Source organism: Streptomyces sp. NPDC006743 (assembly GCF_040703815.1).
GTDB lineage: Bacteria > Actinomycetota > Actinomycetes > Streptomycetales > Streptomycetaceae > Streptomyces.
In genome coordinates this window covers 1-57,671 of the sequence record NZ_JBEYJA010000007.1, presented here as the reverse complement: position 1 = coordinate 57,671, position 57,671 = coordinate 1, and the positions used below count along the sequence as shown (strand labels likewise).

Genomic DNA, 57,671 nt, shown 5'->3' with positions numbered 1-57,671 from the left:
TCACCTGTTCGAGGATCGCATCGCGAGCGGCGGTCCATCTCGGCACGTCGGCGGGCCGGCTCTGCTCCCTGGCCAGGCGCAGGCCCCGGTCGAAGGCCGTCCATTCCATCACCCGGCTGAAGGTGAAGTCCTTGCGCCCGCCCCGGGTCTCCCAGATGCCCTCGTCGGGGCGGTCCCAGGAGTCGGCCAGCCGGTCGAGCGTCCGCGCGAGGTTCTTCCAGCCGTGGTAGCTGCCTCCCTGGGAGACGTCGTGTCCCTCCGACAGGGCGTAGAGCGCCTCGCCGTAGATGTCCAGTTGCAGCTGATCGGCCGCCGCGTTGCCCAGCCGCACCGGGTACGAACCCCGGTAGCCCTCCCAGTGCGAGAGGATCTCCTCGGGCACGTCGGGGTCGCCGTCGACGCGGTACATGATCTGCAGCGGCTCGCCGTCCACGCCCTCCCGGGCCTGGAGCCGATCGCCCATCCAGCGCGTGAACCGGGCCGCCTCCTCGGCGAACCCCAGGTCGAGCAGGGCACGCACCGACAGGGAGCCGTCCCGGACCCAGGTGTAGCGGTAGTCCCAGTTGCGTTCGCCCCCGACCTGCTCGGGCAGGCCCATGGTGGCCGCGGCGACCGGAGCCCCCGTGGGGGCGTACGTGAGCAGCTTGAGCGTGATCGCCGAGCGGTGCACCACACCCGGCCACCGGCCGCGGTACCGGGAGCAGCGCACCCAGCGGTGCCAGAAGTCCACGACGTCCCAGAACCGGTCCATCGCCCCGTCCGGGGTGAGCGGCGGCGGGGCGGCGAGCTGGTCCCCGCCGACGGTGAAGACCGCCGCGGCCATCTCGCCGGCTCTCAGCGTCACCGTGCCCCGCACGTCCGTGCCGTCGCGCTCCAGGGGGAAGGTGCCCTGCAGGTGCGCCGTGACACCGGGCGCACGGAAGGTGGCGGTGCCGTCGCGCAGGTCGAGACGGTGGGTGGCCCGGCCGTAGTCGAAGCGCGGACGGCACTCCAGCGTGAAGCGCACCGTGCCGCGCACCGCCCGCACACCGCGTATCAGCGCATGCTCGTCGGTGGGGGTGCCGGTGCGGTCCGGTGGCATGCAGTCGAAGACCTCACCGACACCGTCCGGCGACATGAAACGGGTGACCAGGACGGCGGTGTCGGGGTAGTACAGCTGCTTGCAGGTGGCGTTCTCGCTCTCCGGCGCGAACAGGAAGTGCCCGCCGCGGTCGTGGTCGAGCAGGGCGGCGAAGACACTGGGCGAGTCGAACCGGGGCGCCGCGAACCAGTCGACGACCCCCCGGGACGAGACCAGAGCGGCTGTTTGCAGGTCGCCGACGAGGCCGTGGTCGGCGATGGGCGGGTAACGGTCCATGATCATCTCGCTTCTCCGGGGGCCCCACTTCCACTGTCCGCCCTGCGCGAGATGGCTGCCACGGGATGCGGAACCGTCAGGAGGGGTGCCGCCGCCGTCAGGAGGCGCTGCCGGCGGCGCCGTCGCGCCGGGGCCGGGGGCCGGGGCCCGGCCGGGCGGTGGGCCGGTTCGCGCGGGCCGTCCGCCGTGGCGGACTCCGGACCCGCGCGTCCACCGGGACAGGCGCCGGCCCCATGGCAGGCAGCTCAGTGGAACGGGCGGGGCACCGTGCACCGGACGCTTTGGCCGGCGGCCGGGCCACGGTGCCGGTGCCCCGGACGGCTCCCGTGACGCGGGCCTCGCGGCGAGGCCACCCCGGGCTGACCGGATCAGGCCCTGCCGGGGCCGGTCGGCCCCCGCCAGGGCCTGTCGTCCCGCTTGCGGTGGAGGTGGCCGCCGACCAGACTTGCGTATGCGGCAGTGTCGTGATGTGGAACACGCCCCGTCCGGCCGGCCCCCTCGTCGGGGCCATGGTCACCGCGCCGCCCGCGTCCTGCGGGAAAGGGCTCCGGAGACCCGGCCGTAAGACGCGCTTCGCACCGTATGCGGCACGGCTGGGGGCCGCGCAGCCATCTACTGTGCCTCACCGCGCGGCCTTCTCACTCAGTCTGTTGAGCGAGGCATCGGAAGGCAGGCATTTCCCATGAACGTGCAGCGCACCAAGCGGCTGCTCGCCGTCTCCGCGGCCGGCGTCCTGCTGGCAGGCGGCGGCGCGATCGGCGCGGCCGGGACCGCTGCGGCGGCCCCCACGGCCCACGTGTCCTCGTATTCCCACCACTCCGACGACGACTGCGGCTGGTGGGGCGACGACTGCGGCTACGGCGGCTACGGCGGCGACCACGGCGGTTACGGCGGCGACCACGGCGGTTACGGCGGCGACCACGGCGGCTTCGGCGGCGACCACGGCGGCTTCGGCGGCGACCACGGCGGCTTCGGAGGTGACCACGGCGGTGGCGGTGGCCACGGCGGCGGTGGTGACCACGGCGGCGGCGGTGGCGGCCACGGCGGCGGCGGTGGCGGCCACGGCGGCGGTGGCGGCGGTGGCCGCTGACCCCAACCGGTGAACGCGTGGTGTGCGCCCTCCTCCGTGAGGACGCACACCTGCGCCCCTGACAGGCTTTCGGAACGAATCCGACCCAGGCACGCCCCGCTCCCCGCGCCGACGCGCGGAGCGGGGCGTCACGTTCGTCAGGGGGATCCAGGGACGGCGAGGAAGCAGAGAACCCGGCGTGTTCAGGAAGGCAAGGACCGGGTGGCCACGGTGAGTTCGGCCCGGGCCGACGACGTCCGCTCCTGCGGGCGGCGACGCCTGGACCTACGACGGCCGCGGCGTGAACTCGGTCCGCCGGCACCGGTCCCGGCGCACGCGCCCGGACAGCGCCGTGAGGAACAGGAGGCGCAGTGCGGGACGCCACGGCGCCTGCATGGCGGTCCACGCTCCTGACCACCTGCGCAGTCCCCGAGGGTCGTCCAACGGTCCCGGACCCACGGCTCCCGTGGATTCGGGACCGCGACCCATGCGAGGTAGTTCCAAACTACTCCGATTCCGGCTGAGGAACGACATGCGCCGGCCTGGCCTGCCCAAGAGCCGTGCGGGCCAGGCGGATCGGGCGTGCGGGGAGGCGCCGACCGCAGTGACGGCGCGTGAACTCGGCTTCTGCCGGGCTCATTTCGTGCGATCCGCCGTCGTCCCACCCGCGTCACCCGGGCCGCGGTGCGGACCCGAGCGCCTGCCCACCGGGCTCCGCCACCGGCTCGGTACCGCCGCCACCCGGCGGCGATCCCAGCGCGTCCCTCAGTACGTCACCGCCGTCCGTCCCGACCAGTCCGGCAACGGCCGGCGGGCACCTGGTCAGCCCGTACCACCCGCCGGGCGGGACCGGCTCGGTGGGACTCCGGGGCCGCCGCACCTGTCCGTACGCCACCGCAGCCGCTGCCCGCCCGGCCGGCCACCGCCGGCTCCGGTCCCTGCCCGGCACGGACCAGCGCGCTCAGGGGAGGACCGCCCGCGCCGGGTGTGCGGGCACGGCACGGGGCCGTACAGGGCCGGGGCCGACACCCTCCCAGGGGGCCCAGTTCATCCGCCGGGGGACGGGCGGCACGAAGGCGCGGGTCAACTGGCGCTGTCCGTAGACGGTCCAGGCGTGTGCGTTGAGGTCCTCGGCGGACACGGGAACTCCTGGTGAGGGAGGGGGCGTGGTCGGGCGAGCGGCGGTGGACGTGCGCGTCCGGTTCGGCGGCGGGCCGGTCAGGGGCGTCCAGGAGGGCCGCCCGCGGTCGTTCAGGGCCTGGAGCGCCTCCGGCCGGACCACGGGGCACGGCGGGGGAGGGCCGCGGCGGGCGGCGGGGCCTGTGCGAGGTGTGCGGGAGCGGGGCGGAGGCAGGGGGCACCGAGGCCGGGGCGTCAGGCCCCGCTCGAGGCGCCGGCCACTGCGTGGCCGGTGGTCTCCCAGGCCGCCTCGATCATCCGGAAGACCTCGTCCACCGCGGCCTGCGGATCCTCCGCGTCACGGGCCAGCGAGAAGGCGTCGATCACGAACCTCGCGATCGACCGGCACGCCGTGGTGGTCCCCGGCAGAGAGAGGTCCGCGGCGACGGCCGCCGCCAGCGACTCCGCGTGGCGCAGCCGCATCGACTGCTCGTACTGCCGCAGGGCGGGCGACGCGTCGATCATGCGCCAGATCGGGGCGGCGCCGTCCGCCGTGCAATGGCGCACCAGGGCGTGCATCTCGCGGCGGAGCGAGGGCATGAGCGGCTCCCCGGGCGCCCGGTCGGTGACCGCCCGGGTGAGGCGGCGCTCGAAGTCCTGGTCCTGCTCGAACACCAGGGCCTCTTTCGAGGGGAAGTGCGAGAAGAGCGTGGTCACGGCGACGTCGGCCTCGGCGGCCACGTCCCGGATGCCTACCGCGTCGTACCCGCGTTCCAGGAAGAGCCGCAGGGCCGTGTCGGCGATCTTCTGGCGGGTGGCGGCCTTCTTGCGCTCTCGGCGTCCGAGCGGCTCGGTCATGGACTGATACTAGCAGATACGTAACAATAACTGCTACAAAGTAAGAGCTGTTCCGGAAACCTAACCGTTAGTGTTATGTTCGGTCGCATGAAGAGAGTGAGCTTCGCCGAGTTCGGCGGTCCGGAAGTCCTGCGCCTGGAAGATGCCGAGGAGCCCCACGCGGGCCCCGGCCAGGTGCGCATCGCTGTGCGGGCGGCGGGTGTGAACCCCGTCGACTGGAGGATCCGTGAAGGGCAGGTCCTCAAGGCCCATCCGATCGAGTTGCCCTCCGGAGTCGGGCTGGACGCCTCCGGTGTGGTGGACGAGGTCGGCGAGGGGGTCGACGGTGTCGAGGTGGGGGACCACGTGTTCGGTGAAGGTGTCTCCACCTACGCCGAGTTCGCGGTGCTGTCGGCCTGGGCCCGGATGCCCGACGGCCTGACGTTCGAGGAGGCGGCCGGGTACCCCTCCGTGGTGGAGACCGCGCTGCGTGTCCTGCGTGAGGTCGGTGTGCGGTCCGGACAGACGCTGCTGGTCAGCGGCGCGGCCGGGGGGGTGGGGTCGGCGGTCCTGCAGATCGCCCGCGACCGCGGCATCACGGTGATCGGCACGGCCGGGGCCGCCAACCAGGACTACCTGCGCGGCCTGGGCGCCCTCCCCACGACGTACGGCGAGGGGTGGGTCGAGCGGGTGCGGCGGCTCGGCCGGACCGACGCGGCCCTCGACCTGGCCGGCTCGGGCGTGATCCGCGAACTCGTCGAGCTGACCGGGGACCCGAACAAGGTGATCTCCATCGCGGACCTCGACGCGCCGCGGTACGGCGTCCGCTTCTCCGGCGTGGCCGGGAGTGTGCCGGACGCGCTCGCCGAGGCCGTCGCACTGATCGAGCGGGGCGGGCTCCACATCCCCGTCGAGAAGACGTACGCGCTCGCCGACGCCGCGGCGGCGCACGTCGACAGCCAGGCCGGCCACGCGCGCGGGCGCCGGGTCCTGATCGTCTGAGCCGGACCCGCGCACGGCCACCGCCGGCGAGCCGGGAACTCGCCGGCGGTGGCCGTGCGCGGCCCCCCGCGGGCACCCGGTCCACGGGAGGCCGCCCCCTGGGCGAGGGCCCGGCAGGGCCGCACCGCGGGCGAGGGCCGGCGGAACGCCTGGTTCCTTCGCCCGTCCCCGGTGAGTTGGGACAGACGGCCCACCGACTTCCCGCAATGCCCCGCCCCCACCGCCCGCCGGTCCGCCGCGCACCCGGCCGCTGTACACAGTCAGTGCTGCAATCCGTGATTCCTGTCGCAGGTCCGTACGCCGAGAGGAAGCTGGTGCAGCGGTGGCCGAAGTCATTGCCCGGACGCGCGTCGACGTGCGTGAGCGGGCCACATGGACGGAACTCTTCTACGACCTGGTGCTCGCCTTCGGGGTCAGCCAGGTCGCCCACGTGCTCGCCCTGCACCCCGGCTGGTCCCGGCTGGGCGGCTGCCTGCTCGTCCTGGTGCCGCTGTGGTGGGCGTGGGTCGACGTCGTGATGGCGATGAACGCCGTGCACGAGACCACCCTGCAGCGGGTGTTCCTGCTCCTGGCCGGCCTCGCCACCTACGGGATGGGCATGTCCGCCCAGCACGCACTGGAGAGCAGGCCGGAGGCGCTGCTGTACGCGGGGAGCTACCTCGCCCTGCGGCTGCTGATAGGCGAGGCGATACGGCGTGAGTGCGCCGTCTACACCATCCACCCCTACCGGGCGGGGCTCGCCTTCGCGCTGGCCCTGTTCGGGGTGACCGCGCTGCCGGACCAGATGCGCACCGCCGGGTGGACCGTCGCCGTCGTCGCCGAGATCCTCGCTCCGCTCGTCCTGAGCGGCCATCTGCGGCAGCTCGCCTTCGGCGTCAACCATCTGCCGGAACGTTTCGGCCTGTTCATCATCATCGCCCTGGGAGAGAATGTCGTCTCCGTCGGGGCCTGGGTGGGCGGCCGCCACCTCGGATCCACCGAACTGGCGGCCGTGGCCCTCGCGTTCCTCACCGGCTGCGGACTGTGGTGGCTCTACTTCCACCTCGCCGCGTCCGCCGTCGCCTACGCCCTGCGCTCCCATCCGACCCCCGCCGTCGTCGTGCGCGATGTCCTGAGTTACGGCCATCTCGTCCTGGTCTGCGGGCTGTTGCTGGTGGCCGTCGGCGCCGAGCGGATCGTCGCGGAGCCGACCGTGACGCCGTACCGGCTGGCCGCGGGGCTGCTGCCCGCCGGCGCCGCCCTGTTCACGCTCACCTTCTGCTACACACGCCGCCGGATGTTCGGCGCCGCCTCCGTGACCCGCTTCGCGGGCGGGCTCGTGCTGCTCGGCGTGGCGGTCGCCGCACCCCTGGTACCGGGCCTGGCCACGCTGGCCGCCGTGGCGTTCGTGCTCGTCGCCGTCAACGGCCTCGAACACTGGCTGCTGACCGGCGGCCGGCACGTCCCGCTGATCTTCGTCAAGCACTGAGACGGGTGGGGGCGGCCCGGCACACGCCACCGCCAAGTGGCCAGGTCCGCACGGCGACTTGACGCAGTGTGCCGACCCCGTCCCGCCGTCCGGCGGCCGCCTCGCGGCCGCCCCTAGCTTTCTTGCGTACAAGGCCGCGGCGCGCGGTGCGCGGCAGTCCTGCATCCGTTCGCGAAGGAGTGGTCCGATGACGATCCCAACGACCCAGGCCGTCGGCGACGGCTCCCTGTTCATCGACGGCAAGTTCCAGCCCGCGGACTCCGGGGAGACCGTCCAGGACATCAACCCGGCGACGGAGCAGCCGATATGCGAGGTGGCCTGGGCCGGGACGAGTGACCTCGACCGGGCCGTACAGGCGGCGCGGCGCGCCTTCGACGTGGGGCCCTGGCCCGCGATGCCCGCCAAGGAGCGCGCCCGCCTGATGCTGCGCGTGGCCGACGGCATCGAGGCCGCCGGAGAGGAACTGGCCCGGCTGGAGACGCTCGACGTCGGCAAGCCGATCACGTTCACCCGCGGCTTCGACGTCCGGGCCGCCGCCGAGATCTTCCGCTACTACGCCGGGATGGTCGAGCAGCTGGAGGGCGCGGCCCGCCCGGCGGGCGCCCGCTCCCTGCAGTACACGCGGCGCGAGCCCCTCGGCGTGGTCGGCGCGATCACCCCGTTCAACTTCCCGCTGAACCTCGCGGTCAACAAGATCGCCCCCGCGCTCGCCGCGGGCAACACGATCGTCCACAAGCCCGCCGAGCAGACCCCGCTGACGGCCCTCGCGCTCGCCCGCATCCTGGCCGAGGCCGGGCTGCCCGAAGGCGTCCACAACGTCGTCACCGGCGGCGGCGCCGAGGTCGGGGGCGCGCTCGTCGAACACCCCGGCGTCGACAAGATCTCCTTCACCGGCTCCACGGCCACCGGCAAGCGCCTGATCGCCGCCGCTGCCGCGACCCTGAAGAAGGTCACCGTGGAACTCGGCGGCAAGGGCGCCAACATCGTCTTCGGCGACGCCGACATCGAACCGGCCGTGCAGGCCGCCTTCCAGGCCGGGTTCTTCAACACCGGCCAGTTCTGCATGAGCGGCTCCCGGCTGCTGGTGCACCGCTCCGTGCACGACCAGGTGGTGGAGGCGCTGACCGGCGTCCTGGGCGCGATACCGGTCGGTGACCCGCTGGACGAGACCACCGTGCTCGGCCCGCTGGCGCACCGGCAGCAACTGGACAAGGTCGTCGAGTACGTCGGCATCGGCCGCGAGGAGGGCGCCACCGTCGCCTACGGCGGTGAGCGCGGCCACGACGGGCCGGGCTACTTCCACCAGCCCACGCTCTTCACCGGCGCTCACCCGCAGATGCGCATCGCCCAGGAGGAGATCTTCGGCCCGGTCGTGACGGTTCTGCCGTTCGACACCGACGAGGAGGCCGTCGAGATCGCCAACGGCACGCCCTACGGGCTCGCCGCGGGCCTGCACACCCGCGACGTGCGCCGCGCCCACACCGTGGCCGCCCGGCTGCAGGCGGGGATCGTCTGGGTCAACACCTGGGCGGCGTTCGAGAACTCCACGTCCTTCGGCGGCTACAAGTCCTCCGGCTACGGCCGCGAGCTGGGCCCCGAGGGGATCGAGGAGTACCTGCAGTACAAGACCGTGTACGTCAATGTCGATTGAGGTAGAGATGTCCGACCAAACCCGCCCCGGCGCCCTCTCCGCCGGGCTCGTGCTGGGCGCGTTCCTGGCGCCCAGCGCGCTCGGAATGTCCGCCACGCCCATCGCGCTGCCCGCGCTCGGCGACAGCCTCTCGGTGGCCTCCGGGGCGACGGCCTGGGTGCTGGCGGGCTACACGCTGACCCTCTCCGTCGCCTCCGCCCTCGCCGGCCGCCTCGCCGACATCCGCGGTCTGCGCATGCCCATCGTCACCGGCATGGTGCTGCTGCTGGCCGGCACCGTCCTCGTCGTCGCCGTCCCCTGGTTCCCGGCCGTCATCGCGGGCCGCATGCTCCAGGGCATCGGCGGAGGCGTCGCCGCCGTGCTCTCCTTCGGCGTCGCCAACCGGCTCTTCACCGAACCGGGCGAACGCGGACGCACCATCGGCACGATGGGTGCCGTCGTCGGCATCGTCTCCGGCGGCGGCGCGCTGCTCGGGGGCGCCCTCACCGACCTGATCGGCTGGCAGGCGGCGCTCGCGCTGCCCGGTCTCTCGGCGCTCGCCGCGGTCTGGGTGCTGCGCATCGCCCCCGCCACCCAGCCGCGCCCCGAACGCCTTGACGCACGCGGCGCGGTGCTCTGCCTCGCCCTCGCCGCGGCCCTGGCGGTCCTCCTCCAGGCCCGCACCACCCACCTGAAGGAGACCCTGGTCCTGGTGCTCGCGGTGCTCGCCGTCGCGCTGGCCGCGGCCACCGTGTGGCACGTGCGCCGGGTGCCCGACGGGTTCCTGCCGCGCCTCGTGGTGAGCAACGCCCGCTTCGTGCTGGCCGCCGCGGCCGGGTTCACCCTCTTCGCCGGTTACCTCATCATCCAGTTCGCGGCGCCCCGGCTGATCCTCATGGACCACGACCTGAGCGTCACCCAGATCGGCCTGATCCTGCTGCCCACCGGTGTGGTCAGCGCGGTCCTCTCGCGGACGGCCGGCGGTCTCGCCCACAAGGTGGGCCCGCTGCGCCTGGTCACCGCGCTCACCGTGCTCAGCGCCGCCGGCCTGCTGCTCGCCGCGTTCGCCGGGCGCCAGCCCGTCGCCCTGGTCGTCGCGGTCGCCGCCTGCGTGTCCGGGTTCAGCGCCGGCCAGGTCGCGCTGATGGCCGCGGTGCCGCACCTGGTCGACAGCTCCGTGCACGGCGTGGCCGCCGGTGTCTTCCAGCTCGTGTTCATCACGGGCGGCTCGCTCGGCTCCGCCGCCGTCGGCGGCATGGTCGGCGCGATGAGCCTGTCCACCGCGATCGGCGTGCTCGCCGTGGTGCCGCTGATCGGGCTGGCGGCCGCCGTGGCCGCGGGGCTGCTCGTGGCGCGGCAGACGCCGGGGCAGGCATCCGTGGCGGGCGGCGCCCGCGCGGCCGTCGCGGCCGAGAACCCGGCCCGGGCCACCGGCTGACGCCCACCTCCCGCCCCCGCTGCCGTTCTTGGAGTCCGCTCCAGGGGCGGCAGCCCTTTTTGGCCCGGCCGCCGGCCGGGCGGCGCCGCTCGCAGCGCACCCGACGCGGTCCACCCCAAGCAGTCACCCACCCAGCTCACCGAAGAGCTTCCCCGAAGGAGCGGACATGGCTCGACTGACCCGCCGAGGTTTCCTCGGCACCGCCACCGGCGTCGGCGGCGCCGCCGTCCTCGGCACCCCGGCCGCACAGGCGGCCCAGCCCGCGGCGGCCGGGCAGGCCGCCACCGGCCCGGCCGTCCCGGCCGTCGTCGACACCGTCACCGTGACCGCCTCGGACCCGCGCTACCTGGACCTCACCCAGCGCGGGTACAACGCCCGGTTCGCCGCCAGACCCGACGCGATCCGCCTCGTGCACTCCACCGAGCAGGTCGTCGCCGCCGTCCAGGAGGCGGTCACGACCGGCGCCCGCATCACGGTGCGCAGCGGCGGACACTGCCTCGACGGCCTCGTCGACGACCCGGAGGTACGGATCCTCGTCGACCTGTCGGAGATGAACGCCGTCGGCTACGACGCGTCCCGGCGGGCCTTCAGCGTCCAGGGCGGCGCCACCCTCGGCCAGGTCTACCGCACCCTCTACCTGGAGTGGGGCGTGACCATACCGGCAGGCGACTGCCCCACCGTCGGCGTGGGCGGCCATGTCACCGGCGGCGGCTACGGTCCCCTCAACCGCAAGTACGGCGCGGTCGTGGACCATCTGTACGCCGTGGAGGTGGTGTACGTCGACTCCGCGGGCACCGCCCGTTCCGTGATCGCCACCCGCGAGGCCGACGACCCCAACCGGGAGCTGTGGTGGGCCCACACCGGCGGTGGCGGCGGCCAGTTCGGGATCGTCACCCGGTTCTGGTTCCGCTCCCCGGGCGCCACCGGCACCGACCCGGCGGGCCTGCTGCCCAAGCCGCCGCACAGCCTGCTCAAGACCTCCACCAGCTGGAAGTGGACGGACCTGACCGAGGCGGACTTCACCCGCATCGTCCGCAACCACAACGCCTGGCACGCCGCCCACAACGAACCGGGCACCGACTACGACACCCTCAACAGCGCCCTGCTGCTCTACAACTACGTCCAGGGCGCCGTCTCCCTCACCGCCCAGCTCGACGGGTCCCTGCCCGACTCCCGTCAGCTGCTGGACAGTTACATCGCCGCGGTCGCCGACGGCGTGAGCGCCCCGCACACCACCACCGCGCACAGCACCCCCTGGCTGAAGGAGTCCCTCAAGGACCACTACGACACCGGGCTGTACAACCGCGGCAAGTTCAAGGGCGCCTACCTGCGCAAGGGCTGGTCCGCGGCACAGCTCGCGGTCCTGTACCGCAACCTCAGCGACCCGGCGTACACGGGGCACGGCGGCGCGATCCTCTTCTCCTACGGGGCCCAGGTGACCAAGGTCGCCCCCGACGCCACCGCCCTCGCCCAGCGCGACTCGATGCTGAAGGCCAACTTCCTGACCTACTGGACCGACCCGGCCGAGGACGACCGGCACGTCGCCTGGCTGCGCGCCCTGTACCGGGACTTCTACGCCGCCACCGGGGGCGTGCCGCTGCCCGACGGCGACGCCGACGGGTCGTACATCAACTATCCCGACCCGGACCTGACCGACCCGCGCTGGAACACCTCCGGGGTGCCCTGGCAGACCCTGTACTGGAAGGGCAACCACCCGCGCCTGCAAGCGGTGAAGAAGAAGTGGGACCCGCGCGACGTCTTCCACCACGCGCTGTCCGTCACGGCCTGCCGGTGAGACACCGCGGCCCCGCCTCCCCGGACTGCGGGGGAGGCGGGGCCGCGCGCCGCCGGGTGCGTCAGCCGAGCGACGGGAAGACGACGCCCGTCAGCGACTCGCTCAGCTCCCGCAGCCGCGCCCGCGCCGCCGGGTCGTACGCCTGGGCACCGGCCCGCGAGGGGGTGGTCCGGTTGAAGTACTCGCCGCTGACCTCGGCGAGCGCCGGGTCGGTGACGAGGCGGGCGGTGTTGCGCGTGCCCTCCTCCAGGGTGCTCTGCGGGGTGAAGAGGTTCACCACGATCTTCGTCGGCATGTACGAGGCCGGGTGCAGGGCGTTGACCGTGACCCCGGTGCCGGCGAGCTGCTCGGCCAGGTCCTTGGTGAGGCTGATCTGGGCCAGCTTGGCCTGGCAGTACGCCTGCCCGCCGTCCCAGCCGCGTTCCAGCATCACGTCGTCGAAGTCGATCGGGGCCTGCCCGGCCGAGGTGACGTTGACGATGCGGGCGGGCGCGGAGCGCACCAGGAGCGGCGCCAGCCGGCAGCTGAGGACGTACCCCGCCAGGTAGTCCACCTGGAAGGTGAGTTCGTGGCCGTCCTGGCTCTCCTGGCGCGCCGGCTCCACGCCGATCCCGGCGTTGTTGACGAGGACGTCGAGCCGTTCGTACCCGGCCACGATCCGGTCGGCCAGGGCGCGGATCTCCTCCAGGGAGGAGAAGTCGGCCAGCTCGTAGCGGAACCGGTCCGCGCCGGTCTTCGCCCGCAGCTCCTCCAGCAGCTCCTGCCCCTTGCGGGCGCTGCGGCCGTGCAGGATCAGTGTGGCGCCCTGGTCGGCGAGTTCGTGGGCGAGGGCGCGGCCGAGTCCGTCGGTCGCGCCGGTGATGAGGATGGTCTGTTCGCTGACAGGGCTCATGGTGTCCATCTTCCTGGTCGTTCCCTCGTGTGCGTCGGAACATGGTGGAAGGCACGGCCGGTCGAGGTCGACCGGCCGTGCCCGGTGCGGGCGTACGCGGATCACGCGCTCACGCGTAGGACCGCAGTTCTTCGGGGCTCTGGTCCGTGTAGCCCTGGCTCACCTCGACGACGACGCCGTCGGGGTCGGCCACCCAGACCGTCTTCCAGCCGGGGATGAACGCGTCGAAGGCCAGCGGCCCGAGCAGCACCTCCAGCTCCCCGTCGGCCGCCGCCATGAACGCGTCCACGTCGTCGACCTGGAAGGCCAGGTGACGGACGGCGCCGGGGTTGTCCGGGCCGTCCTTGGCGGTGGCGAAGGCGGGCGCGGAGCCGGTGGGGAAGAGTTCGAGGTAGACGGGGCCGGCCTTGAGGAAGACGACCCGGCTGCCGTCGGCCTCCACGACGCGGGCCCGCTCGAAGCCGAACCAGCGCCGGTAGAACTCCTCCGTGGCCCGCTGGTCACGGCAGTTGAGACCGACGTGCGCCCAGCGGACGCCTGCGGGTGCGGACACCGGCCTCACGCCCCACCGGTGACGGCGGCGAAGGGGACCGTGTCGTGCACGTTCGTCATGTAGACGATCTCGCCGCCGGCGATCCGGAAGTAGTTGCACACGTCCGCCTCGACGGACTCGCCGCCCGGGGTGCGGGCGGAGATGTGCGAGACGACGGCGGCCTGGTCGCCGTCGACGACGATGTGCACGGGGACGTTCGAGAAGGACGCGTACATCTGCGGGAACCCCTTCATCATGTCCCGCAGCGTCTCGCGGCCCTCCACGTGCCCGGCGAGCTGCTCGTCCATCGTCTGGTCGACGGCGAACAGGTCGCACCAGGGGTCCCAGTCACCGGCGTTGGCGAGCCGGTAGTAGGTGTCGACGATCTCTCGGGTGTTCATCGCGGCCTCCTCGGCGCAGGGGTTCGGCGGGTTGCGCGGGTCACGGAAGCTCCACGCCGAGCTGGCGCATCAGGCCGGCGGTGTCGGCCTGCACCCAGCGCTCGACGACCTTGGCGTCCTCCAGGCGGTAGACCTCCAGGCTGGTCCAGGAGACCTCGCGGCCGTCGGGTTCCTGGCCGAAGAAGGGCGCGACGTGCTTGCCGTGGAAGGTGATGTGCATGATCACCTTGTCCGGCGCCGCCGGGTACAGGGCGTCCAGGTGCACGGTGAAGTCCAGGGCGTCGTGCGCGGCCTTGATGATGACCTTCAGCTCGTCCAGGCTCGCCACGTCCCAGGCCGGGTTGTTGTCCCGGAACGTGGGGCCGAACAGCTCGTCCAGGTCGTCGTAGCGGCGCTCGTTCACGGCGTCGCTGACCGCCTGCACGGTCGCCAGGTTCGCCGCGTCGGTGGAGACCTGCTCGCGCAGGCCGAGCAGGTCGTCCTGGGCCCAGCGCTCCACGAACCGGCCGTCCTCGACGCGCCAGATCTCGGTGGTGGTCCACTCCACCGGGCGTCCGGTCGCCGGGAAGCCGAAGACCGTGTCGCCGTGCGTCCCGGTCAGCCGGACCCGGGTGACGACCTTGTCGCCGCCCCCGGCGCCGACGGGCAGCGCCTCCTGCAGCTCGCCCTTGAGGCCGTAGGTGGCGTGGGCGGCGCGCAGCGCGGTCAGGTAGTCGTCCAGGCCCTTGATCTCGAAGCCGGGGTGGTGGTCGGTGAAGTCCTCGCCGATGACCTGGGCCACGGCGTCGTAGTCGGCGGCGTTGAACGCGTCGAGGAAGCGCCGGTACAGCGCGACGCTCGGGGAGTTCTCGGCGGTGCTCTCAGAGGTGGGCATGGTGGGTCTCCTCGGTCCGTCGGTGGTGGGAGTCCTTGATCAGCTCGGCCGCGCGTTCGCCGATCATCACGCTGGGCGCGTTGGTGTTGCCCGCGACGATCCGCGGCATCACGGAGGCGTCGGCGATCCGCAGCCCGGTGATGCCGTGCACGCGCAGTTCGTGGTCGGTGACCGCGTCCGGCCCGGTGCCCATGCGGCAGGTGCCGGCCGGATGCCACAGGGTCGTCGCCCGTTCGGCGACGTAGGCGCGCAGCTCACCGGGGTCGCGCACGCCCGCGCCGGGCCCCAGTTCCTCGCCGCGCAGCCGGTCGAAGTCCGCGGTGTGCGCCAGCTCGCGGGCCAGCAGCACCCCGTGCACCAGGACGTCCACGTCGGCCGCCGCCGTCAGGTAGCCCGCCTGCACGACGGCGGGGGCCGCCGGGTCGGTGGAGCGCAGCCGCAGGCGGCCGCGGCTCTCGGGCAGCAGCGCGATCGGCGCGAACGTGAAGCCGGGCCCGGCGTGCTGGTCGGCGGGCGCGTCGGGGGCGAGGAACTTGACCGGCCCGAACGTGAACTGGAGATCGGGCGCCCGGCCCTCCGCGTCCCCCTGGGTGTGCGTGAACAGGCCCGCCTCGGCCAGCAGCGCCCCTTCGGGGTGCTCCTCGCGGGAGCGGTAGCACACCGGCACGAACAGGTGGTCCTGCAGATTGCCGCCGACACCCGGCAGGTGCTGGACGACACCGATGCCGTGCGCACGCAGGTGCGCGGCCGGCCCGATGCCGGAGAGCATCAGCAGCTTCGGCGTCTCGAAGGCGCCCGCGCAGACCACGACCTCCTCGTCCGCCCACGCCTGCTGCCGCTGCCCGTCCCGCACGTAGGCGACACCGGTGGCGCGGGTGCCGTCCAGCAGCAGCCGGGTGGCGTGCGCGCCGGTGGCCACGGTCAGGTTGGGGCGGTCGAGCGCGGGACGCAGGTAGGCCGTCGCGGTCGAGGCGCGGGTGCCGTCGTCGGTGCGGGTCGTCTGGTACAGGAAGCCGTAGCCGTCCTGCCGCTCGCCGTTGTAGTCGTCGCCCGGCGCGTCGAAGCCGAGCCGGCGGGTGGCCGCGACGAACGCATCGGCGACCGGCGTGGGAGCGGTGTGGTCGCGCACCCGCACCGGGCCGCCCTTGCCGCGCAGCGCGTCGCCGCCGCGGTCGTAGTCCTCGGCACGGCGGAAAGCGGGCAGGACGTCCGCGTACGACCAGCCGGGGTTGCCCAGCGCCGCCCAGCCGTCGTAGTCGTGGCGGCTGCCGCGCACCCACATCAGGGCGTTCACGGAGCTGCAGCCGCCCGCCACCTTGCCGCGGGCCACCGGGACGCGGCGGCCGCCGAGAGCGGACTCCGGCTCGGTCGCGTAGCCCCAGTCGATCGTGGGGCTCCACTCGCTGCTCAGCAGGGCGAGCAGGGAAGCCGCGTCGGTGCGGTGGATCTCCGGCCGCTCGTCCCAGCCGCCCGCCTCCAGGAGCAGCACGGTCACGTCCGGGTCCTCGCTGAGCCGGCTCGCCACGGCGCAGCCCGCGCTGCCGGCGCCGACGACGACGTAGTCGTACGACATGGGAACCTCCCGCATCGCCGGCTCAGGCCGGGTTCAGGGCGCCGACGTGGTAGGTGCGGATGCGCAAGGCACCGTCCGCACCCTCGCGCACCAGCTGCCAGGTCTGGTCGATGCGCAGGGCCGACACACTGCCGTCGGAGAGGTTCTTGGCGGTCCACACGACGGTCACCTCGACGTCGACGAGACCGTCGTGCTCGTGGGTGCGCAGCTTCTCCACGATGTGGCTCTGCGGGCCGAAGCTCTCGCCCACCGCCGCGTACCAGTCGCGGAAGTCGGCGTGGGAGCGCAGGGTGCGCTCGGGGAAGGCCATCTCCAGGCCGTCGTCGATCACGTGCGGCAGCAGGTCCTCGACCGGCTCGTGGCTGCTCAGGATGTCGTACCAGTGCTGGACGAACGCGGCGACGTCCTGGCCGGGCTCCGTCCGCGGGCTCTGTGCGGTCGTCATGCCAAGTCCCTCTCGCTGAAGGAGTGTCCGGTGTCATCCGGAGGTGTCCCGGTCGATTGGGCCACGGCGGCCGGGCCCGCCGCCCGGCCCGGACGCCCGGCGCGCGCATTGCGTGAGGTCGGCCGGCGGGCTTGCCGACGTCGGCGGGCGAAATGGCGTAGTGCGCGCACCCACTTGGGGATGTGGGGCGACCGGGACGGCCGCCCGTGCCGGGCCCGGCCCGCGGAACGTAGACATGAGTTCGACCGGTCCCATCCGACCCGCGTCGCACGAGAGGACACCCCATGAGCAAGCGCATCCTCGTCGTCCTGTCCGAATACGGCTACTGGGGCGAGGAGCTGATCGGCCCGCTGGAGACCTTCGACAAGGCCGGCTACCAGGTCACCTTCGCCACGCCCACCGGCAAGCGTCCGGTCGCCCTGCCGCCGAGCATGGACCCCGACTACGTGGACCCGCCGCTCGGCCGCTCCGTCACCACGCCCGAGATGGCCGCCAAGGTCCGGGCGATCGACAGCTCCCCGCGCCTGGACGGCCCCCTCGACCTGTCGTCCTGGCTGCCCGACCGGCCCTACCGCTCCAAGCCGTACTTCCTGCGGGACTGGGAGGCGTACAACACGCGCCTGGAGCAGATCCGCGACCAGATCGCCGACCGCTACGACGCCCTGCTCATCGTCGGCGGCTCCGGACCCATCGTCGACCTCGCCAACAACTGGCGGGTGCACGACCTGATCCTCGCCTTCCACGCCCTGGACATGCCGATCGCCGCCGAATGCTACGGCGTCGCGCCGCTCGCCTTCGCCCGCGACCAGGAGGACCGCGTCTCCATCATCCGGGGCAAGCACGTCACCGGGCACTGCATCGAGTACGACTACAAGGACGGCACCGGCTTCATGGGCACCGACTTCGTCATCGGCCCGCCGCCCTACCCGCTGGAGTACATCCTGCGCGACGCGACCGCGCCCGGCGGCGCCTTCCACGGCAACTTCGGCAAGGAGACGTCCGTCATCGTCGACTACCCGTTCATCACGGGCCGTTCGACGCCGGACTCCTACCTGACGGGCCAGAAGCTCGTCGAGGTCCTGGAGGACGGCCTGCGTCAGTGGGGCTTCCGCGCCGACGACTGACCCCGACCGCACGGCAGCCACGCAAGAGCCGCGAACAGAAGCGGGCCTTGGCGGCCGGCGCCCGGCACGCGCCCTCACCGCGTCGCCGGAAGGTCCTGACAGCTCCAGGAACCTTGCGGCGCCTTGCGATCGCACGCACCGGGCACCGCCCGCCGATCGGGCCCCGCTTCTGTCCGCAGCTCGAAGCCTTCGCAGAAAGGTGCACGTCATGGTCAGCAGGCCCGCGCGGGTCGCGATCCTCGAACAACTGCGCGCCGACGGGGTGCGGTACATGTTCGGCAACCCCGGCACGGTCGAGCAGGGTTTCCTCGACGAATTGCGCAACTTCCCGGACATCGAGTACATCCTCGCGCTCCAGGAATCCAGCGTCGTCGGCCTCGCCGACGGCTACGCGCGGGCGACGCGCACCCCGGCCGTGATGCAGCTGCACACCGGCGTCGGCGTCGGCAACGCGGTCGGCATGCTCTACCAGGCACGGCGCGGGCACGCCCCGCTGGTGGCCGTCGCCGGCGAGGCGGGCCTGCGCTACGACGCCATGGACGCCCAGATGGCCGTCGACCTGGTCGCCATGGCCGAGCCCGTCACCAAGTGGGCGACGCGGGTGGTCGACCCCGAGTCGGCGCTGCGGGTGCTGCGCCGCGCCTTCAAGGTGGCGGCGACCCCGCCGTACGGCCCGGTCCTCGTCGTCCTGCCCGCCGACGTCATGGACCGCCACACCGGTGAACCCGCCGTGCCCACCTCCTACGTCGACGTCTCGGCCCCGGCCGCCCCCGAGGTGCTGGAGCGGGCGGCGGGGCTCCTGGCGGCGGCCGAGCGGCCGATCGTCATCGCCGGCGACGGCGTCCACTTCGCGGGCGCCCAGGAGGAACTGGGCCGGCTCGCCAGGACCTGGGGCGCCGAGGTGTGGGGAGCGGACTGGGCGGAGGTCAACCTGTCGGCCGCCCACCCCGCCTACGCCGGACAGCTCGGCCACATGTTCGGCGACAGCAGCCGCAAGGTCACCGCCGCCGCGGACGCCGTCCTGATCGTCGGAACCTACGCGCTGCCCGAGGTCTACCCGGCCCTCGACGGCGTCTTCGCCGACGGCGCCCCGGTCGTCCACATCGACCTGGACACCGACGCCATCGCCAAGAACTTCCCCGTCGACCTGGGCATCGCCGCCGACCCCAGGCGCACGCTCGACGGCCTCGCCCACGCGCTGGAACGGCGGATGGACCCGCGGGCCCGGGCGCGCGCCGAGGAGTGGTTCGCCCTGCGGTCGGCGCGGCGCTCGCGCGAACTGGCCGAGGCACGGCGCGGCGATCCGGCCGCGTTCGCCCCGGACGCCCTGCCGACGGCGGCCTTCCTCCAGGAGCTGGCCCGCCGGCTCCCCGAGGACGCCGTTGTCTTCGACGAGGCCCTCACCGCATCCCCCGACCTCAGCCGCCACCTGCCGCCGGCACGGCCCGGCCACTGGCACCAGACCAGGGGCGGCTCCCTCGGCGTCGGCATCCCCGGCGCCATCGCCGCCCGGCTCGCCCACCCCGAGCGCACGGTGGTCGGCTTCACCGGTGACGGCGGCTCCCTGTACACGATCCAGGCGCTGTGGACCGCGGCCCGCCACGGCATCGGCGCCAAGTTCGTCATCTGCAACAACAGCAGCTACAAACTCCTCGAACTCAACATCGAGGAGTACTGGAAGAGCGTCGGCGTCACCGCGCACGAACAGCCGGAGATGTTCGACCTGTCCACGCCGGCCATCGACTTCGTCGCGCTGGCACGATCCCTGGGCGTCCCCGGCGTCCGGGTCGAGAAACCCGGCCAGGCCGCCGCGGCCGTCGAGCAGGCGCTCGGCACCCCCGGCCCCTTCCTGGTCGACCTGGTCACCGGACGCGGAAGGCAGGAGTGAGCCGTGCGACTGAGAGGGCACAAGATCGCGATCCTGCTGGAGAGCGACTTCTACGAACCCGAGATCCTCTACTACCAGCACCGCTTCCCCGAGGAAGGCGCCGAGGTGCACTTCCTGTCCCGGATGTGGGGCCAGGACGAGATCACCTTCCAGGGGCACGAGCACCGGATGCCGTTCGTCGTGCGCGAGTCCTTCGAGGACATCGACGAGTTCGCGCTCAAGGAGTTCTCGGCGCTGATCGTCCCCTCCGGAATGGTCTCCGACCGCCTGCGCTACACCGAGGACCCCGACGAACTGCCGCCCGCCGTACGGTTCCTGCGCCGCGCCTTCCAGGACCCGGCCATCGTCAAGGGCATCATCTGCCACGGCATGTGGCTGACCGCGCCGGTGCCGCACCTGATGCGCGGCCGCCGCGCCGTCGTCCACAACAACCTGCTCGGCGACCTGCGGAACATGGGCGGCCGGTACGTCGACCAGGACGTCGTCGTCGACGACGACCTGGTCACCGGGCGCACCGGGGCGCACTGCCACCTGTTCGCCCGGACCATCATCGACCTGATCGCCGCCCGTGACCGGGAACGGGCGGCGCGGGCGCGCAGCACGACCCGGACCGCGGCCCTGGGAGGCGCGCGATGACCGCCGTCATGGACCCCGGCGCCCGCGTCCCCGTCGGCGACCGCATCCCCATCCGCGACGTCCGCCCCCAGGTGCGCGGCGGTGCCGTGCCCGTGAAGGCCGTCACGGGGGAGACGCTCACCGTCAGCGCCACGGTGTTCCGCGAGGGCTCGGGCGAGATCGGGGCCAACGTCGTGCTGCGGGACGCGCGGGGGCTGCCCGCGGCCTGGACCCCGATGCGGCTGGTCGACCCGGACGCCGACCGGTGGGAGGCCACCGTCGTCGCCGGCCCGCCGGGCAGGTGGACGTACAGCGTGGAGGCGTGGGCCGACCCCGTCGCCACCTGGCGACGCGACGCCGAGGTGAAGATCCCCGCCGGCGTCGACGTCGACCTGCTGCTCGCCGAGGGCGCGCTGCTGTACGAGCGGGCCGCCTTCGGGATCCCGGACGCCCGGCACCGGGACGCGGTGAGCGCGGTGGCGCGAGCCCTGCGCGACGGGGCGAGCCCGGCCGGCCGCCGGCTCGCCGCGAGCGCCGCCCCCGAGGCGGTCGCGGCGCTGCGCCGCCACCCGCTGCGCGAACTGGTCACCTCCTCCTGGCCGTTGCCCCTGCTCGTCGAGCGGCGCAGGGCCCTGGTCGGCGCCTGGTACGAGATGTTCCCGCGCTCGGAGGGCGCCCGGCTGACCGACGGCGCCCCACCGGTCAGCGGCACGTTCGCCACGGCGGCACTGCGGCTGCCCGCGATCGCCGCCATGGGCTTCGACGTCGTGTACCTCCCGCCGATCCACCCCATCGGACGCTCCCACCGCAAGGGCCCCGACAACGCCCTCGTCGCCGGCGAGCACGACGTCGGCTCGCCGTGGGCGATCGGTTCGGCCGAGGGCGGCCACGACGCCGTCCACCCGGACCTCGGCACCCTCGACGACTTCCGCCGTTTCGTCGCCGACGCGCAGGAGCTGGGCCTGGAGGTGGCGCTCGACTTCGCCCTGCAGTGCTCACCCGACCACCCGTGGCTCACCGAGCACCCCGAGTGGTTCACCCAGCGCATCGACGGCTCCGTCGCCCCCGCCGAGAACCCGCCCAAGAAGTACGAGGACATCCACCCCCTCGCCTTCGACCGGGACTTCGAGGGACTGGTCGCCGAGAGCGTGCGGCTGCTGCGGTTCTGGACGGACCAGGGCGTCAGGATCTTCCGCGTCGACAACCCGCACACCAAGCCCGTCGGCTTCTGGAAGCGGGTGATCGCGGAGGTCAACGACCGTGACCCCGACGTGGTGTTCCTCGCCGAGGCCTTCACCCGGCGCGCCATGGTGCACGCCCTGGCGCAGGCCGGCTTCCAGCAGTCGTACACCTACTTCACCTGGAAGAACGAGAAGGAGGAGCTGACCGAGTACGCGCACGAACTCGCCCACGACAGCGCCGACTTCCTGCGCCCCAACCTCTTCGTGAACACCCCGGACATCCTGCACGCCTACCTCCAGGAAGGCGACCGCCCCGCCTTCGAGACGCGGGCCGTGCTCGCCGCCACCCTCGCCCCGGCCTGGGGGATGTACGCGGGCTACGAACTGTGCGAGAACGAGGCCCTCGAACCGGGCACCGAGGACTACAAGAACTCCGAGAAGTACGAGCTGCGCCCGCGCGACTGGGCCGCGGCCGAGGCCCAGGGCCGCTCCATCGCCCCGCTGATCACCCGGCTCAACGCACTGCGCCGCGCCCACCCCGCGCTCCAGGAGCTGCGCAACCTCCGCTTCCACCCGGTGCCGCACCCGCAGGTCGTCGCCTACTCCAAGCAGGTCAGGCTGCCCGACGGCTCGCTGGACACCGTCCTCGCCGTCGTCAACCTCGACCCGCACCACCCGGCCGAGGGCACCGTCGCCTTCGACCTGGCCGCGCTCGGCCTGCCCGACGACGGCTCGCTGAAGATGCGCGACGAACTCACCGGCGAGATCCACGCCTGGCGCCGCGAGACGTACTTCCGCCTGGAACCCGGCCGCACCCCGGCCCACCTGCTGGTTCCCGTGGGGGAGACGCCATGACCCTCGCCCCGGCGGAGGCCGCGCCGCGGCAGGACCTCGCGCCGCTGCTGCCGCTGCTCGGCCCCTGGCTGCGCACACGCCGCTGGTACGCGGCCGGCCCGTCCCCCGCCGGCGCCCTCACCCCGGTCCTGGTCAACGTCGTACGGGAGCAGGCACCCGCGCTGCTGCACACCGTGCTGCGCACCCAGGACGGACAGCTGTACCAGCTCCTGCTCGGGCTGCGCCCCGACCTGCCCCGGCGGCTCGCGGGCGCGGCCATCGGACAGGTGCCGGACGGCGACCGGCGCGGCTGGACCCTGTACGAGGCCACGGAGGACGCCGCGCTCATGGGGGTGCTCCTGCGCCACCTCGCGCAGGGCACCGACGGCGGCCTGCGCCTGCACCGCGCCACCCGGATGCCGCTGCCCGTGGGCCTGGTGCCCCGGCCGCTGACCGCCGACCAGAGCAACAGCGCCGTCGTCTACGGCGACCGGCTGCTGCTCAAGATCTACCGGCGCCCCGAACCCGGCACCCACCTGGAGGTCGAGACGCTGCGCGCGCTCACCGAGGCGAACTGCGTCCGCACCCCGCGGCTGCACGGCACCCTGCTCGGCGGACCCACCGGCCTGGTCCTCGGGCTCATGGAGGACCTCCTGCCCGCCGAGGGCGACGGCTGGCAGGCCGCGGTGCGCCAGGTCACCGACTGCGTGGACGGCACCTGCCCCACCGTCCCGGCGACCGGCGGCTTCACCGCGCACGCCCGGGCCCTGGGCGCGGCCGTCGCCGAGGTGCACACGGCGCTGGCCGACGTCTTCCCGCGGGTGCTGCTCACCCCGCACGACATCGCACGCCAGGCGGCCGAGATGACCGAGCGTCTGGACCGGGCGATGCGGGAGGTACCGGCGCTGGCCCGCCACCGGGCCCCGATCACCCGGCTCTACGACGACTACGCGCGGGCCGGCGCGCGCGGCTGCCCCGTCCTCGCCCAGCGGGTCCACGGCGACCTGCACCTGGGCCAGGCGCTGCCCACGCCGTCCGGCTGGCGGCTGATCGACTTCGAGGGCGAACCGGCGCGTCCCGCCGCCGAACGCGCCGCCCCGCAGCCGGTGCTGAGGGACCTGGCGGGCATGCTCCGCTCCTTCGACTACGCCGCCCAGGCGGGCCTGCGGGCCCTGCGCGCACGCGATCCGGACGACGCCCCGGGACCCCGTCTGCGCCGTGCCCGCCGCGCACGGGCCTGGGCGCTGCGCAACCGCCGCGCGTTCCTGGCCGGTTACGCGGACGCCGGCGGCACGGATCCGCACTGCCACCCCCTGTGGCTCCGGGCGTTCGAAGCGGACAAGGCTGTCTACGAGGCCGTCTACGAGCACCGGCACCGCCCGGACTGGCTGCCGATCCCGCTGGAGGCGGTGCACCGGCTGGCCCGTACGTGACGGGACGCCGCACCCGGCCCCGCCCGCCCGGAACCCGCGCGACGACGGCGTCGGGCCGCCGGCCGGAGCCGGCCGGCGGCCCCGTCCCCGACCTTGAGGAGAACTGCCTCGATGACCACTGAACCCGAGGACGACCTGTACGACCGGATCGTGACCCCGTACGACATCCGGGGCCTGTTCCGCGCCGAGGTCGACCCCGGCCTCGCCTACCGCGCCGGAGCCGCCTTCACCGAGCTGACCGGCGCGGGCACGGTCGCCGTGGCCCACGACGCGCGGGCGTCCTCGCCCTGCCTCGCCGACGCGTTCGGCCAGGGCGTCCTCGACCAGGGCGCCGACGTCGTCGACGCGGGCCTGGGCTCCACCGACTACCTGTCCTACGTCTCGGGCCGCCTGGACGTCCCCGGCGCCATGATCACCGCCGACCGGGCACCGGCCGCGTACAACGGGATCCGGCTGTGCCACGCGGGCGCCGTCGACGTCGACGAGGGCAGCGGCATGGAACTGCTCCGCCGCCGCCTGCGCGGACCGCGCCCGCCACTGGCCGACCGCCCCGGCTCGGTGCTGCCCGCCCGCCTCCTGCCCGACTACGCCGGGCACCTGCGCACGCTCGTCGACCTCTCGGACATCCGCCCGCTGAAGGTCGTCGTCGACGCCGGCAACGGGGCGGCGGCCCGCACCGCGCCGCTCGTCCTCGGCCACCCGTCGATCGAACTGGTCCCGCTGCACTTCGAGTTGGCGGGCCCGGTCCCGCACTGGGCGCCGTACCTGGCCGACGTGGGCGCGCTGGGCGAGAAGGTGCGCGAGTCGGGGGCCGACGCCGGGCTGGCCTTCGACGGGGACGGGAACCGGATGGCCGCCGTCGACGAGCGCGGCGCGCCGGTGCCGCCCGCCACGGTGATCGCGCTGGTGGCCGGGCGGGAACTGGCCCGCCGGCCGGGCGCCGCGGTGGTCCACGACCTGCTGACCGCCACCTCCGCCATCGACGCCATCAAGGAGGCGGGCGGCATCCCGGTGCGCTCGCGCACCGGTCCGGCCGCCGTCAAGGCGCTGATGGCCGAACAGGACGCGGCGTTCGGCGGCGCGCACAGCGGCCACTACTACTTCCGTGACTTCTGGTACGCCGACACCGGCATGCTGGCCGCGCTGCACCTGCTGGCGGAACTCGGCGAGTCGGGCCGGGAGCTGTCGGAACTGGCCGCCCGGCACGACCGGTACGCCTGCTCCGGCACGCTCGAGGTGCGGGTGCCCGACCCGCTGGCCGCCCTGCAGCGCGTGGTGCGGCACTTCGCCGCCGAGGGCACGGCGCTCGACCACCTCGACGGTGTGACCGGCGAGCTGGCCGACGGCGCCTGGTTCAACGTGCGCGTACCGGGGACCGGCCCCGTCGTCCGGGTGAACGTGGAGGCGGGGACGGTCGCGGCGATGGAACGGCTGCGGGACCGGGTGGTGGAGGTGGTGGTCAGCGCCGGTCGGTGAGGGCGGCCTCCGGGGCACGGGTGCGAGCCAGGCCGGCGGTGGTGAGCGCCATGTCGTAGGCCTTGAGCGCCTCGTCGGTGTTGCCGTGGTGGCGCCACAGGTCGCCGATGTGGCGCCAGGTCTGCGCGGAGTCCTGGGAGGCCGGCAGCTGCCGCAACTGGCGTGCGGCCGACTGGAGGTGCTGGACGGCCTCTTCCGGGGCGCTGCGCAGCAGGCAGATCTCGGCGAGGTAGGTCCGGGCCAGCGCGGACAGCACCCGGGAGTCGGAGCCGAGCAGCCCGAGCGCCCGCTCCGCGTGGGCGGCGGCCGTGTCCCAGTGGCCGAGCTGCTTCTCCGCCTTGGCCAGGTTCAGCTCGCAGCGGGACAGCTCGCTGGCGCTGCCGACCTCGGCCAGCGTCTCCTGCGCGGACTCCAGCAGTTCCACGGCCTGTTCGGGGCGGGGCGGGTCCAGCTGGAGGAGCATCGAGCCGTAGTTCATCCTGAGCATGGCCGCATGGCGCGCGTTGTCGCCCTCGGCCATCATCGCCAGGGCCCGCTCGGTCAGGGCGATCGCCTCGCTCAGCCGCCCCTGGGAGCCCGCGACGAGTCCCGCGTTCCAGTAGACGGCGCCGCGCGCCCCGTGGGAGCCCTGGGTCTCGGCGGCGGGCAGCAGGCGCTCCCCGAGGAGCTGGGCGCGGGTGAGGTCGCCGCGCATGTGGTAGGAGCCCATGAGGGTGACGCCGAGCTGGATGTGGTCCATCGTCGTCTCGAGGCCGAGTCCGTCGAGCTGGGCCACCGCCCGTTCACCGATGTCGATGCTGAGCGCGACGTCCCCGGCGTCGCGGTAGCAGCGGCACAGGGCGACGGCGATGCGGCACCATTCGTCGGAGCCGACGGCGATCGAGGGGTCGCGGTGCAGGCCGTCGAGGACGGAGAGCGCGGCTTCGAGGCGGCCGGTCTTCTCGAGCGCGGCGGCCTGGCCGATGAGAGCGCGCCGGATCATGGCACCGTCCAGGGTCGAGCGCTGGGAGAGGAGTTCACCGAAGGACTGCAGGGCCTCGCCGTTGTCCCCGTTGCGCAGCGCCATCTCGGCGAAGGCCAGCTTCAGCCGGTTCTCCTCGGCGCGGCGGTCGTCGACCCCGGTCAGCAGGTAGTCGGTGGAGGTGCCGAGCTTCTCCGCGATGGCGGCCAGCACCGCGGGTGACGGCACTCGCTTGCCGGACTCGATCAGGGAGATGTAGCTCGTCGAGGCGTCGGCCGAGGCCAGGTCCTGCTGCTTCAGTCCGCGCCGTGTCCGAAGGGTCCTTATGCGGCCCCCAAGGCCCTCTGCCTGTTCCACCTTGGCGTGATCCATGGGGACTCCTTCCGGAGTTCATGACTAGTTGTGTGACAACTCAAAGTTACCAGCGTGACTCTGCGAAGCCTAGGGGTGTGGGTCAAGTCTCCTCTCCCCAAGGGGAGTAGGGAGATCGACTGGATCGGCCAGCGGGCTTTGCCGTGCTATTACTTGACTAAAGAAGTGACTGATACTTGACTCAGCTTGTCAACTCACAGAAGAGCGTGACGATTGGGGGGCTCGACGATGAGGAACAGTCTGCTGGTACTCCTCCTGGTTCTGTGCGTGGGGGGAGGCGCGGTCCTCGGCTGGCGCATCGATTCCGCCGGAGCCGGCCGGCCGGTCCCGGTCAGCAAGGAGGCGTCGATCGGCGGGGCCTGCTGCTGACCGGCGTCCCCGGGCGGCTCACCGGCGTCCCGGTGAGCCGCCCGGGGGGAACCCGGGTCCGGCCCCGGCGCACCGGACGCCCTGCCGGATCACTGGGCGGCAGGGGGGTGTTCCTCCGGGGCCGGCCGGCCGTGGAGGGGCGCCCCCTCGTCCGTCCGGGGGAAATGGCAGGCAGCGCCGTCCGCCGCCGGGGGCGCGGGCAGGTCGCGCTCGCACAGCAGACGGTGCTCCGCCGGGAGCCGGCGGTAGACGGCGCAGCTCCCCCGGTAGGCGCAGCCGGTGGACGTGTCGACGTCCTCCCAGGGGGTGAGCGGCCGGACCGGGCGCGGCCGCCGCGCGCGCGGCCCGAGGACGGGCACGGCGGACAGCAGGGCGCGTGTGTAAGGGTGCCGGGGACGGTCGAACACCGCGTCGACGGTGCCCGACTCCACGGTCCGGCCGCCGTGCATGACCACGACCCGGTCCGCGAGCTGCCGCACCACCGCGAGGTCGTGCGAGACGAGCAGACAGGCCGGACTGCCGGGCGCGGAGGTCAGGCGGCGCAGCAGGGCGATGACGCCCGCCTGCACACAGACGTCGAGCGCCGAGACGGGCTCGTCCAGCAGGAGCAGTTCGGGACGGACGGCGAGGGCGCGGGCCAGGGCCACGCGCTGCACCTGGCCGCCGGAGAGCTGGTGCGGGAGCCGTCCGGCGGTCCGCGGGTCCAGCTCCACCTGGGCGAGCAACTCGGCCGTCCGGGAGGCCACGCGGGCGGCGGACGCGCCCTGGGCCTCCAGCGGCTCGGCGATGATCCGGGCGATCGTCATCCGGGGGTCCAGGCTCGCCGCGGGGTCCTGGAGCACCATCTGCACCCGGCCGCGCAGGCGCCGCGCCCCGGACCGGGTGAGCCGGGCCGTGTCCTGTCCCAGGACCTCGATGCGCCCGGACTCCGGTGCGGTGAGGGCGATGATCCGGGCCAGCGTCGTCGACTTCCCCGCGCCGGACTCGCCGACCAGCGCGACGGTCTCGCCGCCGCTCACCTGGAGGTCGGCGTGGTGCACGGCACGGTGGGTGCCGTAGGTGGCCCGCAGGGCCGTGACCCGCAGGGCCGGCGCGTCCAGGGACGCGTTGCCGGTCGCGGCCGGCACCGGAGTGCGGGGCCTGGGCGGGGGAGAGGTGGGGTAGAGGTCCGCCGCCGTGCGGGTGGCCGTGGCCCCGGGGTCCAGGCAGGCCACCAGGTGGCCGCCCGCCGAGGGCGGCCGGGTGCGCGCCGAGGCAGGGGGCACCGGGGCCTTCGCTCCCGCGTCCGGCGGCACACCGGCGGACACGAGTTCCAGCTCGGGCACGGTGGTCGCGCACCCCGGACCCGCCACCGGGCAGCGCGGGGCGAACCCGCAGCCCTCGTTCCCTTCGTCCGGCGCCGGCGGCCTGCCCGGTATCTGGGTCAGGGGGTGGGCCGCGTCCAGCCGGGGGGCCGCGGCGAGCAGCCCCACCGTGTACGGCATCCGGGGCCCGGCGAACAGGGTGTCCGCCGGGGCGGTCTCCACCACCCGGCCCGCGTACATCACCGCCACCCGGTCGGCCGTGCCCGCGACCGCGCCGAGGTCGTGGCTGACGAGCAGCAGTGCCGCCCCGGTGGCCGCCCGCGCCTGCCGCAGGGCCGCGAGGATCTCGGCCTGCACGCTGACGTCGAGGGAACTGGTGGGTTCGTCGGCGACGATGACATCGGGGCGGCCCGCGACCGCCATCGCGATCATGGCGCGCTGGCGCAGACCGCCGGAGAGTTCGTGCGGGTAGGCGCGGCAGACCCGCTCCGGGTCGGGGACGCCCAGCTCGGTCAGCAGTTCGACCGCACGGCGCCGCGCGGAACGGCGGCCGGGGCGCGGCCGTTCGTGGATGCGCAGCACCTCGCCGATCTGGTCCCCGATGCGGTGCACCGGCGTGAACGCGGCCAGCGGGTCCTGGAACACCAGGGAGATCCGGCTGCCGCGCAGCCGCGCCAGCTCGCGTACGGGAAGGCCGACCAGCTCGGTGCCGAGCAGCCGCACCGAGCCGCGCACCCGCGCCCCGCGCGGCAGCAGTCCGAGCGCCGCGAGCGCCGTGAGGGACTTGCCCGCGCCCGACTCGCCGACCAGACCGAGCACCTCGCCGCGGCGCAGCGTGAGGTCGACACCCCGCACGGCGACACGTCCGGAGCCGAAATCGACGTACAGGTCCCGGAGTTCGAGGACCGTGCTCATGCCGGGACCTCGGCCCGGGCACCCGACGGGTCGAGCGCCCGGCGCAGCGCGTCACCGACCAGGTTCACCGCGAGCACGAAGCAGAGCAGCATGCCGGTGGGGAAGAAGAACATCCACGGATAGGTCAGCGCGGCCTCCGTGCTGTCCGCGATCAGCGTGCCCAGGGACACGTCGGGCGGCTGCACACCGAAACCGGCGTAGGACAGGCCCGCCTCGCTGACCACCGCACCGGCCGTCGAGACCGTCGCGTGGGCGATCAGGAACGACGTCATGTGCGGCAGGATGTGCCGGCGGACGATGACCGGCGGACGTACGCCCATGTGCCGGGCCGCCGTCACGTACGGGCGCTCACGCAGGGAGAGTGCCATCGCGCGGACCGCCCGCGCCGTGAGCATCCAGCCGAGCGCGGCCAGCGCCCCCGCGTAGGCCACCCAGCCCGCCGGGCGCAGCGCGGGCGCCGCCACGACGAGCACCAGGAAGCCGGGCACCACGAGGAACACGTCCACCACGAACGTGAGGGCCCGGTCGCTCCAGCCGCCGAAGTACCCGGCGCAGGTACCGACCAGGGCGGCGAACGCCGTACCCGCCAGCGCCACGAACAGGCCGATCAGGAGGGACTTCTGCAGGCCCCGCGCGGTCTGCGCGAACACGTCCTGCCCGATCCGGTTGGTGCCGAACCAGTGGCTCGGATCCGGCGGCGCACTGAGCGCCGCGTAGTCGACGTCGGTGGGGGACCACGCGGACACGTACGGTCCGACGGCCGCGTACAGGCACAGCGACGCGATCAGGAAGAGGCCCACGAGAGCGGCCGGGGACCGCGTCAGGGCGCGGGTCACCGGCGTACCCGCGGGTCGAGCACCAGCAGCAGCGCGTCGGCGAGCAGCCCCGCCAGGAGCACCGCCACGGCCGCGAACAGACAGACCGCGACGACCGAGTTGACGTCGCCCTCCTGCGCCGCGTCCAGGAACCAGCACCCCATGCCGGGCCAGCCGAAGATCTGCTCGGCGAAGACCGAACCGGTGAACAGGGCGAGGAAGCCGAAGGAGAAGAACGTCGTCATCGGCACGAGCGAGACCCGCAGACCGTGGCGGAGCAGCGCCCGGCCGGGCGTGAGCCCCTTGGCCTGCGCGGCGCGCAGGTGGTCGGCGGCGAGCACGTCCAGGGTCGCGGCGCGCTGGTAGCGGCTGTAGGACGCGATCGTGCCGAGCGCCACCGTCGCGGTCGGCAGCACCAAGTGGGAGGCGCGGTCCGCGAGTTGCGACAGCAAGCCGCCCCTGCGGCCCGGGGTCGACTCGCCCGTGTAACGGATCACCGTGTGGCCGACGCCGTGGTTGAAGGAGAGCGCGCCGTCCTTGAGCAGCAGGGCGAGCACGAACGTGGGGACGGACAGGACCAGGAAGGAGAGGACCGTCAGCGCGTGGTCCGGCAGGCGGCCCCGGCGCACGGCCGCCCACAGGCCCGCGAGCACCCCGAGGCCCGTCCCCGCCACCGTGCCCGCCAGCAGCAGCCGCACCGAGACACCGACCCGCCGCCCGAACTCGGCGTTCACCGAGCCGCCGTCGAGCGTGCGCCCGAGGTCCCCGTGGAGCGCCCGCCACGACCAGTGCCCGAACCGGACGAGGACCGGAGTGCGGTCGTCCAGGCCGAGCGAGGCCAGCTCGTGGTCGACCGCCCAGGCGGGCGGCCGGGGGGTGCGGTTCTCGAAGTGGGCGCGCGGGCTGAGCGCCACCGAGGCGATCACGTACGACACGAGGACCGAGACGAGGAGGAGGGCGCCGCTGCGCGCGATGCGCGCGAGCGCACGGCCGGCCATGAGCCTCCTCGGTGGACGGGCGGCGGGCTGAGTTGGTGAGCGCGTTACCCGTCGATGATAAATTCAACTGACCGAAATCGTAGGTCAGTTCGCATCCTTTGGTGATCTTTTGCATTGACCAGGAGGGCCCTGTGAGCCGATTACGTCGCGTCGGAGCCGTCATCGTCGGACTGCTGGTGGCGGCGGTGCTCGCGGGGTGCAGCGGTCCGGGCGGCCCACCGGACACGGGGCGGCCCGTCGCGGCGGCGACGTACGGCTCCCAGAGCATCGGCGCCGCGCCGGCCACCCGGCTCCGCGACGGCGGGACGCTCACCCTCGCCATCTCCGCCTGGCCCACCCAGCTCAACTTCCACCAGGTCGACGGGGCCACCGACGGGGTGTGCCAGCTCGCGCAACTGGTGGAGCCCAGCCTCTTCCGGCGTGACGCCACCGGGGTCCCCCGCCCCGACACCGACTACCTCCTGTCGGCGAAGGTCACCGACACGGCACCGCAGACCGTCCTCTACCGGCTCAATCCCAAGGCCCGCTGGTCCGACGGGCGGCCCGTCACGGCGGCGGACTTCGCCGCCCAGTGGCGGGCCCTCGGCCGCGGTGACGACCGCTACCACGTCGCCGACCCCACGGGCTACGACCAGATCGCGTCGGTGGGCGAAGGACCGGACGGACCCGGCGCCCATGAGGTGAAGATCGTCTTCCGCACCCCCTACACCGACTGGCAGCGGCTGTTCACGCCGCTGTACCCGGCCTCCGCGATCACCACTCCCGCGCAGTTCAACCAGGGCTGGATCGGCCGGGTCCCGGTCACCGCCGGGCCGTTCACGATCGGCTCGCTCGATGGGACCACCGAGACCGTGACCGTCGTCCGCGACCCCCACTGGTGGGGCGCCCGGCCCCGGCTCGACAAGATCGTGCTGCGCACCCTGCTGCCCGCCGCCGCCCTGCAGGCCTACCGCAACGGGGAGATCGACGCCGTCAACGCCGGCAGCACCGAGGACTACGCCCAGCTGAAGGACGCCGAGGACAGCGTGATACGGACCGGCTCCGCCTGGGACGAGGTGCACGTCGCCCTCAACGGCGCCGCCGGGCCGCTCGCCGACGTCGAGGTCAGGCATGCCGTGCAGCGGGCCGTCGACCGGGAGGCACTGGCCGGCGTCGCCGCCCGGGGACTGCCCGTCGGCGTGCCCCTGCTCGGCAACCACATCTTCATGACCAACCAGCCCGGGTACGCCGACCACTCCGCCCCCTGGGGCACCTACGACCTCGCCGAGGCGTGCCGCATCCTCGACCGGGCGGGCTGGAAACGGCACGGGGACGGCGGACCGCGCACCAAGGACGGCAAGAAGCTGCGGCTCCGGTTCGTCATCAGCACCGCCACCAACCGCCTGGGCCTCGACCTCTCCCAGCTCGTCCAGTCGATGCTGGCCCGGGCGGGCATCGAGGTCGACATCGTGAAGGTCCCCACCAACGACTACACCGCGAAGTACCTGAACCAGGGCGACTTCGACCTGGCCATCTTCCGCTTCGTCGGTCTCACCTACCCCAGCGGCGTCCTGTCGATCTACCAACGGCCGCACGGAGCCCAGTCGTTCCTGAACTACGGCAGGGTCGGTGACGCCACCGTCGACAAGCTGCTGCGCCAGGCCGCGGGCACCCTGGACCACAAGCGCGCCACCGCGCTGTACAACCAGGCGGACGCCGAGATCTGGCGCCTCGGGCACGACATCGAGCTGTACCAGCGCCCGCAGGTGATGGCGGTCCGGACCGGGCTCGCGAACTACGGGGTCCCCGGACTCGGCGACATCGACTGGACGAAGGTCGGCTGGACGAAGGCGGAGACGAAGGCGAGGACCAGGAGGAGGCAGAAGACGGAGGAGGCGGAGCGGACACGGTAGCGCCGGGAGCGGGTGGTGCCGAAGACCGCGGAGCCGGAGGCGAGGGCGCCGGACGCGGGGCTGCTGGGCGCGGGGGCGCCGGGCGTAGTGGTGCCGGCGGGGGTGCCGGACGTGAGGGCGCCGGGCGCATTGGTGCCGGGCGCGGTGGTGCCGGGTGTGGCGCGGCCGGAAGTGGAGGGGCCGGACGTGGAGGGCCGGACACACCTGTCCGGTGGCGGGCGGACCGCCACCGGACAGGTGTCGCGAACGAATCGGGCCGGACCCGCTCGGACCGCGGATCCGTTCAGACCGCGGACCCGCTCAGCACCCGTTCGGGCCGGGGCGCGGCAGCCCCCCGCAGCGCGGCGAAGCCGAGCGCGGCCGAGGCGAGCGTGACGTGGTGGTGCCAGCCGCGGAAGGAGCGGCCCTCGAAGTCACCGAGTCCGAAGTCCTCGTGCAGCCGCTGCAGACCCGCACCGGCCAGGGACCGCAGCTGGGCCAGCGGCAGCGCCTCGGCCAGCCGCCGGGCCGGCAGGTTCGTCAGCCAGTAGGCGCGCGGCTCGGGCCGCCCGAACGGCCAGTCCGCGACCAGGTGGCGCGGGGTCGGCCGGTGCGCGGTCGCGGCCCGGCCGGCCGCCGGCCGCGCGCACAGCAGCGCGGGCGTGGCCAGGTACTGCGAGCGGTGCCTGCGCCCGGTCACCGGGTCCTGCCAGCTGACCGGCGTGCGCTCGGTGCGCCGGGCCACGTGCGCGGCGAGGTCGGCGACCGTACCGCGCACCGCGGGCAGCGCCGAGTGCGGACGCGGCATGGTGACGGCGGTGCGCGGCGACACCTGCACGAGGTAACCGAGGCCTCGCGCCTCCAGACCGCACAGCAGCGGATCGGTCTCGGACTCGTGGCGCCAGTCGGCGAGCACCGGACGCGGATCGAGCAGCCACTCCTCCGTCATCTCGTCGACCGCCTCCAGGACGTAGTGCCAGCGGGGCCGCGACTGCTCGTGGGCGGGCAGGTGCGCGGCTCGCCGTAACTCCTCGTCACGGTCCCAGTGAGGCGGGAGCAGCAGCCGCCAGTTCACCGGCAGGCCCCCGCCGGCGCCCACCAGGGAGACTGCGCAGGCGAGCTGGCAGTTGACGGTGCGCTCCTGGGACGGCACGTACTGGCGGGCCACCCCCACCGAACGGTCGCCGTTCTTCACGAAGACGACCTCGTCGACCGACCAGGCCTCGACCGGGAAGGTCTGGGCGAGGCGCAGCGCCGTCTGCCGCCGCACCGGCGCGCACTCCCACGGGCTCTGGTGCACGAACTGCTGGAGCTGCTGCACGGCGGGCCGCCCGAGCACGTGCTCGGAGATCCGGGTGGGCGTCTTGCGGCCCGGCACCGACAGCAGGCCCCGCAGATAGACCTCTCCCCAGCGCCGCTGGTCGGAGCGGGCCAGTTCACGGAACAGGTCGCCGCAGTAGGCCTGGAAGGACAGGGGCAGGGACGCGGAGAGGGGAGTCGGAGAGGACACAGTGCTCCCAAGGCGGTGCGGAACATTCGGCTGGAACAGGGATTCAGTCATGGGCGCACGCGTCCCCGCCCTCGAGGAGGAAGGCATCGGTGGCGAGCAGCGCGTCGGCGACGTCGGGCAGGGCGCAGCCGACGATGACGAAGTCGACGTCGAGCCCGGCCTTGGTGCGCTGGAAGAGGAGTTCGTTGATGGCGGGCCGGCTCATCGCGGTGACCTCGCACAGGTGGAACTCCACGCGCTCCGGCTCGGCCGCCATCACCTCGGCCAGGATCCGCCGGAACTTCTCCAGCTCCGCGGTGTCGATGACGCCGGCGCAGCGCACGTGCGCGGTGTCGCCGTCGAACTCGGTGCGCATCCGCAGCCGCATCTGCGCGGCCTCCAGCTCGACACGCACCCGCACCGGGGTGTCCCCGTGGGGCAGCCGGACGGTCAGCTCCTTGGCGTCGAAGTTGTGGTACGGGGCGCCGTCCACCCACACCCCGGTCAGCTCCACCGAACCGGCGGGCAGCAGGTCGGGCGCGACGCGCAGCACGCGGTCGGGCAGGTCGTCCGGACGCGGACGGAAGTGCAGGGTGAGGGTGTCGTTGCTGATGAGCAGGCCGGTGTAGGCGGCGGCCAGGTAGCACAGCTCCAGGGAGTGGTAGCCGGCCATGGAGTGGCTGCCCTTGAGCCGTTCGGTGCCGAGCAGGTACGGGATGCCGTTGGCCTGCACGTTGAAGTACACGCCGCCGTCGTCGTAGTCGAGGAAGAACGCGTTGTGGAACGAGGCCGCCTCGCGGGCCAGGCGCAGGTGCTCGGGGTCGTTGGTGGTGCCGGCGAGGATCAGGTAGGCGAGGATCGCCTGTTCCTGCTGCCACCAGGCCTTGCGGTCGTGCCACACCATGCGGTGCATGCCGCTGTCCGGGTCGGCCTTGCGCTCCACCACGTCGTACCAGCCGCCGCGCAACTGGTCGCTGCCCACGGCCGGCATGATCTCGCCGATGCGTTCGGCGAGCGCCCCGTAGCCGTCCTTGTCGATGAGGGACTTGATGCGGGTCAGGTTCCAGGCGATCTTCAGGTTGTGACCGACGACGGCCCGGTCCTGCTGCCAGCCCCAGGTGCGGTCGGGCGACCAGTCGGCGTGGAACCGCTCCTGCACGAACGGGCTGTCCGGTTCGTCGGGGAAGCGCTCGACGATGGTGTCCGCGGTCTCCTCCAGGAGCGCCGCGAAGTCCTGGCGTCCGGTGGCCAGGTAGGCGTTGATCAGGTACGCGGGGGCGTGGTCGCCGACCGAGTTCCAGTTCTTGCGCGACCGGTTGGGGCCGAGCGAGTCGGCGTGCGGGTCGAGCGTGATCGGGTCGATGTGCGAGAAGAACCCGCCGTGCTCCGGGTCCCTGAAGAACCGCTCGAACAGGGTCACCGTGCGGTCGATGTCCGCCAGGATCCGCGGGTCACCGGTGATCCGGTACGTCTGGGTGGGGCCGGCGAGCGCGTAGATCTGCTCGTACATCGGGATGGCGTCGACGTCGTCGCCGAACTCCGAGGCGTACACCTTGCGCTGGCCGGTCGGGGTGACGTCGATGCCGTGGTACCAGTAGACGAACCCGTCCTGCTCGTCGGTGACCCGCATGTGCTCGCGCAGGTACTCCGTGCCCGACTCGGCCGCGTCCAGGAAGCGGTCCTCGCCGGTCAGCAGGTAGGCGGTGGCCAGACCGTACACGAGTCGCGAGATGGTGTCGGTCTCCTGGCGCACGTCCGTGCCGTCGAAGTCCGGCAGGTGCGTGCCGTGCAGGGTCAGGTGCGTGCGGAAGTTGCGCCAGTCGTACTTGCCGTCGGGGAAGTGACCGCGCAGGTAGAAGTCGGCGACCGCGGTGGCCTGCTGGACCCACCAGGAGGGGTGCTCGAAGACGTAGGCCCCGCGGTGCTCCTCGGGGAAGGTGATCTCCTTCGCCTCGAACCGCTCGCCGCCCTCCCACTCGTAGCAGATGCCGTACGCGAACAGGTAACGGCCCTCGGCGAGCATGTCCACGGTGGCGTCGGTGGTGTCGCGGTAGTCGTCGCCGAGGTTGCGCACGATGCGCGAGGCGACGTTGCGGGGCAGGTGCACGGTGAACTCACGGTCGTCCGAGGTGCGCAGACCGAAGCGGCGACCGGTGGGGCTGAAGTAGGTGACGTAACCGGCGAGCGTGTCGGAGAACGTGCGGCGACGTGCTGCGGATCCACTCATCGGGGATTGTCCTTCGCGTCAGACAGGGCCGCCAGCAGCACGACGCTGCGGCCGTGGGCGTGGAAGGTGTGGTCGTCGTGCGGCTCCTCTTGGCCGGCCGGAAGGAGATCGCGCGGGCCCGCCTGGGCGGTGTCCAGGATGCGGTGCCAGCGGTGGCCGCGGATGTGCGGCAGCTCGAAGTCGAGGCCCAGGTGGTACATGTTGAGGATCAGGTGGAGGTCGGGATCGCCGTCGAACCCGCCGAGCGTGCAGGCCAGGACGCGGGCGTTGGTGTCCTCCCAGCCGGGCTGCTCCAGGCGCGTGCCGTGCCAGGTGACGTCCGGCAGCTGCCGTGAGTTGAGGTGCCCGGTGTAGAAGTGGGGTGCGCGGAAGGTGCGGAAGCGGCGCCGCAGCCCGATCAGGCGCCGGACGAACTCGAAGGTCTCCTCCTCCTTGTCGGCCTGGTCCCAGTCCAGCCAGGACGTCGGGTTGTCCTGGCAGTACGCGTTGTTGTTGCCGTTCTGGCTGTTGCGGAACTCGTCACCCGCCAGCAGCATCGGCACGCCCCTGCTGAGCATCAGCACCGACAGCAGGTTCTTGATCTGCCGAACGCGCAGGCGCTCCACCTCCGGGTCGTCGCTGGGGCCCTCGGCCCCGCAGTTCCAGCTGAAGTTCTCGGCCGCCCCGTCGGTGTCGGCCTCGCCGTTGGCGTAGTTGTGCTTGTGGTCGTAGCTCACCAGGTCGTTGAGGGTGAAGCCGTCGTGACAGGTGACGAAGTTGATGCTGTTGGTCGGCAGTTCCTTCTGCGGACCGAAAAGGTCCTCGGAGCCGCCGAGCCGCTTGGCGAGGTCACCGACCACCCCGGCGTCCCCGCGCACGAAGCGCCGCACGTCGTCACGGAACGGCCCGTTCCACTGGGCCCAGCGCTTGCCGGGGAAGCGGCCCACCTGGTAGAGGCCGCCGCCGTCCCACGGCTCGGCGATGATCTTCGTCTCGGCGAGCACCTTGGACAGTTCGATCGCCCACAGGACCGGCGGCACCGCCATCTCGTAGCCCTGGTCGCCGCGCGACAGCTCGGAGGCCAGGTCGAAGCGGAAGCCGTCGACGTGGTGCTCGGTGACCCAGTACTCCAGGGACTCGACGATGAACTTGGCGACGAAGGGGTGGTTGGCGTTGACCGCGTTGCCGCAGCCGGTGAAGTCCATGTAGTGGCTGCGGTCCTGCGGCCACAGGTGGTAGTACGCCTCGTTGGCCTGGCCGCGGAAGCTGATGGTCGGACCGAACTCGTTGCCCTCGCTGGTGTGGTTGAAGACGACGTCGAGGATCACCTCGATGCCGGCCCGGTGCAGCTCCTTGACCATGTTCCTGAACTCCGCGATGTGCGTGTTCAGATGAGGCGAGGTGCAGTAGCCGGTGTGCGGTGCGAAGAACCCGTACGGGTCGTAGCCCCAGTAGTTGTGCAGCGGGGTTCCGTCGGGGCCGTTGCGCAGGACGTGCGTCTCGTCGAAGTCGAAGACGGGCAGCAGTTCGACGGCAGTGATGCCGAGCCGCTTGAGGTGCGGGATCTTCTCGATCACCGCGGAGAACGTCCCCGGGCTCGCCGCCCGCGACGTGGGCGACGCCGTCAGACCGCGCACGTGCATCTCGTAGACGACCGTGTCCTCCATCGGCGTGCGCAGCGGCTGGTCGCCCTCCCAGTCGTAGTCGTCGAGGTCGACGACGAGGCTGCGCATGCACGTCTCGACGTTGTCCTGCAGTCCGATCGCCAGCGTGCGGTTCCAGCGGGAGTTGATGTTGGCGCGGGCGTACGGGTCGAGCAGCACCTTGCGGTGGTCGAAGCGGGTGCCCGACCGCTTGGGGTCGCGCGGTCCGTCCATCCGGTACGCGTAGACCTGTCCGGCACCGATGCCGGCGACGTGGCAGTGCCAGAAGTGGAAGCTGCGGTGCTTGTCGGGGTGGAGGTGGATGGTCCGCGAGGGCCGCGGGTCGTCGCACTTGTCGAAGAGCAGCAGGTCGACACGGGTGGCGTGCTCCGAGAAGACGGAGAAGTTGACTCCGCCGTCGACGACGGTGGAACCCAGAGGCTGGGGGCGTCCCGCCGAGATCTGCGGCGTCTCGGTCATGGTGGTCTCCGGTTTCGCGTCAAAGGGGGCGTGCACGTGCCGTGGTGACGAGGGCCCGGGGTGTCCGGGCCGGGGTGTTCAGGCCGGGGCGTGCAGCGGGACGGCCTCGTCCGCGCTGAGCCCGGCGAACAGGTCCTCCCAGTCGCCGGGAGGGCTGCCCGCGCCGTTGCGCATCTCGAAGGTCAGCCCCTTGGCGGACGGGCAGTACAGGGCCTGTACGCAGGCCTCGGCCACGTCCTGGAGGGCGACGTAACCGTCCCTGCGGTCGCCCTGCTCCAGGTGGACGCGGCCGTCGTCGGCCAGTTCGGTGCGGTCGGTCAGCCAGCCCGGGCGGATGATCGTGTAGTCGAGGCCGGAGGCGCGGACGGCGTTCTCACCGGCCAGCCGCCAGTCGAGCATGCGCCCGTAGGCGTTCATCGGATGCTCGGGACGGGTCACGTGCCGCTGGCTGACGAGGACGAACTGCGCGCGTCCGAGGGCGCTGTGGCGCTGGAGCGCGTCCAGGGTGTTGAGCACCCCCGCGTGCAGGGTGCTTCGCGGACTGTCGGGGCCCGCGGGGTCGGTGCCGGGTTCCACGGTGTAGACGACTGCGGAGCAGCCGTCCAGCGGGGCGGACAGGGACTCGGGGTCGCGGACGTCACCGAGGAAGAACTGCGCGCGGGGCGGCAGATGGCGCCGGGCGCGCTGGGTGCTGCGGCCGATGACGCGGACGGACTCACCACGGTCGAGGAGCTTGCGGGTGACGATCCGTCCGACCCGGCCGGTGCCGCCGATCACGGCGATGGCAGTGTTCACTGGAACCTCTCCTCAAGAGGTGCAGGGGGCGGGTCACACCCACTGCAGGATGTCGTCCGAGCTGGTGAGCTGGGTGCCGCTGGGCACTCCGGAGACGGCCGGCACGCGCAGCCGCGGATAGACGCTGACGCCCGAGAGCCGCGTCCCCGACCACAGCTGGGCGCCGTCGCCGACGGCCGACAGGGCTTCGAGCCGTACCGGGGCGCGGGCGTCGGAGCGCACCTGCACCATCGGGCCCACGTAGGAGTCGCTGATGTGCGCGTACGCTCCGATCACGGCGGAGTCGCCGAGCACACTGCCCTCCACCTGGGCGCCCTCGTGCAGGTCGACGCCGTCCCCGACGTCCGTGGCGCGCAGCCGCACGCCCGCGCCGATCTCGACGTGCCGGCCGATGCGGACGCCCGGACCGATGACGACGCTGCCCTCGGCGATCTTCTGCGCGAGGGTGGTCCCGGTGATGTGGTCCTTGGCGCGCAGGCTGCTCTCGTGGATCCAGTACCGCGGGTCCGCGCTGAGCGGGGTGCCGAGGGCCCGGTCCATCTGCGGGTACAGGCCGCTGAGCGCGTCGCCGAGCGTGCCCAGGTAGTCGTGGATGTTGCCGAGGTCGCCCAGGCGTGCGATGGGTTCGACGGCCACCGGGTGACCGAGGCCGACGAGGCGGGGGAGCAGGTCGTTGCCCCAGTCGAGGCGCTGCTGGGCGAGGCGGATGAGTTCGGGGGTGCGGGCGGCGAGCCGGAGCCGGGCGCAGTCGATCAGGTACATCCCGGCGTTGGTGGCCAGGGTGCGCGGCCCCTGCGGCTGGGTGATCTCGGGGAACTCCCGCTCGATGACGGGCAGTCGGGGCTTCTCCAGGAAGCCGCACACCAGGCCCGCCGCGGTGGTGCGCATGACGCCGTACTTCCCGGCGATCTCCTCGGGGGTGCGGGAGACGGCGGCCACGGTGACCACCGCGCCGGTGTCCCGCTGGGCGGCGAGCAGCCTGTCCAGCGAGAACTCGAACAGCGAGTCGACGGGCAGGACCAGTGCGGTGCCCGTCAGGTTCCACTGCTCCAGGTTGTGCAGGGTGGCCGCGCCCGATCCCACGTTGTACGGGTCGAAGCGGGCCCGTGAGTAGTCGATCTCCACTCCGTAGCGCTCGCCGTGGCCGAGCACGAGTTTGATCTGGCTGCGGTTCTCCACCCCCTGCGCCACTACGTGGAAACGGCGTATGCCCTGGTCACGGCAGGCCTCGACGATCCATTCGATGAGCGGCCTGCCGGCGAACGGAATGAGCGCCTTGCTGCGGATGTAGTCGGCGGACTGCAGGGTGATGGGCTTCGCCCGCTCGCCCCGCCCGCCGGCCAGGATGATGCCGACTGTGCTGTCGTCCCCCATCGCCTGTCCCGCCCTCCGAGCCGACTTGTCGATGTGAGAGATTCAACAGCGTGTGTCATATCAAGTCAAGTGAGTTGTCAATTACGCAGGTTGGGGTGGGTGAGGGCCGGGTGAGGGCCCGTCAGGAGAGAAGGCTGAGAGGGGTGGGCTGGTGGGCGGAGCCGGCGGCCGCCGTCCGCACCGGGAGGGTGGTGCGACGGGCTGTGGGCGGGTGGGGGAGGGTGACCGGCGCGGGCGTAGGGAGGGTGGTGCCACCGGCTGGGGCGCGGGCGTAGGGACGGTGGTGCCGCCGGCTGGGGAGGCGTGGGCGTCGGGAGGGTGGGTGGTGCGACCGGCTGGGGCGCGGGCGTTGGGACGGTGGTGCCGCCGGCCGTGCGCCCGCGCGTCAGCGGGCCGGACGGACCTCCGGCAGCTTCAGGGTCTCGGCCTTGGCCCGCATGTCCGCGGCGCGGCGCACCCGCAGGGCGCTCAACAGCTCCGCCGCGCGCAGCCAGTTGGCCCGCGCCCGCTCATGCTGCCCGCGCTCCAGCTGGGCCGAGGCGAGGTGGTCCAGGACGTCGGCCCGGTTGTAGTCGTCGTGGAGGTCCGCGAAGAGCCCGAGCGCCCTCTCGTACCCCTCGATCGCGGCGTCGAGACGGCCCAGCCCCTGCTGGGCGAATCCGATCGCGTCCCATGCCCCGGCCTCGAACAGGAGGTTCCCGGTCTCCCGCAGCAGCGGCAGCGCCTGCTCGCAGGTGGCGATGGCCTCCTCGTAGGCACCGGTGTGGGCCAGCACCCAGCCGACGTTGCTGAGCGTGCTCGCGACCCCGTCCCTGTGCCCGGCCGCGCGGTACAGCTCCAGCGCCCTGCGCGGATGCTCCAGGGCCTCGGCGAACCGCCCCTGCCGGATGCGGAAGAACCCGATCTCGCACTCGATGCGGGCCCGGAACTCGGCGGGCACCGCCTCCAGTTCGCCGAGGATCACGTCGATCGACTCGTCGACCTCCGCGGTGTGCCCGGTCTCCAGCAGCGCCCGCGTCAGGTTCGAGCGGCTGCGCACGGTGGCGACCGGGTCGCCGAGCGCCAGAGCGGCCTGAAGCCCCACCCGCGCGGCGGGGATCTCCTCGGCCCAGCGCCCCGCGATCACGTTGTAGCCGATCCACTCGCGAGCGCAGTCGCCGCGCAGCCGCAGCAGCCGCGGGTCCTCCAGGAACTGCACGGCGGGTCCCGCGGCCGGTTCCTCCTGCTGGTACCAGTCCAGCGCGTCCTCACGGCTGTCGATCGCGACGTGCGCGACGCCCTCCGCCGGCGGGTACGCCGGCTCGGGCTCCAGTTGCGACACGTGGCGGTTGGCGGTGTGGGCGTGGTGGCGGAGGTAGTCGAGCAGGCGCGCCCGGGCGCCGAGGCGGTCGTCCTGCCGCTCCTCGGCCAGTTCGCCGCCGTAGGCCCGTACCAGGTCGTGCAGGACGTAACGCCCCTCGGCGTCGCGGGAGAGCAGGCCGGCCGCGGTCAGCTCCCGCAGGTGCCGCCGGGCCGCCGGCATCTCCACGGCCGCGAGCGAGGCAGCGGCGGCGGCGGTCACCGACGGCCCGGGGTGCAGGGACAGGTGACGGAAGAACCGGGCCGCCCCGGGCGTGAGCGCCTGGTAGGACCAGGAGAAGACGGCGCGGACGTCGGCCCGCCGGTCGTCGGCGGTGAAGGCGTCCAGGCGCGGCCTGGCCTCCCGCAGCTCGCGCGCCGCCCGCCGCAGTCCCATCCGGGGCACCGCGCTGAGCTGGGCGCCGACCACGGCGACCGCGAGCGGCAGGAACCCGCACAGCCCGACCAGCTCGGCCGCGGCCTCCGGCTCCGCCCGGCACCGTTCGGGTCCGATCCTGGCCGCGAGCGCCGCGAGTGCCTCCTGCGGCGTCCACACGTCCAGGGTGATCACGCCGGCCCCCTCGGCGGCGACCAGCCCGGACAGCTGATTGCGGGAGGTGACGATGGTCAGGCAGCCCGCGGACGCGGGCAGCAGCGGCCTGACCTGCTCGGCGTCCCGGGCGTTGTCCAGGACGGCGATCAGCCTCCGCGACGCGGTCTTCTCCCGGAACAGAGCACTGCGCTGCCCGGTGCCGGAGGGGATGTCACCGCTGGGGACCCCGAGCGCGCGCAGGAACCCGCCCAACGCCTCGCCGGGGTCCACGGGCCGCTGGGCCGCCTCGAAGCCGCGCAGGTCCACATAGAGCTGACCGTCCGGGAAGCGGTCGGCGACCTGATGCGCCCAGTGCACCGCGAGCGCCGTCTTGCCCACACCGGCCATGCCGCCCACCGCGCAGACGAGGACGCGGCCGCCCTGCGCCGTGACGCGCTCGGTGATGCCGTGGGCCGCCGTCAGTGCCGCCTCACGGCTGCGGAACACCCCGAGGTCGGGAGGGAGTTGCCTCGGGACCGCGACGGGATCCGTGCGGCGGGTGACCGCCTGGCGCAGCCGACGCCGCCCCTCCTCGTCCAGTTCGAGCGCGTCCATCAGCTCGTTCAGCGTCGACTGCCGGGGCAGGCTGTGGCCGCGTTCGATGTCGCTGATGGCCCGGACGCTCACCCCGGAGGCCTCGGCGAGCCCTTCCAGCGTCAGCAGGGACCGCTGCCGCGCCTCGCGCAGCAGTCGGCCGAACGTCCTCTTGTCCATCTCCACCCCGCTGTGCCCCGGCCGGCGTCCAGCGCGCGAGCTGTGCCGGTGTCCCGGAAAGCCCCGAACGTAACAGTTCTGGATTGAACACTCAAACGCCTGATGGGAGGATGACCGGCGACATCGGGCGACGGCGGTGCGGGGAAGCCGGTGTGCATCCGGCGAGGTTCCGTCGCTGCGACCGGTGGGCGAGTTCCGGCCATCGCCGCGGCGGGCGGGAGGACGTGGCGAGGGTGCCACGGCACTCACGCGGTCGCCCCTCGGCGAACACCGGGGCGGATCTCCCCGGGAGGGGAGTGGTGCGACGTGCCCGAGCCGTCGACGCGGGAGACATCGGCCGGTGCCGGTGCGCGGGACGGTGCGGCGGGGTGCCGCGTCGTCGTGTGCCGGGACTGCTGCTGCGGCAGTCCGAAGGTGACCGGCGTCGATCACGCCGCGCAGACCGCCCGGCTGCGGGAGACGGTGCCGGTGCGGATCTCCGACTGCCTCGACGTCTGCGACCAGGCCAACGTGGTCGTCGTCCAGCCCTCGGCCGCGGGCCGGGCCGCCGGAGGACGACCGGTCTGGCTCGGCCTCGTCAACGACCCGGACGCCACGGAGGACATCGTCGCCTGGGTGCGTGCCGGAGGCCCCGGAGTGGCTCCCCGGCCCGGCATCCTCGACCTGTACGCCTTCACCCCGTCCCGGCGCCGCGCGCCGTGAGACCGGCGGAACGCCGGATGCCGGGCGGGTGGCCGTGCGGCCGGCGCCGGGCGCCCGGCGCGGCGGAGGGCCGGCCGACGGCGGAAAAAGCGAAGGCAAGGAGGAAACCACTCCTTGCCACTCTCAACGTATAGCGCACCGGGGGGCTTGCGGCAAGGCCCCGTCCGTCCCGCACAATCGGCGGCCGGAAGCCGGAACCTGCGGAAACGGGAGTCGCCGAGTGCGCGTGTTGCTGACGTCATGGGGGTCACGCGGAGATGTCGAACCACTGGCGGGACTGGCGAAGGAACTGAACGGACTCGGCGCGGGTGTGACGGTGTGCGCGCCGCCCGACGAGGAGTTCGCGGCGCTGCTGGCACGTACGGGCGTGCCGCTGGTGCCGCTCGGACCGGCGGTGCGCTCGGTGGTCTCGGGACCCAGGCCGCCGACGGCGCAGGACGCCTTCCGGCTCGCCCCCGAGCTGGTCGCCGCGCGGTTCCGCACGCTCGCCGCGGCGGCGCGGGAGTGCGACGTGCTGCTGGCGGCCGGGCTGATGCCGGCCGGCGCGCGGGACGTGGCCGAGAAGCGCGGCATCCCCTACGTGTACGCGTGCTTCCACGTCTTCGGACTGCCCTCGCGGCACTTCCGTCCCGGTGCGCGGCCGGGCACGCCGTCCTCGCCGGAGGAGACCGACCACCGGAAACTGTGGGAGCAGGACGCCCAGCGGGTGGACGCGCTGTACGGCCGGGCGCTTCGCGAGGGCCGGGCCGCGATCGGCCTGCCGCCGGTGGACAACGTCCGCGACCACGTCTTCGGCGACCGGCCCTGGCTGGCGGCGGACCCGTTGCTGTGCCCCTCGCAGGGCATGACGGACCTCGCCCTGGAGCAGACCGGCGCCTGGTTCCTGCCCGACGAACGCCCGCTGCCACCGGGCCTGGAGAGGTTCCTGGACGCCGGGGAACCGCCGGTGTACGTGGGCTTCGGCAGCATGGCCGCGCACGCCCCCGAGGACATCGCCCGCGTCGCCGTCGAGGCGAGCCGCGCGCACGGCCGCCGCCTGGTCCTCGCCCGGGGGTGGGCCGGCCTCGCCCCGGTGGACGACGGCGGCGACTGCTTCGTCGTCGGCGAGGTCAACCAGCAGGCGCTGTTCCGCCGGGTGGCCGCCGTCGTGCACCACGGAGGCGCTGGCACCACGACGGCCGCGGCCCGCGCCGGGGCGCCGCAGGTGGTGGTCCCGCGGATCGCGGACCAGCCGTACTGGGCGGAGCGGGTGGCCGAACTGGGCATCGGCGCGGCCCACTACGGCCGGACGCCCACCGCCGCCTCCTTGGCCGCCGCGCTCGGCACGGCCCTGACGTCCGCCACCCGGACACGGGCCGGCGCCGTGGCCGGCACCATCCGCACCGACGGGGCGGCGGTGGCGGCGCGCCTGCTGCTCGACGCGGCCGCCGGTGCGGGTCCGCGCTGAGCGGTGACTGCCGGCGGCGCGGTCCTGGTGACCGGCGCCGGCCGCCGGCCGCTGACCGCGCGGTGACCCGGTGCCGGCCGCCGCGCCGCTGACCGTGCGGGGTGACCGGTGCCCCACTGACCGCGGGGGCCGGGTGACCGGTGCCGACCGCGCGGCCCCGGGGACCCGCGCCTCCCGCCGGCCTCCCGCAGTCGGCCGCCCCGCCGCCCACCGGGCGCGGCACCGCCGCCCGCTGCCCCGCCACGCGTCGTCGCTGCCGCACCCCGCGCCCTGACCACCCGCCGCCGGCGACAGGCTGCCCGCCGCCGGTCCTCCCCGCCGTCAGTCCTCCTCCCGCCGGTGCCGTTCCCACGCCTCCTCGCGCAGGTCCGTGCTCAGCAGCACGTCCGCAGCGGTGCAGGCCAGTGCGCCGGTCACGGCGACGAGCACGTCACGGGCGCGCGGGGAGGCGGCGGCCGCGGCGAACTCGGGGGTGTGGTCGGACCCGTCGTCCATGATGGCGACGAACGGGTGGATGGCGGGCACCCGTGTGCTGACGTTGCCGATGTCCGACGAGCCCAGTTGGACACCCGGCACGGGAGGCGTGAGCGTGATGCCGGCCCGGGCCAGGTGCCCGGTGAACCGGTCGGACAGGACGGCGCTGTCCCGGAAGTGCTCGTAGCGCGGCGTGGCACGCACCATCTCGGCCCGGGTCCCCGTGGCCAGGGCGACCCCCTCGGCGCAGTCGCGCAGCCGGCCCGTCAGGTCCTCCAGCTCGCCGGTCGTGGCCGCGCGCAGACCGAACCGGCCCTCCGCGTACTCCGGCACGATGTTGGTGGCGGTGCCCCCGTGCGTGATGATGCCCTGGACGTGGGAGGCCGGCGGCAGGCGCCGGCCCAGCCCGGCCAGGACGTTGAACAGCTCGATCAGCGCCGCGAGCGCGTCGACGCCCTCGGTCGGGTTGCCGGTGGGGTGCGCGGCGCGGCCGTGGAAGGCCACCCGGTACTGCACCTGCGCCGTCAGCGGCGCCCGCGACCAGCTGTACACGCCGGGGTGGAACATCAGCGCGGCGTCGACCCCGTCGAACACCCCGGCCTCGGTCTCCGTCGCCTTGCCGCCGCCGCCCTCCTCGGCCGGGGTGCCCACCGCCATCACGCACCCCGCCGAACCGCCGAGCACCGCGTCGACCGCGAGCGCCGCTCCCAGTCCGGCGGCGGCGATGAGGTTGTGCCCGCAGGCGTGACCGAGGCCGGGCAGGGCGTCGTACTCCAGCAGCAGGGCCACGGCCGGACGCCCCTGACCGGAACGGGCCGTGAACGCGGTGGGCAGGCCCGCCGTGCCGCGCTCCACCGCGAAACCGGCCTCCTCCAGCCGGGCCGTGAGCAGGGCCGCGGCCCGGTGCTCGGCGAAGGCGTTCTCCGGGTCGGCGTGCAGTGCGCGGGCGGTCTCCCACAAAAGCTCCGCCCGCTCGGCGACCGCCGCGCGCAGCCGGTCGTGGACGGCGTGGGACCCGTCGTGGACGGCGCCGAGCCCGTCGCGGGTGTCGGCGCCGGCATGGTCGGACGTACGCGCCACCTGGCCTCCTCGTGCGGGGACGGCGGACGTCACCGCAGGCGTGGCCCCGCCGTCCGCGCCCGCGCGTGCCACCGGCCGGCCTGCACGCCCGTACCGTGTGGCGGAGACCGGGTGCCACCTTCCGGCGCGGCGACACCCGCGGTTTGCCCCTGCAGGGGGCCGCGCGCCACCGCCGGTCCACCCGTGGGTTTCGATCGCGGCAGCGGTGCAACACGATCGGGTGTTCCCGCACGGCGGCGGACTCGGTGTTTCTCCGTACGTCGGACTCGGTGTCTCCCGTACGTCGGTGGACGCGGAGGCGACCGCACGGCGACGCGGGAGCGCGAACCGCAACCGGCTGGGAGGAACGATGGATCACTCACGGGTGCCCGTGCTGGAGGCGCTGGAGGAGTTCCGGCGCCGTGGAGACGTGGTCTTCGGCCCACCGGGGCACAAGCAGGGCCGAGGAGTGGACCCGCGGGTGGCCGAGATCGTCGGGCTCGACGTGTTCCGCTCCGACGTCCTGTCGCTCAACGGTCTCGACGACCGCCGTCAGTCCCAGGGCGTGCTCAGCCAGGCGCAGGACCTGATGGCCGACGCGGTCGGCGCCGAGCAGGCGTTCTTCTCCACGTGCGGCAGCTCCCTGTCGGTGAAGACCGCCATGCTGGCGGTGGCCGGGCCGGGGGAGAAGCTGCTGCTGTCCCGCAACGCGCACAAGTCCGTGATCGCGGCCGTCGTCGTCAACGGGGTCGAACCGATCTGGGTGCACCCGAAGTTCGACGCGGAACGGCACCTCGCGCACCCGCCGGAGCCCGACGACGTGCGCCGCCGCCTCGAGGAACACCCGGACGCCAAGGGCATGTTGCTGATCACGCCCACCGAGTGGGGGACCTGCGCGGACATCGCGGGCGTGGCCCGGGTGTGCCACGAGTTCGGCGTTCCGCTGATCGTGGACGAGGCGTGGGGCGCCCATCTGCCGTTCCACCCGGAACTGCCGGCCTGGGGCATGGACGCCGACGCCGACCTGGTGGTCACCAGCGTCCACAAGATGGGCGGTGCGATCGAGCAGAGTTCCGTCTTCCATCTCCAGGGCGACCGGGTGTCGCCGGAGGTGCTCAAGCAGCGCGAGGACCTGCTGGGCACCACCAGCGCCTCGTCCCTGGTCTATGCCACCCTGGACGGCTGGCGCCGCCAGATGGTCGAACAGGGACATGCTCTCCTGGAGGCGGCGCAGCAGCGGGCGGAACGCGTCCGGACGGCGGTCGGTGACCTGCCCGGCCTGCGGCCGATGGGCCGGGAGGTCGTCAAGGAGGGCTGCGCGGCCGACCTGGACCCGCTCAAGCTCGTCATCGACGTACGGGAACTCGGCATCACCGGCATGCAGGCCGCCGAGTGGCTGCGCGTCCACTGCCACGTGGACGTCGGCGGGTCCGACAGCTGCCGGATCAGCGCCTCGATCACGCACGCCGACGACGACGAGACCGAGAAGGTGCTGCTGGACGCCCTGAGCGCGCTCACCCGGGGTGCCGAGTCCATCGAGAAGCAGCCCCCGGTCCGCCTGCCCCGCCCCTCGGCCCTCGAACTGGAGCAGGCGCTGCTGCCGCGTGAGGCGTTCTTCGCCCCGGTGGAGCACGTCCCCGCCGAGCGTGCCGCGGGACGCATCTCGGCGGAGCTGATCAGCCCGTACCCGCCGGGGGTGCCGGCCGTGGCCCCGGGCGAGGTCATCACCGAGGAGGTGGTGGACTACCTGCGCAGCGGGGCCGAACACGGCGTCCTGATCCCGGACGCGGCCGACCCCTCGGTCCGCACGCTGCGCGTGGTGGCGCGGGACTGAGGCCGAGGAAGCGGCGGGTCCCGGCGGTGCCCGCCGAGGCGACCCGGCGGATCACAGGGGGCGGGCGGCGCGGGAGCGGGCCGGGGGCACGGGGTGCAGGGCCGCGTGTGCCAGCGGCGCCGACGGATCGGTCGACACGTCCAGCGGCGCCGGCCGGGCTCCCGCCCGTACCAGGAGGTCACCGACGGCGGCGATCATCGCGCCGTTGTCGGTGCACAGCTTCGGCGGCGGCACCCGCAGCGTGACACCGGCGGCCCGGCAGCGCTCCTCGGCCAGCGCCCGCACCCGCGAGTTCGCGGCGACCCCGCCGACCACGACCAGCGTGCCCACACCGTGCTCGGTGCACGCCGCCACCGCCTTGCGTGTCAGGACGTCAGCCACGGCCTCCTGGAGCGAGGCGGCCCCGTCGTGCACGGGCAGTTCGCGCCCGGCGTGCCCTTCGGCCCAGCGGGCCGCCGCCGACTTCAGCCCCGAGAAGGAGAAGTCGTACGAGCCGGGCAGCGGGCGGGGAAGGGGGACAGCGCGCGGATCCCCCGCGCGCGCTGCCCGGTCGATGGCCGGACCGCCCGGATACGGCAGCCCGAGAACCCGTGCGACCTTGTCGAAGCACTCGCCCGCGGCGTCGTCGAGGGTGTCGCCCAGATGCCTGACCGGGTCGCGGGCCAGGTCACGGACGAGCAGGAGTGAGGTGTGGCCGCCGGAGACGATCAGCACCACGCAGGGGTCGGGCAGCGGGCCGTGCGCGAGGGTGTCCGCGGCGACGTGCCCGGCCAGATGGTGAACGCCGTACAGCGGCAGGCCCAGCGCGTAGGCGAGGCTCTTCGCGCCCGCGAGGCCCACCTGAAGGGCACCGGAGAGGCCGGGGCCGGTGGTGACGGCGACGGCGCCGAGGTCGGCGAGGCCCAGCCCCGCCTGCTCCAGGGCCCGCCGGATCACCGGGCGCAGGGCGTGGACATGGGCGCGGGCGGCGATCTCCGGGACGACACCGCCGTAGCGTGCGTGCTCGTCCATGCTCGACGCCACCGCGTGGCCCAGCAGCCGCCCGTCCCGCACGAGACCGGCGCCGGTCTCGTCGCAGGACGACTCGATGCCCAGCACGATCGGTGAGCCCATCCCCGTCCTTCCCCGCTCTCCCCGGCTCTAGATGCCAATGGCATGCTATTGCAATCAATATGCAGGAAGTCAATCGGGGAGGGAGAACGGGCCGGTCCCGGCGGTACGCGCCGTCCGTGTGCCGTCCGCGCGGTGTGCGTGCGCTGTCGGGACAGTGGCCGTGCGCGCTGGGGCAACCCTCCTGCTCCCCGTGTTCCTAACGTGGCTCACCGGCGTACCGGAAACACGAGCAAGCCAGGAGAGACACATGTCCGACGTCCCGCAGACCGCAGAGCCCGCGCAGCCCGTACTGGAACCCGCGGCCGCCGCGTTCGCCGAGGCGACCGCCAACCCGCCCTATCTCTTCGACCTGCCGCCCGCCGAAGGCCGCAAGGCCGTCGACGACGTGCAGTCGGGCGAGATCGCCAAGCCGGCGGTGGACGAGGAGTGGATCACCGTCCAGGGCGGGCCCACGGGCAGCGTCCGGGCCCGCCTCGTCAGGCCGGCCGGCGCCGAGGGCACCCTGCCGGTGATCCTCTACATCCACGGTGCCGGCTGGGTGTTCGGCAACGCCCACACCCACGACCGCCTGGTGCGCGAACTCGCCGTCGGCGCCGGTGCCGCCGTGGTCTTCCCCGAGTACGACCTCTCGCCGGAGGCCCGTTACCCGGTCGCCATCGAGCAGAACTACGCCGTCGCCCGCTGGGTCGTCGAGGAGGGCGCCGCCAAGGGCCTGGACGGCACACGGCTGGCGGTCGCCGGTGACTCCGTCGGCGGCAACATGACGGCCGCGCTCACCCTGATGGCCAAGGAGCGCGGCGGCCTCCCGCTGCTCCAGCAGGTGCTGTTCTACCCGGTGACGGACGCGGACTTCGACACCCCGTCCTACCACCAGTTCGCGGAAGGCTACTTCCTGCGCCGCGACGGCATGCAGTGGTTCTGGGACCAGTACACGACCGACGAGGCCGAGCGCGCGCAGATCACGGCCTCCCCGCTGCGCGCCACCACCGAGCAGCTGACCGGTCTGCCCCCGGCGCTGGTCATCACCGGCGAGGCGGACGTGCTGCGCGACGAGGGCGAGGCCTACGCCAACAAGCTGCGCGAGGCCGGTGTCCCCGTGACGGCCGTGCGGTTCCAGGGCATCATCCACGACTTCGTGATGCTCAACGCGCTGCGTGAGACCCACGCGGCCGAGGCCGCCCTCACGATGGCCGTCGCCACCCTGCGCGCCGCGCTGCACCAGGCCTGAACCATCCTGCGCACGTCCTGAACGGAACCGGACCCCCATCATGACCACACCCGCATCCACCCCCACCGTCCTTCTGGTGCACGGCGCGTTCGCGGACGCCGGCAGCTGGAGCGGTGTCATCGAGCACCTCCAGGGCCACGGCATCCCGGTGATCGCCCCGCCCAACCCGCTGCGCGGGCTCGCGGCCGACGCCGCCTACGTCGCCTCGGTCGCCGCCCAGATCGACGGGCCCGTCGTGCTGGTCGGCCACTCCTACGGCGGTGCTCTCATCACGGTGGCCGGCACGACCGAGAACGTCGTCGGTCTCGTCTACGTCGCCGCGTACGTCCTGGAGGAGGGCGAGAGCCTCGGCGAGCTGCAGGGACGTTTCCCGGCCTCCCCGCTGGTGAGCAACCTCAAGGAGTGGACGTACCCGGTGCCCGGTGGTGACCCCGCCGTCGAGGTCACCATCACCGAGGACGCCTTCCCCGCCGTCTTCGCCGCCGATGTGCCGGCCGAGACCACGAAGGTCCTGGCGGCGGCGCAGCGTCCGCTCGCCGCGGCGGCCTTCGAGGAGAGGGCTTCCGCCGCCGCGTGGCGGACCAAGCCGTCCTGGGCCGTGGTGGCCACCGCCGACCGGGCGATCGACCCGGAGGTGGAGCGCTTCGGCGCCGAGCGCGCCGGAGCGACGATCGTCGAGCTGGAGGGCGCCTCCCACGCGGTCGCCGTCTCCCGCGCCGCCGAGGTCGCCGACGTGATCCGCGAGGCGGTCGTCGCGACGGCCTGACCCACGCCGTGCCGGGGCCGCGCGGACGACTTCCTCGTCCGCGCGGCCCTTCGGCATGCGGTCCCGCAGAGCAGCGCGGGAGAGAGGGGGGCAGGCGGCGGGCGGAACCGTGGACGGCGGCCGGTGTGCGCAGGCCGGCGTGCGCCGTGCGCCGAAGGCTCGACGGCGCAGGGGCGCAGGGGCCGCGGCGGGCCGGGCGGCGGAGGTCTGCGCTGTCGGGCACGCGCCCGTGCGCTCTGCGGCAAGGCGCCCCTGACCAGGACGTCTAGCGTCATCCGGGTAAGCAGCGAACGAACCGCAGGAGACGGAACATGACCACTGACACCTCGCACACGCAGACCGGCAGCCAGCCCCGGCTGCACCAGAAGGGCCGGGTCATCCAGGAGTTCGGCACCGTCAAGCAGTTTCCGCTGGCGCTGTCCTTCGAGGCACGTATGTACTCCTGCCAGCGGCTCAACCAGGTGCTCGCGGACACGCAGATCCTCTACGGCCTCTACAAGAAGCACCACTGGCTGATGCGCGGCGCGACCTTCTACCAGCTGCACCTGGTGCTCGACCAGCACGCCGCTCAGCAGCTCGCCCTGGTCGACACGCTCGCCGAGCGCGTCCAGACGCTGGGCGGCGTGGCGGTGGGGGACCCCCGCCATGCCGCCGAGATCACGTCGGTGCCGCGCCCGCCGGACGGCGTGGAGGAGGTGCCCGCCATGCTGTCCCGTCTGCTGGAGGCGCACGAGACGATCCTGGCCGACGCCCACGACGCGGCGGCCCGGGCCGCCGAGCAGGGCGACGACGGCACCAACGACCTGCTGGTCTCCCAGGTGATCCGCACCGGCGAACTGCAGACGTGGTTCCTGGCGGAGCACCTGGTCGACACCCCCCTGGTCCGCGTCTGAACGCACAGGCGGGCGGCCCGGTCGCGGGCCGCCCCGTGCCGCGCCCGGCGGAGCGCTGTCAGACCGGGCGGGCGGCGGGCCCGGGGGAGCCGTCGGGCGTGCCGGACACCTCGCGTACCGGGTGCTTGCTCAGGACGGAGACCCGGTTGAAGGCGTTGATGGTGATGGCGACCCAGACGACGGCGGAGATCTCGTCGTCCGACAGCACGGAACGCGCGAGGCCGTAGGCGCTGTCCTGCGCGCCGGCGTCGGCCGGATGCGTGGTGGCCTCCGCCAGGGCGAGTGCGGCGCGCTCACGCGGGCTGAAGAGCTGGGTGTCGCGCCAGGCGGGCAGTACGCCCAGGCGCCGTGTGCTCTCGCCGGCCCGCAGGGCGGCCCTGGTGTGCAGGTCGAGGCAGAAGGCGCACGCGTTCAGCTGCGAGACACGTATGTTGACCAGCTCGACGAGCCGGCGGTCAAGTCCGGCGCCGGCCGCGACCGCGCGGACCGCCTCGGCCGTCGCGGACAATGCGCGGTAGGCGCTGGGACTCTGCTTGTCGACGAAGACCCGTGCCCGGGTGGTCGTCGGCGCCGTCTCGGACACGTGGTCTCCTTCATCGGGCGGTGTTCCGGTGTACGTCCTATCATCACCGCGTTAATGTTGAAACTCGAACTTTCTCTGAGGGGAAGGAGCCGAACGGTGAGCAACACCGAGACCCGGCCCGCCGAGCTCGTCTGCGGCACCGTCGCCGAGGCCGGCCCGGACACCGGGACCGTCCCCGGCGGACCGGCCCCGGCGGACATCGAGGTCCTCGGCCCCCGGGACGTCCCGCTGGGCGGGCCCCGTGCCATGCGGGTGCGGCGCACACTGCCCCAGCGGGCCCGGACGCTGATCGGCGCATGGTGCTTCGCCGACCACTACGGCCCCGACGACGTGGCGTCGACCGGCGGCATGGACGTCGCCCCGCACCCCCACATCGGCCTCCAGACCGTCAGCTGGCTCTTCAGCGGCGAGATCGAGCACCGGGACAGCCTGGGCACCCACGCCTTCGTACGGCCCGGCGAGCTGAACCTCATGACGAGCGGCCACGGCATCAGCCACTCCGAGGTGTCCACCCCCGCCACCACCGTCCTGCACGGCGTGCAGCTCTGGGTCGCCCTGCCCGCAGAGCACCGCGACACGGCCAGGGACTTCCAGCACCACGTCCCCACCGCCGTGCCGCTGGAGGACGGCGAGGCCCGCGTCTTCCTCGGATCGCTCGCGGGGGACACCTCACCGGTGCGCACCTTCACCCCGCTGCTGGGAGCGGAGCTGTCCGTGGCCCCCGGCGCCACCGTCACCCTCGACGTGGACCCCGCCTTCGAGCACGGGGTGCTCGTCGACAGGGGCGGCATCGTCCTCGACGGCACCACCCTCCAGCCGGCCGACCTCGGCTACGCGCCGCCCGGCCGCGCCGCCCTGACCCTGACGAACAGGGGAAGTGAAACGGCGAGACTGATCCTGCTGGGCGGGCCGCCGTTCCGCGAGGAGATCATCATGTGGTGGAACTTCATCGGAGGGTCCCACGACGAGATCGTGCGGGCTCGCGAGGACTGGACGAAGGGCACCCGTTTCGGCGAGGTACGGGGCTACGACGGCGCCGCGCTGCCCGCACCGGAGCTGCCGAACACCCCCTTGAAGCCACGAGGAAGCAAGCGCTGACCTGCGAGAGCAGCGACCGGACGCCAAGACGCCGTGCGTGCTCCTGCGCCTTGAGGGCAACGCGGGAAGCCCACGGCGTCTGCGTCCGGCACCAGCCGCATGGGCGCCTCCGAAGCTGTCTGAGAGCCGCCCGGCTCCTGCGGATCTCCGGGCCGCGCCCGGAGGCCGGCGAGAGACGCCGCCGGGGCGGTGCCTCTCGCCGGAGACCGTCAGCGGGACAACCGGGCGGCCGGACACCTGGAGATCCGGGCGTCCGGCCGACCTCAGCTCGAAGCCAGCTGGTTGGCGATCTCCTTGTGCCACTTCTCGGCGTCGGCGGGGTCGTTCAGGGACGCCTCCCACGCCTCCTGCGTCATGTGCAGGTTCCCGGGGCCCGACTTCAGCGCGACGAGCAGTTCCCGGGCCGAGGCGCGCAGTTCGGGCGAGGTGCCCTTGCCGGCCGGGACCTCGGGGCCCGCGGCGAGGCCGTAGAGGGTGCGCGCCATGGCGTCGCGCTTGCTGTGTTCGGCCTTCTTCCAGAACTTCAGCGCTTCCTTGAGGGCGTCCTGGCGGGTGGCGGGCTCGGCTGCCGTCCGCTCGCCCTCCTCCGTGGGCGGGGCCCAGCGCTCGGGGTGGCGGGCGCCGTCGTAACGCTTCTTGCCGGCGCGCCCGGCCTTGTACGCGGTGACCGAGAGCAGGAGCCCCGCCGCTGTCGCGGCCAGCGCCCAGCCGGCCGGGTTGCTCGCCAGCGTCCCCGTGGCGGCCGCTGCGATCGCCACCGCGCCGCCGGCCGACCTCACGCCGTCCCCGACCGCGCCGACCCCCTGCTTCCAGAGCTTGTTGCGCTGCTTCGCCAGCGCGTAGTCCCGGGTGGTGCTGAGGGCGATGGTGTCCTGTGCCTTCTTGACGTCGCCGGCGGCCTTCTCGATGCTCGTGAAGGCCGCACCGGTCTGGTCCAGGGCGGCGCCCAGCCGGTCCGCGAGGCCCTCGTCGTCGCCGTCATGGGCACGCTCCAGCGCGACATACGCCCGCGCGAGCGCCCAGTGGCTGTCCACCTCCGCCTCATGGAGCCGGTTGATCTCGGGCTCCTGCACCGGCGCGGGCACGTCGATCTTCTTGACGTTCTGGTACTTGCGCGTCGTCAGCCCGAACCGGCGCGCCGCACGGACGCTCTTGACGCCCGCGACGGCGCCGACCATCCCGCTCCCGGCCTCGGCGACACTGGCCGCCGTCGCGAGGCCCTCCGCGTGCAGAGCGTTCTTGGCGACGCCGATGAAGTCGGAGGCGTCGGTCGCCGTGTTCTGGATCGCGTCGAGCATCTTGGAGGGGTATTTCTTGCGCGGGGCGTGGGAGGAGGGACCCGTCGGGTTCTGCTTGGACTCCTTGTACGCCTTGGTGGCGTCGAGGACGTTGTTGACCGCCGTGACGGCGTCGGTGAGCCCCATCTCGGCACCGGCCGCGGCGGCGGACGCGCCGGCCTGCTCCGAAAGGTGCGTGTCGGCGGTCTGGGACGACTTCCAGTTCATCTCCGCGTTGGCCGGGACCATGCCGCGCAGAACGAAGGTGTCGAGGACGTCGAGGTGTTTGTTGGCCCGCTCCAGCGCGCCGGCGATCCGCTCCCGGATGTTCAGCCCGGTACGGGACTTCTTCTTCGCTTCCGGCCCGGCCTGCTCGTCGGCGGGCTTCGCCGTCTCGTCGTTCCCCGCGAGACGCTGGACGACGGCGGACGCGGCCTTGTTGCCGGCGAGCGCCTGTATGGACCCCATCATCGGTCCGATGCTGTGGCGGTCCGGCGCCCCCGCCAGATTCGCCGCGCCGCGGATGAGGGGCCGGGGCTGGGGAACTGCCGGCCGCCTCGTGCGGCTGTCGAAAGCGGTGTTACTACCCACCGGTGTCCTTTCCGTGCTCGTGCTGACACCGGGTGCGTGGCAAGGCGGGGCATCCGGCGGGGCCTTGCTCCCCCCACAGTATCGACTGCCCCATGACTCTCATGGAAGGTGTTTCTCGTCCCGCGTTCATTCTCTGTACCGGTTCTGTACACCGGTTCGTGGCCATCTCACCGTTCTGGCCGCTCCGGGCCCCGGCATCAGTGCCGCCGTACCGCGTCAGCCACCCTTCGCCGGACGTCCCCGTCCCCCGCCCCCGCCGGCGGTTCCCAGCCACTCCGGCGCCGCGACCGTCAGCGCGGCCACGCCGGTATCCAGGGTCTGTACCGTACGGAGGGACTGCGGCCGTCAACGAAAGCCGGCGCATCACCTCCGAAGTCCTCGCACGTCACGGCGTTTCTGGCGCCGCCACCTCCGCGATCGCCGGCAGCAACAGCCCCTCCAGCCGGAGCGATGTCTCTTTTACGACGCTGAACCGTCGGCTACCCCAAGGGCGGTACTGATCACGGCTGCGGCTGCCAGAGTGTGCTCATGAAAACGACACCGGATGGACGGCCCATCCCTCCCGCGCATGCCGACGAGCGCGCCATGCTGGAAGCATGGCTGGACTTTCACCGCGCGACCCTCGCCCTGAAGTGTTCGGGGCTCAACGATGATCAATTACGGCTTGCCGCGGCGTCGCCCTCGTCGATGACGCTGCTCGGTCTCGTTCAACACGTGGCTGAGGTGGAGCGCAACTGGTTCCAGCGTGTATTCGCGGGTCAGGACGTGCCCCCTGTCTTCGGGGAGAAGAACGTCGACGGCTTTGCCCTTCAGCCGGAACGAGGGCTCGAGGAGGTGACGGCTGCGTGGCAGGCGGAGGTCGCTCGCGGCCGTGAGCTGATCGCGGAAGCATCGCTGGACGACTCCGGCCGTCTGTCCGAGGAGGAAGCGGGTCACCTCGGTGATCAGGGAGTCTCCCTGCGCTGGATCATGGTGCACATGATCGAGGAATACGCACGTCACAACGGTCATGCGGACCTCATCCGCGAGCAGATCGACGGAACTACCGGCACATGAGAGGTGCTTGCGCGGTCGGAAGGACCGCGCAAGCACCCGGCCCGCCTTCTCAGCCGGCCCAGCCGCGGTGAGGGGAAGGGGAGAGGTGGGCGGACGTGCACGAGATGCACCCGCCGAGGAAGACCGCGAAGAAGCAGACGACCGGGAAGGCCGGGAGGAAGCCGTCCGGCCGAGCAGCGCATCGGCCGGGCCGGGCGGGCGGCGGCCATGGCGGAGCGCCGTTCCTGGCCGTGGGTCTTAGAGGTCCTAACAGAAGTTATTGATCAAGTAACCATCGGCTTGTCTGCTCGTTGGTCGGGTCGTGGGGAAGCGTGAGTCGCGGCCGTGGATC

General features: G+C 73.2%; 44 protein-coding genes (1 of these 44 running past the window's edge). 21 read left to right on the top strand and 23 right to left on the bottom strand.

What is annotated here, in order from left to right; genetic code table 11:
* Positions 1 to 1,363, bottom strand: partial view of a glycoside hydrolase family 15 protein gene (locus tag ABZ719_RS08620; RefSeq protein WP_366724462.1) — the 5' portion only. 461 nt of this gene lie to the left of the window's left edge; only the first 1,363 of its 1,824 coding nucleotides appear in the window; its start codon is at positions 1,361 to 1,363; the stop codon falls past the left edge of the window.
* 676 nt (positions 1,364 to 2,039) lie between these two features.
* Here ABZ719_RS08620 and ABZ719_RS08615 point away from each other — a divergent pair.
* On the top strand, positions 2,040 to 2,447 hold the full coding sequence (locus ABZ719_RS08615) for a hypothetical protein (protein WP_366724461.1): 408 nt from the start codon (positions 2,040 to 2,042) through the stop codon (positions 2,445 to 2,447).
* 940 nt (positions 2,448 to 3,387) lie between these two features.
* Here the strand turns inward: ABZ719_RS08615 and ABZ719_RS08610 are convergent.
* Both ABZ719_RS08610 and ABZ719_RS08605 read right to left on the bottom strand, forming a co-directional pair.
* Complete coding sequence (locus ABZ719_RS08610; protein WP_366724460.1) at positions 3,388 to 3,567, bottom strand: hypothetical protein; 180 nt, start codon at positions 3,565 to 3,567, stop codon at positions 3,388 to 3,390.
* A 233-nt stretch (positions 3,568 to 3,800) separates the two neighbouring features.
* Positions 3,801 to 4,403, bottom strand: coding sequence for a helix-turn-helix domain-containing protein (locus tag ABZ719_RS08605; protein WP_366724459.1), 603 nt, complete (start codon positions 4,401 to 4,403; stop codon positions 3,801 to 3,803).
* Positions 4,404 to 4,490: 87 nt separating this feature from the next.
* On the opposite strand from ABZ719_RS08605, the gene ABZ719_RS08600 reads away from it, so the two are divergent.
* From ABZ719_RS08600 to ABZ719_RS08580, 5 genes are all read left to right on the top strand, one after another.
* Positions 4,491 to 5,384 carry an NADP-dependent oxidoreductase gene (locus ABZ719_RS08600; protein ID WP_366724458.1) on the top strand — a complete coding sequence of 298 codons (894 nt, stop codon included), beginning with the start codon at positions 4,491 to 4,493 and terminating at the stop codon, positions 5,382 to 5,384.
* Between the two features lie 322 nt (positions 5,385 to 5,706).
* Complete coding sequence (locus ABZ719_RS08595; protein WP_366724457.1) at positions 5,707 to 6,852, top strand: low temperature requirement protein A; 1,146 nt, start codon at positions 5,707 to 5,709, stop codon at positions 6,850 to 6,852.
* Between the two features lie 187 nt (positions 6,853 to 7,039).
* Positions 7,040 to 8,503 carry an aldehyde dehydrogenase family protein gene (locus ABZ719_RS08590; protein WP_366724456.1) on the top strand — a complete coding sequence of 488 codons (1,464 nt, stop codon included), beginning with the start codon at positions 7,040 to 7,042 and terminating at the stop codon, positions 8,501 to 8,503.
* A gap of 7 nt (positions 8,504 to 8,510) precedes the next feature.
* Positions 8,511 to 9,920, top strand: coding sequence for an MFS transporter (locus ABZ719_RS08585; protein WP_366724455.1), 1,410 nt, complete (start codon positions 8,511 to 8,513; stop codon positions 9,918 to 9,920).
* A 166-nt stretch (positions 9,921 to 10,086) separates the two neighbouring features.
* Positions 10,087 to 11,715 (top strand): FAD-binding protein, encoded by a 1,629-nt coding sequence (locus ABZ719_RS08580; protein ID WP_366724454.1) that lies wholly within the window; start codon positions 10,087 to 10,089, stop codon positions 11,713 to 11,715.
* A 61-nt stretch (positions 11,716 to 11,776) separates the two neighbouring features.
* On the opposite strand, the gene ABZ719_RS08575 is transcribed toward ABZ719_RS08580, so the two are convergent.
* From ABZ719_RS08575 to ABZ719_RS08550, 6 genes are all read right to left on the bottom strand, one after another.
* On the bottom strand, positions 11,777 to 12,607 hold the full coding sequence (locus ABZ719_RS08575) for an SDR family NAD(P)-dependent oxidoreductase (RefSeq protein ID WP_366724453.1): 831 nt from the start codon (positions 12,605 to 12,607) through the stop codon (positions 11,777 to 11,779).
* Between the two features lie 109 nt (positions 12,608 to 12,716).
* A complete protein-coding gene (locus ABZ719_RS08570; protein ID WP_366724452.1) occupies positions 12,717 to 13,160 on the bottom strand; it encodes a VOC family protein in 444 nt (147 codons plus the stop codon).
* Positions 13,161 to 13,165: 5 nt separating this feature from the next.
* Entirely contained in the window at positions 13,166 to 13,540 is a 375-nt protein-coding gene (locus ABZ719_RS08565; protein WP_037859218.1) for a nuclear transport factor 2 family protein, read from the bottom strand.
* A gap of 40 nt (positions 13,541 to 13,580) precedes the next feature.
* Positions 13,581 to 14,414: an ester cyclase gene (locus tag ABZ719_RS08560; RefSeq protein ID WP_366724451.1), complete on the bottom strand. Its 834-nt coding sequence runs from the start codon at positions 14,412 to 14,414 to the stop codon at positions 13,581 to 13,583.
* A complete protein-coding gene (locus ABZ719_RS08555; RefSeq protein ID WP_366724450.1) occupies positions 14,401 to 15,987 on the bottom strand; it encodes a GMC family oxidoreductase N-terminal domain-containing protein in 1,587 nt (528 codons plus the stop codon). The genes ABZ719_RS08560 and ABZ719_RS08555 overlap by 14 nt, the downstream gene beginning before the upstream one ends.
* A 22-nt stretch (positions 15,988 to 16,009) precedes the next feature.
* A complete protein-coding gene (locus ABZ719_RS08550; protein ID WP_366724449.1) occupies positions 16,010 to 16,432 on the bottom strand; it encodes a nuclear transport factor 2 family protein in 423 nt (140 codons plus the stop codon).
* Between the two features lie 284 nt (positions 16,433 to 16,716).
* On the opposite strand from ABZ719_RS08550, the gene ABZ719_RS08545 reads away from it, so the two are divergent.
* From ABZ719_RS08545 to manB, 6 genes are all read left to right on the top strand, one after another.
* A complete protein-coding gene (locus ABZ719_RS08545; RefSeq protein ID WP_037859226.1) occupies positions 16,717 to 17,556 on the top strand; it encodes a type 1 glutamine amidotransferase domain-containing protein in 840 nt (279 codons plus the stop codon).
* Between the two features lie 208 nt (positions 17,557 to 17,764).
* Positions 17,765 to 19,444 carry a thiamine pyrophosphate-binding protein gene (locus tag ABZ719_RS08540; protein WP_366724448.1) on the top strand — a complete coding sequence of 560 codons (1,680 nt, stop codon included), beginning with the start codon at positions 17,765 to 17,767 and terminating at the stop codon, positions 19,442 to 19,444.
* 3 nt (positions 19,445 to 19,447) lie between these two features.
* Complete coding sequence (locus ABZ719_RS08535; RefSeq protein WP_366724447.1) at positions 19,448 to 20,080, top strand: DJ-1/PfpI family protein; 633 nt, start codon at positions 19,448 to 19,450, stop codon at positions 20,078 to 20,080.
* Entirely contained in the window at positions 20,077 to 22,095 is a 2,019-nt protein-coding gene (locus ABZ719_RS08530; protein ID WP_366724446.1) for an alpha-1,4-glucan--maltose-1-phosphate maltosyltransferase, read from the top strand. The genes ABZ719_RS08535 and ABZ719_RS08530 overlap by 4 nt, the downstream gene beginning before the upstream one ends.
* Positions 22,092 to 23,507, top strand: coding sequence for a hypothetical protein (locus ABZ719_RS08525; protein WP_366724445.1), 1,416 nt, complete (start codon positions 22,092 to 22,094; stop codon positions 23,505 to 23,507). Before ABZ719_RS08530 ends, ABZ719_RS08525 begins: the two co-directional genes overlap by 4 nt.
* Positions 23,508 to 23,618: 111 nt before the next feature.
* On the top strand, positions 23,619 to 24,983 hold the full coding sequence (gene manB / locus ABZ719_RS08520) for a phosphomannomutase/phosphoglucomutase (RefSeq protein ID WP_366724444.1): 1,365 nt from the start codon (positions 23,619 to 23,621) through the stop codon (positions 24,981 to 24,983).
* Here the strand turns inward: manB and ABZ719_RS08515 are convergent.
* The 4 genes from ABZ719_RS08515 to ABZ719_RS08500 all read right to left on the bottom strand — a co-directional run bounded on the left by ABZ719_RS08515 (position 24,967) and on the right by ABZ719_RS08500 (position 30,717).
* Positions 24,967 to 26,316, bottom strand: a complete 1,350-nt coding sequence (locus ABZ719_RS08515; RefSeq protein WP_366724443.1) for a tetratricopeptide repeat protein — start codon at positions 26,314 to 26,316, stop codon at positions 24,967 to 24,969. The two genes, manB and ABZ719_RS08515, sit on opposite strands and share 17 nt — an antisense overlap.
* 458 nt (positions 26,317 to 26,774) lie before the next feature.
* Positions 26,775 to 28,904, bottom strand: a complete 2,130-nt coding sequence (locus ABZ719_RS08510) for an ABC transporter ATP-binding protein (RefSeq protein ID WP_366724442.1) — start codon at positions 28,902 to 28,904, stop codon at positions 26,775 to 26,777.
* Complete coding sequence (locus ABZ719_RS08505; RefSeq protein WP_366724441.1) at positions 28,901 to 29,740, bottom strand: ABC transporter permease; 840 nt, start codon at positions 29,738 to 29,740, stop codon at positions 28,901 to 28,903. Before ABZ719_RS08505 ends, ABZ719_RS08510 begins: the two co-directional genes overlap by 4 nt.
* Positions 29,737 to 30,717: an ABC transporter permease gene (locus ABZ719_RS08500; protein ID WP_366724440.1), complete on the bottom strand. Its 981-nt coding sequence runs from the start codon at positions 30,715 to 30,717 to the stop codon at positions 29,737 to 29,739. The genes ABZ719_RS08505 and ABZ719_RS08500 overlap by 4 nt, the downstream gene beginning before the upstream one ends.
* Before the next feature lie 131 nt (positions 30,718 to 30,848).
* Between ABZ719_RS08500 and ABZ719_RS08495 the strand changes: the two genes are divergently transcribed.
* Positions 30,849 to 32,609 (top strand): ABC transporter family substrate-binding protein, encoded by a 1,761-nt coding sequence (locus ABZ719_RS08495; protein WP_366724439.1) that lies wholly within the window; start codon positions 30,849 to 30,851, stop codon positions 32,607 to 32,609.
* Positions 32,610 to 32,892: 283 nt separating this feature from the next.
* Here the strand turns inward: ABZ719_RS08495 and ABZ719_RS08490 are convergent, their stop codons facing one another.
* The 6 genes from ABZ719_RS08490 to ABZ719_RS08465 form a co-directional block, all read right to left on the bottom strand.
* A complete protein-coding gene (locus ABZ719_RS08490; RefSeq protein WP_366724438.1) occupies positions 32,893 to 34,098 on the bottom strand; it encodes a transposase in 1,206 nt (401 codons plus the stop codon).
* 43 nt (positions 34,099 to 34,141) lie between these two features.
* Positions 34,142 to 36,304, bottom strand: coding sequence for an AGE family epimerase/isomerase (locus ABZ719_RS08485; protein WP_366724437.1), 2,163 nt, complete (start codon positions 36,302 to 36,304; stop codon positions 34,142 to 34,144).
* Positions 36,301 to 38,406, bottom strand: a complete 2,106-nt coding sequence (glgX, locus tag ABZ719_RS08480; protein ID WP_366724436.1) for a glycogen debranching protein GlgX — start codon at positions 38,404 to 38,406, stop codon at positions 36,301 to 36,303. Before glgX ends, ABZ719_RS08485 begins: the two co-directional genes overlap by 4 nt.
* Before the next feature lie 78 nt (positions 38,407 to 38,484).
* A complete protein-coding gene (locus ABZ719_RS08475) occupies positions 38,485 to 39,201 on the bottom strand; it encodes an SDR family oxidoreductase (protein ID WP_366724435.1) in 717 nt (238 codons plus the stop codon).
* Between the two features lie 33 nt (positions 39,202 to 39,234).
* Positions 39,235 to 40,575, bottom strand: coding sequence for a sugar phosphate nucleotidyltransferase (locus ABZ719_RS08470; RefSeq protein WP_037859256.1), 1,341 nt, complete (start codon positions 40,573 to 40,575; stop codon positions 39,235 to 39,237).
* A gap of 385 nt (positions 40,576 to 40,960) precedes the next feature.
* On the bottom strand, positions 40,961 to 43,219 hold the full coding sequence (locus ABZ719_RS08465) for a tetratricopeptide repeat protein (protein ID WP_366724434.1): 2,259 nt from the start codon (positions 43,217 to 43,219) through the stop codon (positions 40,961 to 40,963).
* A gap of 381 nt (positions 43,220 to 43,600) precedes the next feature.
* On the opposite strand from ABZ719_RS08465, the gene ABZ719_RS08460 reads away from it, so the two are divergent.
* A complete protein-coding gene (locus tag ABZ719_RS08460; RefSeq protein ID WP_366724592.1) occupies positions 43,601 to 43,921 on the top strand; it encodes a hypothetical protein in 321 nt (106 codons plus the stop codon).
* Positions 43,922 to 44,141: 220 nt separating this feature from the next.
* Entirely contained in the window at positions 44,142 to 45,368 is a 1,227-nt protein-coding gene (locus ABZ719_RS08455; protein WP_366724433.1) for a glycosyltransferase, read from the top strand.
* Between the two features lie 321 nt (positions 45,369 to 45,689).
* Here ABZ719_RS08455 and ABZ719_RS08450 read toward each other — a convergent pair whose 3' ends face one another.
* On the bottom strand, positions 45,690 to 46,835 hold the full coding sequence (locus ABZ719_RS08450) for an amidohydrolase (protein WP_366724591.1): 1,146 nt from the start codon (positions 46,833 to 46,835) through the stop codon (positions 45,690 to 45,692).
* Positions 46,836 to 47,271: 436 nt separating this feature from the next.
* On the opposite strand from ABZ719_RS08450, the gene ABZ719_RS08445 reads away from it, so the two are divergent.
* On the top strand, positions 47,272 to 48,735 hold the full coding sequence (locus ABZ719_RS08445) for an ornithine decarboxylase (RefSeq protein ID WP_366724432.1): 1,464 nt from the start codon (positions 47,272 to 47,274) through the stop codon (positions 48,733 to 48,735).
* 51 nt (positions 48,736 to 48,786) lie between these two features.
* Here the strand turns inward: ABZ719_RS08445 and tsaD are convergent, their stop codons facing one another.
* A complete protein-coding gene (tsaD, locus tag ABZ719_RS08440) occupies positions 48,787 to 49,848 on the bottom strand; it encodes a tRNA (adenosine(37)-N6)-threonylcarbamoyltransferase complex transferase subunit TsaD (RefSeq protein WP_366724431.1) in 1,062 nt (353 codons plus the stop codon).
* 247 nt (positions 49,849 to 50,095) lie between these two features.
* Here tsaD and ABZ719_RS08435 point away from each other — a divergent pair, with 247 nt between their 5' ends.
* From ABZ719_RS08435 to ABZ719_RS08425, 3 genes are all read left to right on the top strand, one after another.
* Positions 50,096 to 51,076: an alpha/beta hydrolase gene (locus ABZ719_RS08435; RefSeq protein ID WP_366724430.1), complete on the top strand. Its 981-nt coding sequence runs from the start codon at positions 50,096 to 50,098 to the stop codon at positions 51,074 to 51,076.
* Between the two features lie 40 nt (positions 51,077 to 51,116).
* A complete protein-coding gene (locus ABZ719_RS08430) occupies positions 51,117 to 51,842 on the top strand; it encodes an alpha/beta hydrolase (RefSeq protein WP_366724429.1) in 726 nt (241 codons plus the stop codon).
* 311 nt (positions 51,843 to 52,153) lie between these two features.
* Entirely contained in the window at positions 52,154 to 52,735 is a 582-nt protein-coding gene (locus tag ABZ719_RS08425; RefSeq protein ID WP_366724428.1) for a DNA starvation/stationary phase protection protein, read from the top strand.
* A gap of 58 nt (positions 52,736 to 52,793) precedes the next feature.
* Here ABZ719_RS08425 and ABZ719_RS08420 read toward each other — a convergent pair whose 3' ends face one another.
* On the bottom strand, positions 52,794 to 53,318 hold the full coding sequence (locus tag ABZ719_RS08420; protein ID WP_366724427.1) for a carboxymuconolactone decarboxylase family protein: 525 nt from the start codon (positions 53,316 to 53,318) through the stop codon (positions 52,794 to 52,796).
* Positions 53,319 to 53,414: 96 nt separating this feature from the next.
* On the opposite strand from ABZ719_RS08420, the gene ABZ719_RS08415 reads away from it, so the two are divergent.
* Positions 53,415 to 54,416, top strand: a complete 1,002-nt coding sequence (locus ABZ719_RS08415) for a pirin family protein (protein WP_366724426.1) — start codon at positions 53,415 to 53,417, stop codon at positions 54,414 to 54,416.
* A gap of 263 nt (positions 54,417 to 54,679) precedes the next feature.
* Here the strand turns inward: ABZ719_RS08415 and ABZ719_RS08410 are convergent, their stop codons facing one another.
* Complete coding sequence (locus ABZ719_RS08410) at positions 54,680 to 56,164, bottom strand: hypothetical protein (RefSeq protein WP_366724425.1); 1,485 nt, start codon at positions 56,162 to 56,164, stop codon at positions 54,680 to 54,682.
* A 648-nt stretch (positions 56,165 to 56,812) separates the two neighbouring features.
* Between ABZ719_RS08410 and ABZ719_RS08405 the strand changes: the two genes are divergently transcribed.
* The gene (locus ABZ719_RS08405) at positions 56,813 to 57,340 is read left to right on the top strand and encodes a DinB family protein (RefSeq protein WP_366724424.1); all 528 of its coding nucleotides are present in this window, start codon (positions 56,813 to 56,815) and stop codon (positions 57,338 to 57,340) included.
* Positions 57,341 to 57,671: the final 331 nt, after the last annotated feature.

What these genes read in the sequence shown, in the direction of transcription:
- ABZ719_RS08615 (WP_366724461.1), top strand. Translation starts at nt 2,040, where the DNA reads ATGAACGTGCAGCGCACCAAGCGGCTGCTCGCCGTCTCCGCGGCCGGC.
- ABZ719_RS08605 (WP_366724459.1), bottom strand. Translation starts at nt 4,403, where the DNA reads ATGACCGAGCCGCTCGGACGCCGAGAGCGCAAGAAGGCCGCCACCCGC.
- ABZ719_RS08600 (WP_366724458.1), top strand. Translation starts at nt 4,491, where the DNA reads ATGAAGAGAGTGAGCTTCGCCGAGTTCGGCGGTCCGGAAGTCCTGCGC.
- ABZ719_RS08590 (WP_366724456.1), top strand. Translation starts at nt 7,040, where the DNA reads ATGACGATCCCAACGACCCAGGCCGTCGGCGACGGCTCCCTGTTCATC.
- ABZ719_RS08585 (WP_366724455.1), top strand. Translation starts at nt 8,511, where the DNA reads ATGTCCGACCAAACCCGCCCCGGCGCCCTCTCCGCCGGGCTCGTGCTG.
- ABZ719_RS08580 (WP_366724454.1), top strand. Translation starts at nt 10,087, where the DNA reads ATGGCTCGACTGACCCGCCGAGGTTTCCTCGGCACCGCCACCGGCGTC.
- ABZ719_RS08575 (WP_366724453.1), bottom strand. Translation starts at nt 12,607, where the DNA reads ATGAGCCCTGTCAGCGAACAGACCATCCTCATCACCGGCGCGACCGAC.
- ABZ719_RS08565 (WP_037859218.1), bottom strand. Translation starts at nt 13,540, where the DNA reads ATGAACACCCGAGAGATCGTCGACACCTACTACCGGCTCGCCAACGCC.
- ABZ719_RS08560 (WP_366724451.1), bottom strand. Translation starts at nt 14,414, where the DNA reads ATGCCCACCTCTGAGAGCACCGCCGAGAACTCCCCGAGCGTCGCGCTG.
- ABZ719_RS08555 (WP_366724450.1), bottom strand. Translation starts at nt 15,987, where the DNA reads ATGTCGTACGACTACGTCGTCGTCGGCGCCGGCAGCGCGGGCTGCGCC.
- ABZ719_RS08550 (WP_366724449.1), bottom strand. Translation starts at nt 16,432, where the DNA reads ATGACGACCGCACAGAGCCCGCGGACGGAGCCCGGCCAGGACGTCGCC.
- ABZ719_RS08545 (WP_037859226.1), top strand. Translation starts at nt 16,717, where the DNA reads ATGAGCAAGCGCATCCTCGTCGTCCTGTCCGAATACGGCTACTGGGGC.
- ABZ719_RS08540 (WP_366724448.1), top strand. Translation starts at nt 17,765, where the DNA reads ATGGTCAGCAGGCCCGCGCGGGTCGCGATCCTCGAACAACTGCGCGCC.
- ABZ719_RS08530 (WP_366724446.1), top strand. Translation starts at nt 20,077, where the DNA reads ATGACCGCCGTCATGGACCCCGGCGCCCGCGTCCCCGTCGGCGACCGC.
- ABZ719_RS08525 (WP_366724445.1), top strand. Translation starts at nt 22,092, where the DNA reads ATGACCCTCGCCCCGGCGGAGGCCGCGCCGCGGCAGGACCTCGCGCCG.
- manB (WP_366724444.1), top strand. Translation starts at nt 23,619, where the DNA reads ATGACCACTGAACCCGAGGACGACCTGTACGACCGGATCGTGACCCCG.
- ABZ719_RS08515 (WP_366724443.1), bottom strand. Translation starts at nt 26,316, where the DNA reads ATGGATCACGCCAAGGTGGAACAGGCAGAGGGCCTTGGGGGCCGCATA.
- ABZ719_RS08510 (WP_366724442.1), bottom strand. Translation starts at nt 28,904, where the DNA reads ATGAGCACGGTCCTCGAACTCCGGGACCTGTACGTCGATTTCGGCTCC.
- ABZ719_RS08500 (WP_366724440.1), bottom strand. Translation starts at nt 30,717, where the DNA reads ATGGCCGGCCGTGCGCTCGCGCGCATCGCGCGCAGCGGCGCCCTCCTC.
- ABZ719_RS08485 (WP_366724437.1), bottom strand. Translation starts at nt 36,304, where the DNA reads ATGAGTGGATCCGCAGCACGTCGCCGCACGTTCTCCGACACGCTCGCC.
- glgX (WP_366724436.1), bottom strand. Translation starts at nt 38,406, where the DNA reads ATGACCGAGACGCCGCAGATCTCGGCGGGACGCCCCCAGCCTCTGGGT.
- ABZ719_RS08470 (WP_037859256.1), bottom strand. Translation starts at nt 40,575, where the DNA reads ATGGGGGACGACAGCACAGTCGGCATCATCCTGGCCGGCGGGCGGGGC.
- ABZ719_RS08465 (WP_366724434.1), bottom strand. Translation starts at nt 43,219, where the DNA reads ATGGACAAGAGGACGTTCGGCCGACTGCTGCGCGAGGCGCGGCAGCGG.
- ABZ719_RS08445 (WP_366724432.1), top strand. Translation starts at nt 47,272, where the DNA reads ATGGATCACTCACGGGTGCCCGTGCTGGAGGCGCTGGAGGAGTTCCGG.
- tsaD (WP_366724431.1), bottom strand. Translation starts at nt 49,848, where the DNA reads ATGGGCTCACCGATCGTGCTGGGCATCGAGTCGTCCTGCGACGAGACC.
- ABZ719_RS08435 (WP_366724430.1), top strand. Translation starts at nt 50,096, where the DNA reads ATGTCCGACGTCCCGCAGACCGCAGAGCCCGCGCAGCCCGTACTGGAA.
- ABZ719_RS08430 (WP_366724429.1), top strand. Translation starts at nt 51,117, where the DNA reads ATGACCACACCCGCATCCACCCCCACCGTCCTTCTGGTGCACGGCGCG.
- ABZ719_RS08425 (WP_366724428.1), top strand. Translation starts at nt 52,154, where the DNA reads ATGACCACTGACACCTCGCACACGCAGACCGGCAGCCAGCCCCGGCTG.
- ABZ719_RS08410 (WP_366724425.1), bottom strand. Translation starts at nt 56,164, where the DNA reads ATGATGGGGTCCATACAGGCGCTCGCCGGCAACAAGGCCGCGTCCGCC.
- ABZ719_RS08405 (WP_366724424.1), top strand. Translation starts at nt 56,813, where the DNA reads ATGAAAACGACACCGGATGGACGGCCCATCCCTCCCGCGCATGCCGAC.